This window comes from Gudongella ferriphila, assembly GCF_046224405.1.
Classification (GTDB): Bacteria; Bacillota; Clostridia; order Tissierellales; family Tissierellaceae; genus Gudongella.
The window spans coordinates 1-57,671 of the sequence record NZ_JBJXRK010000003.1 but is presented as its reverse complement, the minus strand read 5'-3'; the positions used below and the strand labels follow the sequence as shown (position 1 = coordinate 57,671).

At 38.4% G+C, this 57,671-nt stretch carries 60 protein-coding genes, 6 tRNA genes, 1 pseudogene and 2 other annotated features (1 of these 69 running past the window's edge); of the genes and pseudogenes, 6 read left to right on the top strand and 61 right to left on the bottom strand.

The features are described from left to right. The 11 genes from rlmN to ACKVDP_RS03520 all read right to left on the bottom strand — a co-directional run. A protein-coding gene (gene rlmN, locus ACKVDP_RS03570) for a 23S rRNA (adenine(2503)-C(2))-methyltransferase RlmN (RefSeq protein ID WP_409227430.1) crosses the window boundary here: on the bottom strand, positions 1–360 show its beginning. It extends 669 nt beyond the left edge of the window; the window shows 360 of its 1,029 coding nt (coding positions 1–360); its start codon is at positions 358–360; its stop codon lies off the left edge, out of view. 64 nt (positions 361–424) lie between these two features. Next, positions 425–1,759 (bottom strand): 16S rRNA (cytosine(967)-C(5))-methyltransferase RsmB, encoded by a 1,335-nt coding sequence (gene rsmB, locus ACKVDP_RS03565; protein ID WP_409227429.1) that lies wholly within the window; start codon positions 1,757–1,759, stop codon positions 425–427. Positions 1,760–1,793: 34 nt separating this feature from the next. Continuing rightward, positions 1,794–2,477, bottom strand: a complete 684-nt coding sequence (locus ACKVDP_RS03560) for a zinc metallopeptidase (protein ID WP_409227428.1) — start codon at positions 2,475–2,477, stop codon at positions 1,794–1,796. 15 nt (positions 2,478–2,492) lie between these two features. Beyond that, positions 2,493–3,419, bottom strand: a complete 927-nt coding sequence (gene fmt, locus ACKVDP_RS03555) for a methionyl-tRNA formyltransferase (protein WP_409227427.1) — start codon at positions 3,417–3,419, stop codon at positions 2,493–2,495. After that, positions 3,419–3,892, bottom strand: a complete 474-nt coding sequence (def, locus tag ACKVDP_RS03550) for a peptide deformylase (protein ID WP_409227426.1) — start codon at positions 3,890–3,892, stop codon at positions 3,419–3,421. The genes fmt and def overlap by 1 nt, the downstream gene beginning before the upstream one ends. A 23-nt stretch (positions 3,893–3,915) precedes the next feature. Further along, a complete protein-coding gene (gene priA / locus ACKVDP_RS03545; protein WP_409227425.1) occupies positions 3,916–6,360 on the bottom strand; it encodes a primosomal protein N' in 2,445 nt (814 codons plus the stop codon). Between the two features lie 37 nt (positions 6,361–6,397). After that, positions 6,398–7,603, bottom strand: coding sequence for a bifunctional phosphopantothenoylcysteine decarboxylase/phosphopantothenate--cysteine ligase CoaBC (gene coaBC / locus ACKVDP_RS03540; RefSeq protein ID WP_409227424.1), 1,206 nt, complete (start codon positions 7,601–7,603; stop codon positions 6,398–6,400). 8 nt (positions 7,604–7,611) lie between these two features. Then, positions 7,612–7,818, bottom strand: coding sequence for a DNA-directed RNA polymerase subunit omega (gene rpoZ, locus ACKVDP_RS03535; protein WP_409227423.1), 207 nt, complete (start codon positions 7,816–7,818; stop codon positions 7,612–7,614). Further along, positions 7,808–8,434, bottom strand: coding sequence for a guanylate kinase (gene gmk, locus ACKVDP_RS03530; RefSeq protein WP_409227422.1), 627 nt, complete (start codon positions 8,432–8,434; stop codon positions 7,808–7,810). The genes rpoZ and gmk overlap by 11 nt, the downstream gene beginning before the upstream one ends. Before the next feature lie 22 nt (positions 8,435–8,456). Continuing rightward, the gene (gene remA / locus ACKVDP_RS03525; protein WP_409227421.1) at positions 8,457–8,714 is read right to left on the bottom strand and encodes an extracellular matrix/biofilm regulator RemA; all 258 of its coding nucleotides are present in this window, start codon (positions 8,712–8,714) and stop codon (positions 8,457–8,459) included. Positions 8,715–8,725: 11 nt separating this feature from the next. Next, positions 8,726–9,607 carry a YicC/YloC family endoribonuclease gene (locus ACKVDP_RS03520; protein ID WP_409227420.1) on the bottom strand — a complete coding sequence of 294 codons (882 nt, stop codon included), beginning with the start codon at positions 9,605–9,607 and terminating at the stop codon, positions 8,726–8,728. 232 nt (positions 9,608–9,839) lie between these two features. On the opposite strand from ACKVDP_RS03520, the gene ACKVDP_RS03515 reads away from it, so the two are divergent. After that, positions 9,840–11,621: an Rqc2 family fibronectin-binding protein gene (locus ACKVDP_RS03515; protein ID WP_409227419.1), complete on the top strand. Its 1,782-nt coding sequence runs from the start codon at positions 9,840–9,842 to the stop codon at positions 11,619–11,621. 49 nt (positions 11,622–11,670) lie between these two features. Here the strand turns inward: ACKVDP_RS03515 and pyrR are convergent, their stop codons facing one another. Genes pyrR through ACKVDP_RS03465 form a run of 10 tightly spaced genes read right to left on the bottom strand, consistent with a single transcriptional unit; the run spans position 11,671 to position 18,006 of the window. Then, positions 11,671–12,204, bottom strand: coding sequence for a bifunctional pyr operon transcriptional regulator/uracil phosphoribosyltransferase PyrR (pyrR, locus tag ACKVDP_RS03510; protein WP_409227418.1), 534 nt, complete (start codon positions 12,202–12,204; stop codon positions 11,671–11,673). Further along, complete coding sequence (locus tag ACKVDP_RS03505) at positions 12,201–13,121, bottom strand: RluA family pseudouridine synthase (RefSeq protein ID WP_409227417.1); 921 nt, start codon at positions 13,119–13,121, stop codon at positions 12,201–12,203. Before ACKVDP_RS03505 ends, pyrR begins: the two co-directional genes overlap by 4 nt. Further along, on the bottom strand, positions 13,118–13,588 hold the full coding sequence (gene lspA / locus ACKVDP_RS03500) for a signal peptidase II (RefSeq protein ID WP_409227416.1): 471 nt from the start codon (positions 13,586–13,588) through the stop codon (positions 13,118–13,120). The genes ACKVDP_RS03505 and lspA overlap by 4 nt, the downstream gene beginning before the upstream one ends. Positions 13,589–13,648: 60 nt before the next feature. After that, entirely contained in the window at positions 13,649–14,149 is a 501-nt protein-coding gene (locus ACKVDP_RS03495) for a DivIVA domain-containing protein (RefSeq protein ID WP_409227415.1), read from the bottom strand. 12 nt (positions 14,150–14,161) lie between these two features. After that, positions 14,162–14,944: a YlmH family RNA-binding protein gene (locus tag ACKVDP_RS03490; protein WP_409227414.1), complete on the bottom strand. Its 783-nt coding sequence runs from the start codon at positions 14,942–14,944 to the stop codon at positions 14,162–14,164. A 3-nt stretch (positions 14,945–14,947) separates the two neighbouring features. Continuing rightward, positions 14,948–15,214: a YggT family protein gene (locus ACKVDP_RS03485; protein WP_409227413.1), complete on the bottom strand. Its 267-nt coding sequence runs from the start codon at positions 15,212–15,214 to the stop codon at positions 14,948–14,950. Positions 15,215–15,224: 10 nt separating this feature from the next. Continuing rightward, a complete protein-coding gene (locus ACKVDP_RS03480; RefSeq protein ID WP_409227412.1) occupies positions 15,225–15,656 on the bottom strand; it encodes a cell division protein SepF in 432 nt (143 codons plus the stop codon). A gap of 11 nt (positions 15,657–15,667) precedes the next feature. Beyond that, positions 15,668–16,348 carry a YggS family pyridoxal phosphate-dependent enzyme gene (locus ACKVDP_RS03475; protein WP_409227558.1) on the bottom strand — a complete coding sequence of 227 codons (681 nt, stop codon included), beginning with the start codon at positions 16,346–16,348 and terminating at the stop codon, positions 15,668–15,670. Between the two features lie 21 nt (positions 16,349–16,369). After that, positions 16,370–17,620 carry an HlyD family efflux transporter periplasmic adaptor subunit gene (locus ACKVDP_RS03470; RefSeq protein ID WP_409227411.1) on the bottom strand — a complete coding sequence of 417 codons (1,251 nt, stop codon included), beginning with the start codon at positions 17,618–17,620 and terminating at the stop codon, positions 16,370–16,372. 11 nt (positions 17,621–17,631) lie between these two features. Beyond that, positions 17,632–18,006: a hypothetical protein gene (locus ACKVDP_RS03465; RefSeq protein ID WP_409227410.1), complete on the bottom strand. Its 375-nt coding sequence runs from the start codon at positions 18,004–18,006 to the stop codon at positions 17,632–17,634. A gap of 102 nt (positions 18,007–18,108) precedes the next feature. On the opposite strand from ACKVDP_RS03465, the gene ACKVDP_RS03460 reads away from it, so the two are divergent. Beyond that, positions 18,109–18,185 (top strand) — tRNA-Pro (locus ACKVDP_RS03460). Positions 18,186–18,212: 27 nt separating this feature from the next. On the opposite strand, the gene ACKVDP_RS03455 is transcribed toward ACKVDP_RS03460, so the two are convergent. The 33 genes and pseudogenes from ACKVDP_RS03455 to ACKVDP_RS03295 form a co-directional block, all read right to left on the bottom strand. After that, positions 18,213–19,241, bottom strand: a complete 1,029-nt coding sequence (locus tag ACKVDP_RS03455; protein WP_409227409.1) for an NAD(P)H-dependent glycerol-3-phosphate dehydrogenase — start codon at positions 19,239–19,241, stop codon at positions 18,213–18,215. Positions 19,242–19,246: 5 nt separating this feature from the next. Continuing rightward, a complete protein-coding gene (gene plsY, locus ACKVDP_RS03450; RefSeq protein ID WP_409227408.1) occupies positions 19,247–19,834 on the bottom strand; it encodes a glycerol-3-phosphate 1-O-acyltransferase PlsY in 588 nt (195 codons plus the stop codon). 2 nt (positions 19,835–19,836) lie between these two features. After that, positions 19,837–21,153, bottom strand: a complete 1,317-nt coding sequence (gene der / locus ACKVDP_RS03445) for a ribosome biogenesis GTPase Der (RefSeq protein WP_409227407.1) — start codon at positions 21,151–21,153, stop codon at positions 19,837–19,839. Continuing rightward, the gene (locus tag ACKVDP_RS03440; protein ID WP_409227406.1) at positions 21,150–22,487 is read right to left on the bottom strand and encodes a DUF512 domain-containing protein; all 1,338 of its coding nucleotides are present in this window, start codon (positions 22,485–22,487) and stop codon (positions 21,150–21,152) included. Before ACKVDP_RS03440 ends, der begins: the two co-directional genes overlap by 4 nt. A 65-nt stretch (positions 22,488–22,552) precedes the next feature. Further along, entirely contained in the window at positions 22,553–23,782 is a 1,230-nt protein-coding gene (locus ACKVDP_RS03435) for a serine hydroxymethyltransferase (RefSeq protein WP_409227405.1), read from the bottom strand. Between the two features lie 66 nt (positions 23,783–23,848). After that, entirely contained in the window at positions 23,849–24,109 is a 261-nt protein-coding gene (locus ACKVDP_RS03430; RefSeq protein WP_409227404.1) for a metal-sensitive transcriptional regulator, read from the bottom strand. Positions 24,110–24,115: 6 nt separating this feature from the next. Further along, positions 24,116–24,445: pseudogene (locus ACKVDP_RS03425) on the bottom strand (SoxR reducing system RseC family protein); the annotation flags it as partial. Positions 24,446–24,500: 55 nt separating this feature from the next. Further along, a complete protein-coding gene (locus ACKVDP_RS03420; protein WP_409227403.1) occupies positions 24,501–25,253 on the bottom strand; it encodes a tRNA threonylcarbamoyladenosine dehydratase in 753 nt (250 codons plus the stop codon). Next, positions 25,243–27,030 carry an aspartate--tRNA ligase gene (gene aspS / locus ACKVDP_RS03415; RefSeq protein ID WP_409227402.1) on the bottom strand — a complete coding sequence of 596 codons (1,788 nt, stop codon included), beginning with the start codon at positions 27,028–27,030 and terminating at the stop codon, positions 25,243–25,245. The genes ACKVDP_RS03420 and aspS overlap by 11 nt, the downstream gene beginning before the upstream one ends. Positions 27,031–27,074: 44 nt before the next feature. Continuing rightward, positions 27,075–27,264: a binding site (T-box leader), on the bottom strand. Positions 27,265–27,296: 32 nt separating this feature from the next. Continuing rightward, positions 27,297–28,796 (bottom strand): coproporphyrinogen dehydrogenase HemZ, encoded by a 1,500-nt coding sequence (hemZ, locus tag ACKVDP_RS03410; RefSeq protein ID WP_409227401.1) that lies wholly within the window; start codon positions 28,794–28,796, stop codon positions 27,297–27,299. A gap of 41 nt (positions 28,797–28,837) precedes the next feature. Continuing rightward, the gene (locus ACKVDP_RS03405; protein ID WP_409227400.1) at positions 28,838–29,467 is read right to left on the bottom strand and encodes an MBL fold metallo-hydrolase; all 630 of its coding nucleotides are present in this window, start codon (positions 29,465–29,467) and stop codon (positions 28,838–28,840) included. 15 nt (positions 29,468–29,482) lie between these two features. Next, on the bottom strand, positions 29,483–29,932 hold the full coding sequence (gene dtd / locus ACKVDP_RS03400) for a D-aminoacyl-tRNA deacylase (protein WP_409227399.1): 450 nt from the start codon (positions 29,930–29,932) through the stop codon (positions 29,483–29,485). A 13-nt stretch (positions 29,933–29,945) separates the two neighbouring features. Further along, positions 29,946–32,108 (bottom strand): RelA/SpoT family protein, encoded by a 2,163-nt coding sequence (locus ACKVDP_RS03395; protein ID WP_409227398.1) that lies wholly within the window; start codon positions 32,106–32,108, stop codon positions 29,946–29,948. 4 nt (positions 32,109–32,112) lie between these two features. Beyond that, on the bottom strand, positions 32,113–33,867 hold the full coding sequence (recJ, locus tag ACKVDP_RS03390) for a single-stranded-DNA-specific exonuclease RecJ (RefSeq protein WP_409227397.1): 1,755 nt from the start codon (positions 33,865–33,867) through the stop codon (positions 32,113–32,115). Between the two features lie 65 nt (positions 33,868–33,932). After that, on the bottom strand, positions 33,933–34,295 hold the full coding sequence (locus tag ACKVDP_RS03385) for a LapA family protein (protein ID WP_409227396.1): 363 nt from the start codon (positions 34,293–34,295) through the stop codon (positions 33,933–33,935). Positions 34,296–34,321: 26 nt separating this feature from the next. Further along, the gene (secF, locus tag ACKVDP_RS03380; protein WP_409227395.1) at positions 34,322–35,179 is read right to left on the bottom strand and encodes a protein translocase subunit SecF; all 858 of its coding nucleotides are present in this window, start codon (positions 35,177–35,179) and stop codon (positions 34,322–34,324) included. A 10-nt stretch (positions 35,180–35,189) separates the two neighbouring features. Then, the gene (secD, locus tag ACKVDP_RS03375) at positions 35,190–36,455 is read right to left on the bottom strand and encodes a protein translocase subunit SecD (protein WP_409227394.1); all 1,266 of its coding nucleotides are present in this window, start codon (positions 36,453–36,455) and stop codon (positions 35,190–35,192) included. A 10-nt stretch (positions 36,456–36,465) separates the two neighbouring features. Further along, on the bottom strand, positions 36,466–37,812 hold the full coding sequence (gene scfB / locus ACKVDP_RS03370; RefSeq protein WP_409227557.1) for a thioether cross-link-forming SCIFF peptide maturase: 1,347 nt from the start codon (positions 37,810–37,812) through the stop codon (positions 36,466–36,468). A gap of 74 nt (positions 37,813–37,886) precedes the next feature. After that, entirely contained in the window at positions 37,887–38,027 is a 141-nt protein-coding gene (gene scfA, locus ACKVDP_RS03365) for a six-cysteine ranthipeptide SCIFF (protein WP_409227393.1), read from the bottom strand. Between the two features lie 150 nt (positions 38,028–38,177). Further along, positions 38,178–38,471, bottom strand: a complete 294-nt coding sequence (yajC, locus tag ACKVDP_RS03360) for a preprotein translocase subunit YajC (protein ID WP_409227392.1) — start codon at positions 38,469–38,471, stop codon at positions 38,178–38,180. A gap of 60 nt (positions 38,472–38,531) precedes the next feature. Further along, positions 38,532–39,653, bottom strand: a complete 1,122-nt coding sequence (tgt, locus tag ACKVDP_RS03355; protein ID WP_409227391.1) for a tRNA guanosine(34) transglycosylase Tgt — start codon at positions 39,651–39,653, stop codon at positions 38,532–38,534. 13 nt (positions 39,654–39,666) lie between these two features. After that, positions 39,667–40,692, bottom strand: coding sequence for a tRNA preQ1(34) S-adenosylmethionine ribosyltransferase-isomerase QueA (gene queA, locus ACKVDP_RS03350; RefSeq protein ID WP_409227390.1), 1,026 nt, complete (start codon positions 40,690–40,692; stop codon positions 39,667–39,669). Between the two features lie 16 nt (positions 40,693–40,708). Beyond that, positions 40,709–42,088, bottom strand: coding sequence for a SpoIID/LytB domain-containing protein (locus ACKVDP_RS03345; RefSeq protein ID WP_409227389.1), 1,380 nt, complete (start codon positions 42,086–42,088; stop codon positions 40,709–40,711). Between the two features lie 22 nt (positions 42,089–42,110). Continuing rightward, positions 42,111–43,124 carry a Holliday junction branch migration DNA helicase RuvB gene (ruvB, locus tag ACKVDP_RS03340; RefSeq protein WP_409227388.1) on the bottom strand — a complete coding sequence of 338 codons (1,014 nt, stop codon included), beginning with the start codon at positions 43,122–43,124 and terminating at the stop codon, positions 42,111–42,113. 53 nt (positions 43,125–43,177) lie between these two features. After that, the gene (gene ruvA / locus ACKVDP_RS03335; protein WP_409227387.1) at positions 43,178–43,762 is read right to left on the bottom strand and encodes a Holliday junction branch migration protein RuvA; all 585 of its coding nucleotides are present in this window, start codon (positions 43,760–43,762) and stop codon (positions 43,178–43,180) included. A 12-nt stretch (positions 43,763–43,774) separates the two neighbouring features. Continuing rightward, a complete protein-coding gene (gene ruvC, locus ACKVDP_RS03330; protein ID WP_409227386.1) occupies positions 43,775–44,269 on the bottom strand; it encodes a crossover junction endodeoxyribonuclease RuvC in 495 nt (164 codons plus the stop codon). Positions 44,270–44,396: 127 nt separating this feature from the next. Next, a complete protein-coding gene (locus ACKVDP_RS03325; protein WP_409227385.1) occupies positions 44,397–45,131 on the bottom strand; it encodes a hypothetical protein in 735 nt (244 codons plus the stop codon). Between the two features lie 195 nt (positions 45,132–45,326). Further along, positions 45,327–46,316: an aspartate--ammonia ligase gene (gene asnA, locus ACKVDP_RS03320; protein ID WP_409227384.1), complete on the bottom strand. Its 990-nt coding sequence runs from the start codon at positions 46,314–46,316 to the stop codon at positions 45,327–45,329. 51 nt (positions 46,317–46,367) lie between these two features. After that, positions 46,368–46,610 (bottom strand) — a binding site (T-box leader). A gap of 59 nt (positions 46,611–46,669) precedes the next feature. Next, complete coding sequence (locus ACKVDP_RS03315) at positions 46,670–47,314, bottom strand: zinc dependent phospholipase C family protein (RefSeq protein WP_409227383.1); 645 nt, start codon at positions 47,312–47,314, stop codon at positions 46,670–46,672. Positions 47,315–47,429: 115 nt separating this feature from the next. After that, positions 47,430–47,954, bottom strand: a complete 525-nt coding sequence (locus ACKVDP_RS03310) for a macro domain-containing protein (RefSeq protein WP_409227382.1) — start codon at positions 47,952–47,954, stop codon at positions 47,430–47,432. A gap of 13 nt (positions 47,955–47,967) precedes the next feature. Then, entirely contained in the window at positions 47,968–49,620 is a 1,653-nt protein-coding gene (locus tag ACKVDP_RS03305) for a glycosyl hydrolase family 18 protein (protein ID WP_409227381.1), read from the bottom strand. 131 nt (positions 49,621–49,751) lie between these two features. After that, positions 49,752–50,342, bottom strand: a complete 591-nt coding sequence (locus tag ACKVDP_RS03300) for a DsbA family oxidoreductase (RefSeq protein WP_409227380.1) — start codon at positions 50,340–50,342, stop codon at positions 49,752–49,754. Between the two features lie 114 nt (positions 50,343–50,456). Next, positions 50,457–50,533: transfer RNA gene (locus tag ACKVDP_RS03295), tRNA-Arg, on the bottom strand. A 209-nt stretch (positions 50,534–50,742) separates the two neighbouring features. Between ACKVDP_RS03295 and ACKVDP_RS03290 the strand changes: the two genes are divergently transcribed. From ACKVDP_RS03290 to ACKVDP_RS03275, 4 genes are all read left to right on the top strand, one after another. Continuing rightward, a complete protein-coding gene (locus tag ACKVDP_RS03290; protein WP_409227379.1) occupies positions 50,743–51,438 on the top strand; it encodes a DUF5058 family protein in 696 nt (231 codons plus the stop codon). A gap of 19 nt (positions 51,439–51,457) precedes the next feature. Beyond that, entirely contained in the window at positions 51,458–52,129 is a 672-nt protein-coding gene (locus ACKVDP_RS03285) for a hypothetical protein (protein WP_409227378.1), read from the top strand. Positions 52,130–52,144: 15 nt separating this feature from the next. Beyond that, positions 52,145–53,311 carry an amidohydrolase gene (locus ACKVDP_RS03280; protein WP_409227377.1) on the top strand — a complete coding sequence of 389 codons (1,167 nt, stop codon included), beginning with the start codon at positions 52,145–52,147 and terminating at the stop codon, positions 53,309–53,311. Between the two features lie 199 nt (positions 53,312–53,510). Continuing rightward, positions 53,511–55,142 carry a PucR family transcriptional regulator gene (locus tag ACKVDP_RS03275; RefSeq protein ID WP_409227376.1) on the top strand — a complete coding sequence of 544 codons (1,632 nt, stop codon included), beginning with the start codon at positions 53,511–53,513 and terminating at the stop codon, positions 55,140–55,142. Positions 55,143–55,233: 91 nt separating this feature from the next. Here the strand turns inward: ACKVDP_RS03275 and ltrA are convergent, their stop codons facing one another. The 7 genes from ltrA to ACKVDP_RS03240 all read right to left on the bottom strand — a co-directional run bounded on the left by ltrA (position 55,234) and on the right by ACKVDP_RS03240 (position 57,609). Next, entirely contained in the window at positions 55,234–56,298 is a 1,065-nt protein-coding gene (gene ltrA / locus ACKVDP_RS03270) for a group II intron reverse transcriptase/maturase (protein WP_409227556.1), read from the bottom strand. Beyond that, positions 56,299–56,646, bottom strand: a complete 348-nt coding sequence (locus ACKVDP_RS03265; protein WP_409227375.1) for a hypothetical protein — start codon at positions 56,644–56,646, stop codon at positions 56,299–56,301. It lies immediately after the preceding gene. A gap of 246 nt (positions 56,647–56,892) precedes the next feature. Further along, complete coding sequence (locus ACKVDP_RS03260) at positions 56,893–57,015, bottom strand: hypothetical protein (protein WP_409227374.1); 123 nt, start codon at positions 57,013–57,015, stop codon at positions 56,893–56,895. Between the two features lie 82 nt (positions 57,016–57,097). After that, a tRNA-Gly gene (locus ACKVDP_RS03255) sits at positions 57,098–57,171 on the bottom strand. Positions 57,172–57,326: 155 nt separating this feature from the next. Beyond that, positions 57,327–57,401: transfer RNA gene (locus ACKVDP_RS03250), tRNA-Gly, on the bottom strand. Positions 57,402–57,422: 21 nt separating this feature from the next. After that, positions 57,423–57,508 (bottom strand) — tRNA-Tyr (locus tag ACKVDP_RS03245). 25 nt (positions 57,509–57,533) lie between these two features. Then, positions 57,534–57,609 (bottom strand) — tRNA-Thr (locus tag ACKVDP_RS03240). Positions 57,610–57,671: the final 62 nt, after the last annotated feature.

Below are 57,671 nucleotides of genomic sequence, written 5' to 3'. Positions count from 1 at the left end.
TGTGGAGGCACAAAAACTACATCCCATTTTACATCCCACCTGTGTTGATATACATTGAGAATATCCATGAGCATAGCCCATCACAACGCTTTCTATGATATTATCATCTGGAAGTAAAAATAAATACTTTATAGTGCCATCAGACTCGGATTTAAACTTGTGAAGTATTTTTATGTTGTTTACAGTGTAGCTAGAGCTTAACTCCTCCCTCAAACTTAGAGGTACTTGTCCCATCTCCATTATACCCTGTCCATCCTGCTGATGAAAGTACCTAAATATCTGTTCAGCCCTAAATCCTTTTTCGCCTCTTTGCGTGATTATTTCCTTTAATTTGTTGTGGGTCATACTGTTTAATTCCATATATTTCAACTCTCCGTTCATATTATACCATGATTCCATAAACTATTTTTTTTCGATCAGACATCTATGCTTTTATCATACTCGCAATAAAAAATCCATCCGTCCCATGTCTGTGTGGATACAATTCAATATAACCTTGTTTTTGTGTATCACTCAACATATTCCCACCGGGGAATTCAATTGGCTCCAACTTAAAGCTACTATTCCTATCCAAAAATCTTTTTATCTGGTTTAGATTTTCCTCCATATTTAGCGTGCAGGTGCTATATATAAGCTTCCCTCCAGATTTAACATACCCGGCAGATTTATCCAGTATATCAGACTGTAGTTTTATCAGCACATCCACATCTTCCGGCTTTCTATTGAATTTAATATCAGGTTTTCTTCTGAGCAATCCAAAGCCAGAGCAGGGAGCATCAACAATGCAGATATCAATTAAGTCTCTCAAAGATTCATCGAACATGGAAGCATCATAAACCTCGCCGTCTATGATATCTACACCAAGTCTTGTTGCATTTTCCATTACAAGGTCGATCTTTTGAGTGTACAGATCTCTCGCAATAATCCTACCCGTATTGTTCATTCTTTGAGCAATATGTGTAGCTTTGCCACCAGGGGCGCTACACACATCCAAAACCAAATCATTCTCCTTTGGACATGCAGTTTCAGCAACCATCATACTGCTCTCATCCTGAATTGTAAACAAACCGTCTTTAAATTCTTTAGTTTCCGTAATATTTTCTGGGTTTGCAACCTTTATACAATCTTCAGACAGCTCTCCCCTCATGAGTTCAAGATTATATTTACTCAATCTATCTATTAGTTCTTTCCTCTCTACCTTTAATGTATTAACTCTTATGCTAAGCAGTGGTCTAGAGTTGTTAGCCTTTAAAAGATCCTTAGTAAATTCCAATCCGTATTGATCATTCCACAGCTTTACCAGATACACCGGATGGGAGTATCTTATTGCCAGTTCTTCCACTGTCACTGGCTCATCATTGGTAAAGTATTTTTCACTTTCTCTCTCAACCCTCCTTAAAACTCCATTTACGTAACCTATCGTTCCCTTGTGTCCATACTTTTTTGCCAATTTAACTGATTCATTTATCGACGCATGTGCTGGTATCCTATCCATAAATCCAATCTGGTAGACTCCTATTCTCAATATCTGAAGTATCATTGGATGGATTTTCTTCATTTTTACATTGGAAGCAGATTTTATTATTCTGTCGATGTACATCCTATTCTCAACAACACCATATACAAGCTCTCTTAGAAGTCTCAAATCTTCCTTGGATAGGTCTGATTCTGAGTATTCTTGGAGTATCTTGTTGGAAAATTTACCTTCATTCTCAATTTCTGACAGAACTCTTATTGCTGCGTCTCTTACACTTAACATCTCAACCCTCCAAAAAAGGGGGATAATTCCCCCCTTATCTCCTTCTTCCGCTTATAGCCAGCAATCTCAAAAGCTCTGCTAAAGCAACTATGGTAGCCGCAACATATGTCAATGCAGCTGCATTCAAGACCTTCTTCGCAGGCTTTATACTCTGAGCAGGAATCAACCCTTCCTCTAAACTCCTCATCGCCCTCTTACTTGCATTGAACTCCACAGGAAGTGTAACAATCTGAAACAATACTGCGGCAAGAAACAATGCTATTCCAACATCGATGAAGAATGGGCTTATGATAAAGCCCAATATTATGAATACCCAAACCAATCTTGATCCAAAGCTTGCTATCGGTGCTATATTGTTTCTGAGAATCAATGGAAAGTAGCCCTCAGCATGCTGTATTGCATGACCTACCTCATGGGCGGCCACACTTACAGATGCTATGCTGCTGCCTGAATAAACATTCTGTGACAACCTTATTACTCTCTTTCCTGGATCATAGTGATCTGTAAGGTTTCCCCTAACTGCCTCAATTGGAATATCTCCCAGGTCATTCCTATCCAGGATATGTCTGGCAATCTGAGCGCCAGTCATCCCCGATTCACTGGGAACTTTAAGATACTGTGAAAAAGTGGTTTTAACCTTCATTTGTGCATAACCAGCAAATAAGATCGCTGGCAAAACAAAAATCATCCATGAACTTCCATAAATACCTGTATACATTAGTATCCCTCTTCTCTAAAATATATAACCCTCTTCAATATCATTCCCCAACAACAGTTCCTTAACGGACATGGATCTTTTACCTGGGAATTGGAGCTCTTTTATTATTACAAAACCATCTGATACTGCCACCCTTATTCCATTTGGATCAACCTCTGTTATTGTCCCTGGTGAATGTTCATGCTTCTTTATTTCAACTTCAACTTTGTGGATTTTTATCTTTTGACCTTTGTATTCCGTAAAAGCAGAAGGCCAAGGCTTTAGACCCATAATTTTCTTGTAGATCTCATTCGCGGTCTTGGTCCAATCAATATTTCCGACACCTTTATACATAATCGGTGCGTAACTTGATTTTTCATGCTTCTGAGGAATGAATTCAGCTTTTCCAGACACTATAAGCTCTATTGCATCGATTATCAGCTTGGCACCCAAAAGAGATAGCTTATCGTGAATAATCTCTGAGTCATCTTCCCAATTAATGGGAATTTCAGCTTGTAGGACCATTGCACCAGTATCTAGTCCTTCTTCCATATTCATAATAGTTATGCCAGTTGTATCTTCCCCGTTTGCTATTGCCCAGTTTATTGGAGCCGCACCTCTGTACTTTGGAAGTAGTGAAGCGTGTATATTTAGACAATTATATTTTGGTATTTCAAGGATTCTCTTCTTTAGAATCTGACCGTACGCTGCTACAACAATAAAATCCGGTTCAAGTGCAGATATTCGGTCATATGACTCGTCTGAATTGATGTCATCTGGCTGGTATACTTCAAGTCCAAGTTCAATCGCCTTTTCCTTAACAGGTGTGGGCTGTAATTTTTTCCCTCTTCCTCTTTTCTTGTCAATCTGCGTTATGACAAGAAGAACTTCATGACCTTCTGAATGTATACTTTCCAATGCCTTAACTGCAAACTCTGGAGTCCCCATATAGATTATCTTCATTATATTTCATCATCCTCAGCAATATTTTCATGAACCTCTTTTGCTTTGTCAGTATACAAAATACCGTCCAAATGATCTATTTCATGGCAGAAAACTCTGGCCAGATAGCCAGACGGCTTCATTTTTATCTGCTCTCCCTTTTCATTCATAAATGTAACAGTTATACTTTCAGGTCTAGCCACTGTCCCTGCCAAGTCTGGGACAGACAAACAACCTTCCAGACCCTCTACTGAACCTTCTTCTTCTTCTATCACTGGATTTATTGCCTTAATTGGCTCCTCTCCAACATCTATTGTTATTACTCTCTTTAAAATACCTACCTGGGGAGCTGCGAGACCGATACCATTCTCATGTCTCATGGTTTCAACCATATCATCCAGAAGCTGTAATATCCTATCATCTACTTCAGATACATCCCTGGATCTTTTTCTTAATATTGGATCCCCGTCCAACCTAACTTTCCGCAATGCCATTTCAGTCCTCCTTCTAATTCACTTTATAATATGCTGTTCGGGTTGATGTCTATGCTTGTTTTTACTTCATCTTCAATTAAATTACCCTTATCTATAGTATATACCCTACGTATTATATCCCTTATATCTTTACTATGATTGTAACCAAATTTTAATAAAATCTGCCATCTGTAATTGTTATTGATCTTCTCTAAAGGTGCAGGATTTGGACCAAGAACTTCAATATCCATCAAACCTGATTCCCTCACCAAATCAATTAGTGCAGATGATGATTTTTCAATGGAGTCCATAACTTTCTGATTATTCCTGCCAAACAGGGTAACTGTAGCTATCTCTTTATACGGAGGATAACCAAACTCCCGTCTGAGGTCCAGTTCACTTCGAAAGAACTCCTTGTAATTATTATCCATAGCCGCTGTTATGCTGTAATGCTCAGGGTTGTAAGTTTGCAGAATCACATTCCCTTCAACCTCTCCTCTCCCAGCCCTTCCCGCTACCTGGGTAATAAGTTGAAAAGTTCTCTCAGGAGCTCTGAAATCAGGTAAGTTAAGAGTGGTATCAGCAGCAATTATTCCAACCAAGGTTACAGAAGGAAAATCAAGCCCCTTTGAAATCATTTGAGTTCCAATCAAAATATCTATTTCTTTTTTCTTCATTGATTCCAATGCTATCTCATAATCATCTCTGGTCTTAATATTATCACTGTCCATTCTAGAGACCCTTGCATTTGGAAAAAGCTTCCTAGTTTCCTCTTCAACTCTTTCAGTTCCGATTCCAAAGCTTTTGAAATAACTGCTTCCACATGATGGGCATGAAGTTGGAACCGCGTGTGTTTCACCACAATAATGACACCTAAGCCTATTGGTGGATCTGTGGTAGGTAAGACTGATGTCGCAATTATTGCATTTGGCAACATAGCCGCAACTTCTACAGGTTATGAATCCTGTGTACCCTCTTCTATTTAAAAACAGTATCAATTGATTTCTATCTTTAAGGGTTTTTTCCATCTCATTATAAAGATCTCTGCTGAATATTGATCGATTACCCTCTTGAAGTTCATTTCTCATATCGACGATCCTAATTGAAGGCAAGGAGTTTCTTGTGGCTCTATTCCTTAGCTCATATAATTGAAATTCACCATATTTTGCCTTGTAATATGTCTCAACAGAAGGTGTAGCTGTACCCAGAACAAGCCTGGCACCTTCCAGCTCAACGATTTTTTTGGCAACCTCTACAGTGCTGTATTTTGGGTTGTTGGAGGATTTGTAAGTGTTCTCATGTTCTTCATCTATGACTATAAGTCCAAGATTGTTGAAAGGTGCGAACAAAGCAGATCTCGCACCAATAACGATATTATATTCACCTGATTTGATCCTTCTCCATTGATCAAACCTTTCATGCTGTGTAAGCTTACTGTGCAGTATAGCCACCTGGTTGCCAAATCTCCCAACAAATCTGTCTGTAGTTTGTGGAGTAAGGGATATTTCAGGTACTAGTATTATTGAATTCTTACCTCTTTGGAGCATCTCCTCCACCAACTGAAGATAAATTTCTGTCTTGCCACTACCGGTTATTCCATGAATAAGCGATAGATTATTTTGTGAATTTACTATACCATCAAAAACAACCCTCTGTTCTGAATTGAGTTCAATTCTTTTATAGCTTGGAATTTCGTTTGGTATAGGTCTTTCGTAAACTACTCTATCTTCTAGCCTGACCAGATTTTTCTTTTCCATGGCTTTTAGTACTGAGAGGCTCGTGTTAAATTCCAATAGTAGTTTTTTCACTTGAGTTTCCTTGGTTTTGTTAATAAACTCCCAAATCTTAAGCTGTTTTTTTGCACCTTTTCCAACAATCTCCATACCCTTCAGATACGATATATCGGAATTTGGAACAATATGTTTTTCAACTCTGGTTGTGGTCTTCATCCTGACTTGCAGATTCAGCCTTACAGCTCCACTTTTTTCAAGAAGAGATATTTCCTTGTTAAATCCGCTGTCATTGTATAGATTTCTAAGTTGGGAATACTCCATTTTCCCTACCTCTAAAAGGTGGTACAGAATTCTCTTTCCATTTTCAGACAAAATGTCAAATCCTATAAAATCCTCCCTAGCTTCTACGATTGTATAAATGTCCCTGAAATCTCCTGGTGGCAATATGGGCTGCATTGATTCAAACCCAGTACAAAGGTATTCCTCTTTAATCCATTTTGCCAACTCAAGTTTTTTTTCCGATATCAATGGTTTATCATCAAGTATTCTTAGTATATCCTTGGTCTTGAATTGTGCCTTGAGGTTTTCAGTCTTTTCAACAATTATTCCCATGGTTGGTTTGTTGTATCTACCAAATGGTACAACCACCCTCACTCCAACCTTAGCATCATCAAGGAGTTGATCTGGTATATGATAGGTAAACCGTCTATCCACACTGGTGGATTTATGATCGATAATAATTTCTGCAAAACTCATATAATAACTCCCTTCTGACACAACACCTCAATTTGCATTAAACATATAAAAACATTGATTTCACCTTGTCCAGTATCAAAGAGGACAAATCATTCTTGGTCATCATTGGCAAATCCTCCCGAATACCGGATTTGTCAATTATACTTACAATGTTAGTATCTCCTTTAAATCCAGCCCCTTCTTGTGTTACATCATTTGCTACTATGAAATCAAAATTCTTTTCCTTCATTTTAAACAAAGCATACTCTTCTATATCGTTGGTTTCCGCTGCAAATCCTACCATTATCCTGTTTTCCTTGATCTTACCGAAATATCCAGCTATATCAGGATTTCTTGTTAGCTCCACCGACATGGTATCAGAATCATTATCTCTCTTTTTTATTTTCTTGTCACTGAAATTCAATGGTCTAAAATCAGAGGGTGCAGCAGCTTTAATCAACGCATCACAGCTGTCAAAGTACTCCTTCACAGCATCCATCATGTCATTAGTCGATTCTATATGAACTACCTTAACACCTGCCGGTGGGTCTAGATTAACCGGTCCAGATATTAGTACTACTTCAGCGCCTCTCATTGAAGCATTTCTTGCTATGGCATAACCCATTTTACCACTGGAGTGGTTTGTTATATACCTAACAGGATCGATAGCCTCAATAGTGGGGCCTGCAGTAACAACTATCTTTTTGCCTACCAGGTCTTTTTCTGTAAAATAACCCTCCAGGTACTCAACAATTTCAACGGGTTCAGCCATCTTCCCCGCCCCCACATCTCCACAAGCAAGCCTTCCTTCGCCTGTATTCATGAAAAGATGCCCAAGATCTTTCAATTTCCTGATATTCTCTTGGGTAATTGGGTTTAGATACATGTTAGTATTCATGGCCGGAGCAAAAATAATTCTGGCAGTTGAAGCCATTGTTACAGTGGTGAGCATGTTGTCAGCTATACCATTTGCAATTTTGCCAATTGTGTTTGCAGTGGCAGGAGCGATGAGGATTACATCCGGTCTCTGTGCAAGGGCAATATGTTCAACCTCCATGTTGCTTTCCAGGCCAAACATGTCAAAATGAACCCTGCTTTGCGACATCGTCTGAAAGGTCAATGGACTGACAAATTCGGTAGCAGCCTTAGTCATAACAACATCCACCTTTGCGCCAGCCTTAATTAGTCTGCTCACAAGATCAGCAGATTTATATGCAGCAATTCCGCCAGTTACACCCAATAGTATGTGCTTATCCTTTAACATGTTCTCACCTACTTGAAACTTCCAGCTGAAGGATTTTCGAATTCCACCTTTCCTTCCGCTATCTCATCCAGAGCAATCGTTACAGGTTTGTTTGCCTTGGTATCTACTCTTGGTGTGGAGCCTTCCACTAATTGTCTTGCTCTTCTTGCAGCAACCATCACAAGAGTATATCTGCTTTCACTTGGTAGACAGTTTTCCTTTATTTTATCGTTCATTACCATTACCTCCCTTTCTTGTTACCTGCTCTTTGATTCCACTATGTCTCTTAACCCTTAGTTTTTCAGAATGAATAATTGCCTCAATATCTGCAACAGCAGCATCAACCTTATCATTTACAACAAAAAAGTCATACTCCCCTACAAAATCCAGCTCCTTGAAGGCATTTGAGAATCTGGTATCAATATCCTCATCAGATTCCGTTCCTCTTTTTACTATTCTATTTCTCAACTCATCCATGGTTGGTGGAAGTAGAAAAATAAATACTGCTTCCTTATAGTTCTTTTTGATTTGCAGCGCTCCCTGCACATCAATTTCCAGCAATACTATCTCACCTTTATCTATCTGATCGAAAACAAACTTTTTTGGTGTGCCATAATAATTTGTATGAACAAAAGCATGCTCCAAAAATTCCCCGTTTTGGACCATATCCATAAATACATCCTTATCGTAGAAGAAATAGTTCTCCCCATCCACTTCAGTTGCCCTAGGCTTTCTTGTGGTAGCAGAAACTGAGTATACAATATCATCCCTCTTTTTCATAAGAGCTTGACTTACAGTACCTTTTCCACTACCTGAAGGTCCTGATAGAACTAATAAAAAACCTTTTGCCATAATATCCCACCATCTTTCTTAATTATTCATGCCCATCCTCTTTGGTATGGAGTCTATGTGCAATAGTCTCCGGTTGCAAAGGGGACAATACAATATGTCCACTGTCCATTACAATCACCGCTCTGGTCCTTCTTCCATATGTTGCATCAATCAAGGTTCCCTGCTCCTTAGACTCCTGTACCAGTCTCTTTATAGGCGCAGATTCCGGACTGACCACAGATACAACTTTATTGGAAGCAACAACATTACCAAAGCCAACATTAATGAAATATACCAACATTTTAATGCCTCCTACTCGATATTCTGTACCTGCTCTCTTATTTTCTCAATCTCCGATTTTAACTCAACTACTGCCTTAACTATTTCTGTATCACTGGATTTGCTTCCAATGGTATTTACTTCCCTGTTAAATTCCTGTATCAAGAAATCAAGCTTTCTTCCAATTGCATCATCTTCAGACAATATTGCCTTCAGCTGCAGTACATGGCTTTTTAGCCTTGTCAATTCTTCATCAATACTTGATTTATCGGCATAAATAGCTACTTCCATTGCTAGCCTGTCTGGATCCACAATTGTTTTGTCCTCAAGAATTGATTGAATTCTCTCATTAAGTTTCCCCTTATACTCCTCTATCACAAGAGGGGCTCTTTTTTCAATCCTTTCACTAATTGCCACGATATTATCCAACTTTTTTAAGATGTCAAGTTTAAGCTGCCCTCCCTCATACTCCCTCATTTGGAGAATTCTGTTCAAAGCAGATTCTGTCGATTCCTTTATGGTTTCCCATACAAGATCCTCGTCAAGCTCCTTTTTTTCAGTCTTAATAACATCGGAAATGGACAAGATATTGTTTAACCTTATGCTGTCTTCAATTTCCAACTCAACCTTAAGCTCCTCCAGTGCCTGTTTAAAGCTTCTTGCCAAAGGAATATCCACCTTTACCTCCACAGAAGAAGCATCAGCGAAGTCAAAACTGACAAAAACATCAACCTTACCTCTGTTGATTTTCTCCTTGATGAGTTTTTTGATACCTTCTTCCAAATAAATCAAGTATCTTGGAAGTTTAACATTTATATCCAAATATCTGTGATTCACCGACTTAATTTCAATTTTCAGCTTATATAGCTGATTCTCAGCTTCTCCCTTGCCATAGCCAGTCATACTTCTTATCAAAGCAACCCCTCCCTTAATGATTATAGACTTGATATTCCAAGCAACTTATTTTTAAATAAAACAATTAATTATTAATGAGTTATAGACTATTATACATCTATGAATATAAATATCCATACTTTGTTACAAATTGTTAATATTATTAATTCCTAGATCTCTATTTATTTGTGGATTCTTCAACTGATTGATTTATGATATACTAATTTCATAACAAAATTTATGGAGGTATATGATGTCATTTGACGGTATTGTCACCAGATCGGTTGTATCAGAATTAAATAGCAAGTTAGTCGGAGGAAGAGTTGATAAAATATACCAGCAGGAAAAGGATGAATTGCTTTTGCAGGTATACAGCAAAGGTAAGAACTATAGACTATTGATGTCTGCAAGTAGTAATAATCCCAGACTCTATCTAACAGAATCATCAAAATCAAACCCACTGTCGCCTCCTATGTTCTGTATGCTTCTGAGGAAACATTTATCAGGAAGCATAATACTGGATATTAGCCAGCATCATTTGGATAGGGTTGTTATATTTACAATAACAGGGAAGGATGAGTTGGGCAATCCCACTGAGCGAGAGTTAATAGTCGAGATTATGGGAAAACACAGCAATATAATTCTTATTAATAAGGAATCCAGAAGAATTATCGATTCCATCAAGAGAGTTCCAGCAGAAATTTCTAGAGTAAGACAAATCCTTCCGGGATACTCATATTCATATATCGAATCTGAAAACAAGAAGGATCCACTGAATTTCAATCGTGATATTTTTTATGATCAGCTTGAAAAAAGTAACGGTAGTCAGAAGATTTACAAGTTTCTTTATCAGAATTTTACTGGATTGAGCCCTTTAGCTGGCAGAGAAATTTGTAGCATTTCTGAACTTGAACCAGATAGAGTGGTTTTAAGCCTGCTTAATGATGAAAAGGAAAGACTTTTCAAGGGAATGCATGATTTTATGACGAATGTTAAAAATCAGGAATTTAAGCCAGTTTATATATTAGGCGATGATAGTCATGAAGTGGTAGCATTTTATGCTCTTCCGTTAACTCAATACACCGGCCTGGAGCAAGTTTATACTGACAGCGTATCCCAAATGCTGGATTTTGTATATAAATCAAAGGACACAAATGACAGGGTCCGACAAAAATCTGCGTCCTTGAGAAAGATTCTTGGTAATAAGCTGGAAAGAGCACAAAACAAGCTTTCCAAGCAAAAAGAAGAATTATTGAATAGCAGGGACAGAGAAAAGTTCAAGATATATGCTGATCTTCTTCAATCCAATCTGCACAGGATCCAAAGAGGTAGTGACCATGTTGTTCTGGAAAATTTTTATGATGAGAATTTGAATGAGTTAAAGGTTCCTCTTGACCCTAAGATCAGTCCTGCCGAAAATGCCCAACGTTACTATAAGAAGTATGGAAAGTTAAAAACTGCTAATCAACTACTTATGGAACAAATTCCAGAAACTGAAGCAGAGATATCTTACATTGAGCATGTTCTTGTGAGTCTAGATAATGCAACAGATGTTACTGAGTTGGGTGAAATCAAAGATGAGCTGATAATTGAAGGCTATATTCAAAGAAGAAGTATGAAAAATAAAAATAAGAGGGGAAAGCTTACGGGACCATTGAGGTTCTTTTCTTCAGATGGATTTGAAATACTTGTGGGAAGAAACAACAGACAAAATGAAATTTTAACCATGAAAACAGCCAAGAAAGAAGACATATGGCTGCATACAAAGGGTATTCCTGGTAGCCATGTAATCATCAAAACCGAAGGTAAGCATGTCCCTGATAGAACCCTGCATGAAGCCGGCACTCTGGCCGCATTTTACAGCAAGGGAAGAAATTCTGGTAGTGTTGAGGTCGACTATACAATGAAAAAATATGTACGTAAGCCTAAGGATGGTAAAACTGGACTTGTAGTTTATGAAAACCAAAAAACAATTGTAGCCAGTCCATCTCCTGCTATTGTAGATCTGCTGAAAATGGATACTGAAGGAAATTGAATTAACTTCGCAAGCTAAAAAAGATAGGTAAATTGCTCCCGCAAATTATCTATCTTTTCATTATTACTACTTCATCCTTGTCATCAGTTTCCATTAGCTTAACGCCAACTACTTCACTTCTTGAGGTTGGAACATTTTTACCTACATAATCAGGTCTAATTGGAAATTCCCTATGTCCTCTGTCCACAAGGACTGCCAACTGAACCTTATTGGGTCTACCAAAGTCTATCAATGCATCAAGAGCAGCCCTCACGGTCCTTCCAGTATAGATGACATCGTCTATAAGCACTACTTTCTTGCCGTTTATCTCACCCTGGAAAGTCTCATTTACAACAGGTTGATCACCGATTTCTGCAAGGTCATCCCTGTATAGGCTAATATCCAGTGTGTATACCGGGACCTTTTCACCTTCTATTTCAAAAATCTTTTTCGAAATTCTGCTTGCAAAAGGAACACCCCGAGTCTTTACCCCAACCAGCACAAGATCCTTTACACCTTTGTTTCTTTCAATTATCTCATTTGAAATTCTGGTAATTGCTCTGGTTATCGCCCTTTCATCCATAATAACGGCCTTTACAATCATAATTGTGCCTCCTTATCCAGCCTTGCCAATATCACTTTGAAATCTTCCGGCAACTCACAGGAGAATTCTACTTCTTTTTTTGAAGACGGATGTAGAAAACCCAGTTTTTTTGCATGTAAAAGCTGCCTCATTACATTAAACTCATTTTTCCCACTTGAATAAACTGGATCACCAACAACTGGATTTCCAAGATAAGAGAGATGAACTCTTATTTGATGTGTCCTACCTGTTTCAAGTCTCAGTGTTACCAATGTATACTTGCCATATCTCTTTGTCACTGAAAAATGCGTTATAGCTTCCTTACTGTTTTTATGTGTTACGGACATCTTCTTTCTATCCTTCTGATTCCGTCCAATCGGAGCATCTATTGTACCATTGTCACGTTTGATGTTCCCATGTACCAGTGCTACATACTCCCTATATACCCCATGGTGTTTAAGCTGTTCAGATAGGCCCCTATGGGTTTTGTCGTTCTTGGCTATCACAAGCAAGCCTGAAGTATCTTTGTCCAGTCTGTGGACGATTCCTGGCCTTATAATGCCATTGATCGATGAAAGGTTGTCCATGTGGAACATAAGAGCATTGACCAAGGTTCCCGAATAATTTCCAGGTGCAGGATGGACAACCATACCATGCTGCTTATTTATGACTGCCAGATCCTTATCTTCATATACAATTTCAAGAGGGATATCCTCAGGTACGATTTCAAGAGTTTTAGGCTCAGGAAACACCACAGTTATGGAATCCCCTTCCTTTACAAGATAACTTGATTTCTTAATATTTCCGTTCACCTTAACTAGCTTGTCCTTGATGAGTTTTTGGATCCTGGTACGTGACACTTCATCCAGTTCAAGAGAAAGATAGTAGTCAAGCCTTTCATTATCCTCTTCACCTACATATATCTCTATTTCCTTCACTGCACATCACCCATGCTTTTTTCATATTTATCAAACAATATGACATAAATTAACAGACCCGTCCCAAGAACTATGAATATGTCTGCGATGTTGAAAACTGGAAAATCGTAAATCCTAAGATCTACCTTTATAAAATCCACAACATATCCCAATCTTATCCTATCAATCAAATTCCCAAGGGCTCCCCCCAATAAAAATCCCATCGCAAGATTAGCTACCTGGGTCAATTTATTTCTATTTCTAATCATGTACACAGACATCCCTACAAGAACAATACTTGTAATTGCGATAAAGAAAAACCTTTGATTCTGAAGAATTCCAAATGCGGCACCATAATTCTTCACGAAATGTAGCTCCAAAAGGTTTTCAATCAACACTATTGGTTTCTTGTTCATAAGGTACTGAAATGATAAATACTTAGTTGCCTGATCAGCGACTATAATCAGTATTCCCAATAAAAATCCCAATGTTTTTCCTCCTACCTTATTTCAATATACAGAACAAAAAGGAGCTGTCGCTCCTCCATTCTAATCCTTTACTTCTGTCTTTCCCTGTGTTCCATTTTCTTGTTCTATCTTGTTTTCACTAGCATAGTACTCCTCCAGCGACAACAGCTGTGACTTTAGAAACGATTCATATCTAGTTTTAAAAACAAATAATTCCTTTTGAAGATAGTCATACTCTTCCTTTATTGCCCTGACATCTTCTCTTGATTGATCTATGATCCTCCTGCCGGTGTCCTCTGCATTCTCGATTATGATCTCTGCCTTATTCCTGGCATTAACCGTGACCTCATCAGCAGCCTGCTGAGCCACCAGTAGTGTGCTCTTTAAAGCTTCCTCCATAGTTTGGAATTGTCTTATCTGATCTCTGAGCATATTTATTTTATCTTTGTTTTCAATGTTTTCCTTGTACATTCTCTCATAATCGTCAATCATTTCATTGAGGAATGAGTTAACCTCCTTAGGACTGAATCCCCTGAAACTTTTCTTGAAGTTCTTGTTCTGTATATCTAAAGGTGTTATCATTTGATCACTCCATTATACTAGTTTTCTGATTTTCAGATTGAGTCTCCCCTTCTTTGATATTGCCCCTATTTCATGAAGGACAGTTCTTCCCTTGCCTCTTACTGATATCACATCTCCAGCTTCAAGTGTATAGTCAGCCTTCGATGTTTTGCCCCAGTTTACCTTAACATTCTCGGATTTTATAAGTGCTCTACTTTCACTTCTCGAAATATTATAAGCGGCACTTAGGTAGACATCTAACCTTAGTGATGATACAAACTTGCTAACTTCAATGAAACTCAGTTCTGGATATTGTAATTCATCACCTTTTATTTCTGATATTCTGATATTCTGATTTCCAGCCTTTTCAAAATTCATCATGATGTAGTCTTTTATTTCCTTCTTTACAATTATGAGAGTGAAATCGTCATATAAAAGTATATCTCCAATTTTATCCCTAGTTATACCAAGTCCCAATACAGCACCAAGGTAATCCTTGTGAGAAAGGTTATCCAATATGCCTTCAACTCTAAGATAAGCTACCACAGATGGAATTTCCTGTTCACTAATATACTCAGGATAGATTACTATGCACTTTCTTTCTGACTCTTCCAAACCTCCATCAAATTTGTATGAAATATCTTGAAATCTGTTCAGGATGGATTCAGCGATTCTTCTTTCATAAGGGTCAAAGAAATCGGTTTCAATGATTGAATGGTTCTTAAGTGATGATTGTATATGGTCCAGCAATCTTCGCATCTTGAAAACAACTTCATTGTCTATGATATGCTTTAGATAGGTATCCTTATCAAACATTAGCTATCCTACCAGATTCAGAATCACTGTATAGACAATTCTTAAAATAATTATTGCTACCCAAGGTGAAAAATCTATGAAACCCCTTCCTACACCTAACTTATCCAGCAGTGCTCTTGCAGGAGCCATAATTGGCTCGGTAAGCTCATACAATATTTTGCCGAACATGTTATTCACAGGTACTCTAAAGATGTTGACAAATATTCTAACTATAATTAGTATTTCCAATAAATCAAATAATATTCTTACAGATCTTAACAACGTATACATTCATTTCTCCTTACCAAGGGAAAATCCCCCTGTTCTTCAATTCGTCCTTTAAACCGTCAATCTCTATATTGTTAGGGGCGAGTATAAATATATCCTTTGTAACCTTTTGTATCTTGCCTTCAACTGCATACAAGCCGCCGTTTATGAAATCAAATATCTGTCTTTTTACAGTGGTATCAAGCTGCTCAAAGTTGACTACTATTGCTTTTCTCAATTTAAGATCATCAATAATTGCAGGTGCTTCTTCATAGCTAAGTGGTTCATGAACCGCTATTTTCATATTACTGTTGGTATGAATGTTTACTACTTTGTTGTTGAATTTCTTCGTGGAAGGAGCAGCTCCAGCATCAAGCTCATCAACTGGTTCCTCAGTAAAATACTCCTCTTCCTCGTAATCGTCAATACCTATAAAATACTTGAATTTGTCAAATATATTGCCCATTACAATCCCTCCTAGTAATTTCTTTTCCCAAAGATTCCTGTTCCTACCCTGATCATGTTGGATCCCTCTTCAATTGCAATTTCAAAATCATTTGTCATGCCCATGGATAGAATGTCCATGCTCAGCTCCTTGTATTTTTGTGCCTTGACTCTCTCACTAAGATCATACAAGCCACTGAAAGTATTTCTCAAAACAGACTCATCTTCCGTGAAGGGAGCTATTGTCATAAGACCCTTTATGTTAATATTTTCCATTTTGAGTACCTTTTCTATGAAAGGGATAACTTCATCCTCCATCATTCCAAACTTAGAATCCTCCTGGGATATGTTTACCTGAATTAAAGTGTCCAGGATCCTGTTGCTTGCCTTACCTCTTTTGTCAATTTCATTTGCAAGAGAAATCCTGTCAAGTGAGTGGATTAGGTGAACATTATCTACTATGTACTTCACCTTGTTTGATTGAAGGTGACCAATCATGTGATATCTTGGTCTATCACCTAAAATTGCCATTTTGTCTGTCAGTTCCTGTACTTTGTTTTCTCCAATATCCGTAATCCCCAAATCAAGAGCTTCAACTATTCTCTCAACAGGAAGGGTTTTAGTTACCGCAACCAAACTTACATCATCTTTTCTTCCTGCCTTTTCAAGGGCAAGGGTGATTCTGTTATTTATATCCTTTAGATTATTCTTGATGCTAATTTCAAAGACCTCCCATCAATTTAAAATTTCTCCCACATTAACTGAATCGGGCTTAACTATCACTTCGCTGAACAATGAGATTGTTCTGAAGGTCTCTTCCCCAATATCAATATAACCATTATTGTCACCTTTTGATACAAAAGCATATCTATCATCGACTGCCACAATTTCAACTGGTCTAAAAGTGACAACTCCATAAAATTCCTTTACCTTTACACCTGTTGTTCCATCAACTTCAACAATTGCATCGACAGGTATTTTAAAGGTGTCCTCTTTAAGATCAATTATTTCCACATTTACATATCTTTTATCAAAAATCTTTTCCAGAAAATTAGTCCCTCTAAGGTTATAGAACTTCTCATCGTTGCTTTCAATAATCTCAACAACGGGCATTTTAATCTCAACTATGTTGTTGTTCTCAAATGATGAGATGATAACCTCAAGAATATCTCCAACCTGATAGTTCACCGGTGTTTCATCAGCGATTTTAACTAGTAGATTCCATTGATAATCATCAATAATTTTAAACAACGCTCCATTTTCATTGGTATTATCGGTTTCAACTTTGTTGAAAATACCTATATCAAGGTCACTTAACTTACCTTGAACCAATTCATCTTCCAAGCCGTCAACCTTATAGGATACTAACCCTGAATTAAGTGAGTATATACTTTTGTTATACTGTGAAATCCTTGATAATAGATGGTCTCTCCTATTACGCAATTCATCTGTTGTGATGTCAAACCCTTCAAATTCTCCTGAGAAGTTTTCCAAAGTATCATAGTACAAAGCTATGGATTCCTTAGTATCATTTACTCCTTTGTAGTCCCCATCTGATAACTGTTGATACAACTTTGAAACAAGTAAATCAACACCTTCTCCGTTTAAGGAGTTCTCCCCCTTGAGGTCTTCATGAAGCTCGTCATAGAATTGAATAATGTTTTCAATTTGATTTAACTCTTCTTTAAGATCTGTGGTATCCTCAAGTAAAAGAATGTCTACGACTTTTTGACCAACCCGCACTCTCTCCCCTTCCTTAACTACCTTAAAAACATCACCATCTGTGCTGGAAAAATATATTTTTTCATCTCTGACAAGTATTCCGCGAGCTGGAATTCTCACCTCATACTCTGAATCCTCTGGGACCACAAAAATGTTGCTTTCACCAAATAATCTTGGAATTATATTTAATGCAAGGAGTATCAGAAATACAAACCCTAATACCAAAATAGCCTTTCTTTTAATGTCACCTTGATATCCCTTCATTAAAGTCACACCTAACTAAAAAATTTGCCATATTTGCTCATTATTCTAAATTGATTTATACTCTCAATCTTAAGCTTTATAACTTCATTGGCATAGGTTACCATTTTGATTGACTGATCACTATGAATTGCACCGATTAGAATTCCTTTAAACTTTTCTTTCGATTTCGTCATGATACTAATCTCGTCCCCAGCCTTTAACTTGGTTCCATCCAGAAAGAATTCCTGCATATCGGTGTCCTCTATTTCATCCTGGGAGATGTATCTGTTATCTATAAATATTATGTTATTTTTCAAATAGTATTTTTCTTTAAAGACAACCAAAGTATACCCCAGCATTCCAGCAAAAAGTGCAATCCCTGAAACTGCCATTAGAAACTCAAACATGCACAATCCTCCAATCTATAATTAAAATCAGTATACCATAATTCCAAATCATTTTAAACCACTTTACAAAATGAAATTTATCGGATATAATACAGCTTGTGGCGGGGTGTGGCGCAGTTTGGTAGCGCACTAGTCTGGGGGACTAGGGGCCGTAGGTTCAAATCCTATCACTCCGACCAAAATAATGAGCTGGTATACCATTTAGGTTACCAGCTCGTTTTTTTATTTTTTGCCACTATTTCCATTTCGTGCTTCATGGATCTTCCCATAAGCTTACCAACTGACTCTCTTACATCTGCACCATTGTAAAGCACATTATAGAGCTCCTTTGTAATTGGCATTTCCACCCCTATATCTCCCGCCAGTTCATACGTTGACTTAGTGGTTTTTATGCCCTCAACAACCATGCCGATTTCTTCCACTGCCTTTTCCATCGAGAGGCCCTTTCCAATTAGGATTCCTGCTCGTCTGTTTCTACTATGCATGCTTGTGCAGGTTACAATAAGGTCTCCAATCCCTGAAAGCCCTGAAAAGGTATCGGGATCAGCTCCCAAAGCAACCCCCAATTTTGACATTTCGTAAATACCCCTGGTCATCAAGGCTGCCTTTGTATTGTCACCATATCCAAGACCATCTGATATTCCCGCTCCCAATGCAATTATATTCTTTAGAGCTCCACCAAGCTCTACACCTATTACATCCGGGTTTGTATATACTCTAAATGTGGAGCATGAAAATACATCCTGGATATATTCAGCCACTTTTTTGTTCGTGGAGGCCGACACAACAGTAGTAGGTATATCAAGAGCAACTTCCTCAGCGTGGGAAGGGCCAGATAGAGCAACAAAATCATTATCAGGAAAATATTCCCTTGCAATCTCTGAAATTCTCTTTTTTGACTTGTTTTCAATACCCTTTGCAACATTTACAATCACTTGTGATTTTTGAATCTTCCCTTCCAATTGTACAAGCAACTCTCTTACGCTGTTTGTAGGAACTGCAAGCACGACTATACTCCGTTCCTTCAAGATTTCATCAATATCTGTGCTTATTTCAAGTTGTTTTGGCAATTTAATATCCGGTAAATACTTAGGATTTTCTCTATTGTTGGACATGATTTCAAATTGTTCCTTAGATCTAATCCATATACCTGTATCCACATCATTTTTTGATAGCAATACTGAAAGAGCAGTTCCCCAACTGCCTCCACCTAAGACTGCTACTTTGGTTTTCAATGAAATCACCTGCCTATTTTATTTTCATTTCCTTTTATCAACCTCTTGATATTCCCTTTATGTCTGTAATACCCTAGTATCATCAAAATAAATGTAATAATCGAAGTAATGGCACCTCCGTCAGACATCCCGGTAAATGTAAGTGCAAACAAAACTGTTAGAAACACCAGTGAGCCAAGTGAAACATATCTGCTTATTGCTGCAGTCACAACACCTGCGATGACGCTGATTAGAGTGATCGGAAACTGCAGCATGGCCAAGGCAGCAATTGTGGTAGCTATTCCTTTTCCACCTTTGAACTTAAAGAATATTGGCCAGTTATGTCCCAGCACAGCAAATAAAGCTGCACTCATTCCCCCACTGTAGCCTCCAAGTCCAAGTCCGATCAGCACTGCAATGATCCCCTTGGCAAAATCCATTAAAAATGTTAGTACTCCTAGCTTTTTGCCCATGATTCGAAGTGCATTTGTTGCACCGGCATTTCCACTTCCATGGTTTCTGATATCGATTTTTTTAAAGAGCCTTCCAACAACATATGCCGAAGAAAAGCTTCCAATCAGGTATGAAAGAACCGGTATCAAAAAAATCTCCATATCTATTCTCCCTTTTCTCTCAACTCAAATTTAATCGGTGTACCCATAAATCCAAAGTGATTTCTAATTTGGTTTTCAATGTATCTTACATATGAAAAGTGCATTAATTCTTTTGAATTTACAAATATAACAAATCTTGGGGGTCTAACTGATACCTGTGTGCCATAATAGATTCTAGCCCTTTTGCCTTTGTCTGAAGGTGGCTGATTCATGAGAACGGCTTGATTTAGTATATCATTAAGCACTCCAGTGCTAATTCTCATATTGTAGTTGTTATTCACAATATTGATAGTTTCAAGTAGCTTGTCAACTCTTTGTCCTGTTTTTGCCGATATGAAAAGTATGGGTGCATAATTCAGGAAGCCGAAAGTCTCCCTCAAATCCTTTTCAAAAGAAAGATATGTCTTATCATTCTTATCTACAATGTCCCACTTGTTAACAGCCAATATTATTGCCTTTCCATTATCATGAGCATATCCAGCAATCTTTGTATCCTGCTCGGTTGGCCCCATAGTACCATCAATGACCATAACGCAAATGTCAGCTCGGTCTATTGCAGTAAGGGTTCTTACTACAGAATATCTCTCCACTTTTTCTGAGATATACCGCTTTCTTCTTAGACCAGCAGTATCCACAAAGATGTAGTCATTCTCTCCAACTGTGAAATGACTGTCTATGGAATCACGCGTTGTTCCTGGAATGTCGGTTACAATAACCCTTTCTTCTCCCAGAATGTGGTTGATCAGAGAGGATTTTCCTGCATTGGGTCTTCCGATGAATGCAACCCTTATGGTATCTTCATTGGCCTCTGTATCCTTATCATCAGGGAAGTACTTGGCAAGCTCATCTAAAAGATCCCCCAGACCCAATGACTGTTCAGCTGAAACCACCATGGGTTCCCCCAATCCCAGTTCGTAAAATTCGTATATCTCATCTGGTGTTTTCCTTGTATCAATCTTATTTGCTGCCAACACTACATTCTTCCCTGACCTTCTCAATAATTCTCCAATTTCCCTGTCAGTTGTAGTTATTCCTTCAACACCATCGACTACAAATAGTATTACATCTGCTGTATCAATTGCTATGTCTGCCTGCTTTTTAATGTTACTCATAACAATATCTTCGTTATCAGGTTCCAATCCACCTGTGTCAATCACCGTGAAATGCTGTCCCAACCATTCTGCCTCGGCATAAATCCTGTCTCTGGTCACTCCAGGTTTATCTTCAGTGATTGCGATCCTTCTACCTGCAATTTTATTAAACAATGTTGATTTTCCTACATTTGGTCTACCTACTATACATACAATCGGCCTACTCACGACCTCACCCCTGTCTCAATTAAATTAATCAGTTCAATACCATCCACATTGGATGGTACTATTTCAATACCAAGCTTATCAATTGCCTGGTGCAAAGTTACATTGTCAAGAAATATCTCCTCATCTCTTTTCAACATTGACCTTGGAATTATTACTTTGTCAAAGTCTTTATACTCTATGACCTGCTCAACTAGATCCATTCCAGTAACAAGTCCAGAGACTGTTATGGTTTCCCCAAAAAAATTATTTTTGATTGGTACTACCTCAATTTTAAGGTTGATATATTTTTTCATTATCATCGATGCTATTTCTTTCATGAATTCATAGGCTAGAGTTCCGGTTGCAAATACCAGGTTTTGCTTCAACTCTGTCAAAACCGATCCTTCAAGTGCTTCTTCTACCTCTGTTTTAAATGATCTTAAAAGTCCAACTCCATTTTCGTACTGGGGAAATCCTTCGTACTCATCATATTCAGGTAGTTTATTACCGGAAACAACATAAAATTCATCCGAGGCAAAGATATATCTGGTGCCAATTCTCTCAAGGAAATTGTTTTGCATTTCTTCAACACCCCTGATAACTTCTTCAGATGTGTTCCTGTCATATATTTCAAGTTTATCCAGACCTTGTCTGTATTTTGTTATTCCAACAGGTACAACCGCAACGGAATGAATTGATGGATAAAGGGTAGCAAGATCGTTGATAGTTCTCCTAAGCTCGTCTCCATCATTGACACCTGGTACAAGTACAATCTGACAATTCATTTCAATATTGACTTCATGAAATCTCTTAAGAATATCAAATATTTTACCTGCATTCTTATTCCTGAGCATCTTTACCCTTAGCTCAGGATTTGTTGTATGAACTGACACGTTAATTGGGCTCAATCTATAATCAATTATCCTTTGAATTTCATCCTCTCCCATATTTGTCAGTGTTATGAAATTACCCTGTAAAAATGAAAGTCTAGAGTCATCATCCTTAAAATATAATGTATCCCGCATATTTGGAGGCAGTTGATCAATAAAACAGAACATACATTTATTGTTACAGGTCTTTGCCCGGTCAATCAACGGATTTGTGAAAATTATTCCCAAATCCTCACCAGGATCCTTTTCAATTTCAAACTCCCAAACTTCTCCACCAGGTTTTTCGATTTCCACTACCAGATATTCGTCTGCCATCATGTATTTATAATCGATTACATCCTTTACTTTCTTGCTGTTAATACTTAGTAAGATATCTCCAGGATTAACATCCAGCTCATCAGCAATACTTCCCAACTCGACGTCTTCAATTATATTCCGTGCTTCCTTGATATTCGTTATTTCCATAATAAACCACCTGTCTTTAAACATTAGTTAAGCCTACAGCTAGCTGTAGGCTTATAATCACTGAACTAATATAGTGGGAATCTGTCGCAAAGCTCATAAACTCTTTGCTTTACAGCATCCTTGTCACTATCAGATTTCAGAGCTTCTGACATCAACTCCGCTATTTCCTTCATTTCAGCTTCCTTCATACCCCTTGTGGTCATTGCAGCAGTACCTATTCTGACACCACTTGTTACAAATGGGCTTTCAGGGTCGTTTGGTATTGTGTTTTTGTTTGTAGCAATACCCACATCGTTTAGCATAGCCTCTGCTACTTTCCCTGTCAAGTCTTTATTTCTAACATCTATCAGTATCAGATGATTGTCTGTACCTCCAGATACCAGCCTAAAGCCTTCCTCCAGCAATCCATCTGCTAAAGCTTTTGTGTTTAAAACAACCTGCTTCTGATAAACTTTGAAATCATCCTGCAGTGCCTCACCAAATGCTACTGCCTTTGCGGCTATGACATGCATCAATGGTCCACCCTGAATACCTGGGAAAATTGCCTTGTCTATTGCCTTTGCATATTCAGCCTTGCAAAGTATGGCTCCACCTCTTGGACCTCTTAGGGTTTTATGAGTAGTGGTTGTAACAAAGTCAGCATACGGTACCGGATTCTGATGCAGACCTGCAGCAATCAATCCAGCTATGTGTGCCATATCAACCATGAGATATGCTCCTACTTCATCAGCTATTTCCCTGAACTTACTGAAATCTATCTCTCTCGGATACGCACTTGCACCAGCAACAATCATTTTTGGTTTTTCTTTATGGGCTATTTCCCTGACTTCATCATAATCTATAGTTTCAGTTTCGGAATTGACTCCATAATCAACGAAATTATAGTAAACACCTGAAATATTAACCGGGCTACCATGAGTAAGATGTCCACCTTGTGACAGCTTCATACCAAGCACCTTATCTCCAGGCTTTAAGAATGCAAAATAAACTGCTAGATTAGCATTTGATCCTGAATGTGGCTGCACATTTGCATGATCAGCACCAAATAGTTCCTTTAGCCTATCAATTGCCAGAACTTCGGCCTTATCAACTATTTCACATCCCCCATAATATCTTTTGCCAGGGTAACCTTCTGCGTATTTGTTTGTAAGCTGACTGCCCATTGCCTCCATTACAGCCTCAGAAACAAAGTTTTCAGACGCTATCAACTCGATGTGCTTATTCTGACGATCGATTTCCTCCTGTACAACTTCCATGATTGCTCGGTCTGTTTCCTTTAGATTACTAAAATTCATATCCCGACTCCTTTCAATTGAATTCTGTTACACCCTATAAGGGTGCACTTAGGATGAAGCAGCAGTCTACTTTGTATATTTCAGCATTATCTCAATCAATTTATCAAGATCTTCCTCAGAACCATCGGGTGCCTCCAAAAGACAATTCTTCATGTAATTCTCAAGGATTAGTCCCCCGACATTATTCAAAGCGCTTCTGGCTGCTGAAATCTGAACCAGTATATCCCCACAGAACTTATCTTCATCCACCATTTTTTGTATACCCTTTATTTGCCCTTCTACTCTTCTCAATCTTACAATTATTGAATCCTTGTCCGCCAAAACCACCCCTCCTTATAGCTTTCTTGTCATGACTATAATACTCTCGTCCTTCTTTGCAAATACCTTGTCTATTATTCTTACAACCACTAATGATATTGCCAGGAAAAGTATACCCATTCCAAAAATCATCAGTTCGTTATTGGCTGTGTCAACTCCTTTGAAAAGGCTGTTACCTAATACAATCCCCAGAATAAGGAATGCAAATGGAATCATATAGATTATGGTAACATATTTCATTACATTCTTCTGTACTGCCTGAAGCTCCACAAAATCACCAGGCTTTGCATCAATATTGTTTTTTACCGTTACATAATGAGGCTTTACTTCGCAAGAACTTGCGCAAGAATTACAGCTGCCTCATCCTGAAGCTCTCTTAACTTCAAGCTGTACCTTTTGTTCATCTACCTTCTTTATTACAAATCCTATTTGATCCACTTCTTCTCTCCTCCTGTCCTACTATATCCTTTATTACTTCTGATGCTATTATCAAACCTACCACAGGCGGAACAAACCCTACGCTTCCAGGGACTGCCTTCCGACGATCTTTTTCTCCAAGATTTACCTTTAGGGGCTCCTCCTCAGAGTATACAACCTTAAGGTTTTCTATGCCTCTTTTTCTTAACTCCTGACGAATAACCCGAGCCAAGGGGCAAATTTTGGTGTCATATATGTCTGCAACCTTGAAATCAGTGGGGTTAAGCTTATTCCCTGCTCCCATAGAGCTAACTATTGGTATTCCCATGGATTTTGCTGATACTATCAGGTCAATTTTGGATGATATCATGTCAATCGCATCTATAATGTAATCATAGTCATCCACCAGTAGTTTCTGTCGTGTCTCAACCGAATATTTTTCTTTGAGCACAACAACCTGTAAGTCTGGATTGATTTCCAGGAGTCTTTTCTTCATGGCATCCACTTTCGGTAACCCTACAGTACTATCTGTTGCATGAACCTGACGATTGATATTGGTTACATCTATTATATCATAATCTACAAGAACTAGCTTGCCAATTCCTGTTCTTGCTAGAGCTTCTGCAGCATATGACCCAACTCCTCCAACTCCGAAAACCGCAACAGTGGCATTTTTCAATTTCTCCATTGCTCCCTCTCCAAGAAGGTATGCTGATCGTTCAAATCTACTTTTCATCTTTCAACTCAACCCTGATGTGTACTTCCTCAAGCTGCTTCTGTGAAGCTTCTGTGGGAGCATCAGTCATAAGACAAGTTGCAGATTGAGTCTTGGGAAAGGCTATTACGTCTCTTATATTTGCGCTTCCGGAGAATAGCATGACCAATCTATCTAGTCCAAAGGCTATTCCTCCATGCGGTGGTGTACCATATCTAAATGCATTTAGAAGAAAACCAAACTTTGATTCTGCCTCTTCCTTAGTGAAACCCAATGCACTAAACATTCTGGATTGCAGCTCTGAATTGTTGATTCTAATACTTCCGCCACCCATTTCATCACCATTTATTACCAAGTCATAAGCTTTAGCCCTTACTCTATGGGGTTCACTTTCCAGTAGATGGACATCTTCTTCAACCGGGTGTGTAAACGGATGATGCTTTGCAACATACCTGTTTTCTTCCTCATCGTATTCGAACAGTGGAAAGTCAGTAATCCATAATATCTTATAATCCTCTTCACTGATCAGGTCAAGTCTTTTTGCAAGCTCATTTCTCAGGTTGCCTAAACTATCATTTGCGACATTGATGCCGTCAGCCACAAAAAGCAATAGGTCACCAGCTTCTCCTTGGAAGAACTCAATTATTTCCTTCATTTCTTCATCACTAAAGAATTTGGCAATTGGTGAACTTATTCCATCCTCCGTCATTTTTACCCAAGCCAATCCCTTAGCACCATAGGTCTTTGCGTAATCCTCAAGCTTGCTTATATCCTTACGTGTAAACTTCTCGGCTCCAGCCTTTACATTTATCCCCTTAACTACTCCACCATTTTGGATGGTTTCATTGAATACCTTAAATCCACATCCTTTCAAAAGCTCTGAAGCATTTTTAAGCTCCAGTCCAAATCTTAAATCAGGTTTGTCAACACCATATCTCTCCATGGCTTCATCATAAGTCATTCTTTTCAGTGGCAGCTCTATTTCAATTCCCTTAATTTCCTTGAACAACCTTTGAACGAGCTTTTCATTTATCCCCAATACATCTTCAACATCAACAAAGCTCATTTCCACATCCACCTGAGTGAACTCAGGCTGCCTGTTTGCCCTTAAATCCTCGTCTCTGAAGCATTTCACTATCTGATAGTATCGATCCATTCCGGATACCATGAGAAGCTGTTTCATAAGCTGTGGTGATTGTGGCAATGCATAGAACTGTCCAGGATTTACTCTGCTTGGCACAAGATAATCCCTTGCTCCTTCCGGGGTTGGCTTAGTTAGCATTGGAGTTTCAATTTCCACGAAACTGTTTTCATGGAAGAAATCCCTCACAACCTTTGCAATGTTTGCCCTAAGCTTCAAATTTTCTTGCATTGAAGGCTTACGCAAATCAAGATATCTGTACTTAAGCCTCATTGTCTCACTTACATTATCTTCATCCTTAATGTAAATCGGTGGTGTTTCAGCTTCATCCAGTATTCGAATCTCCTCCGCTAGAACTTCAATATCTCCAGTTGGCATGTTAGGATTCTTAGATTGCCTTTCTCGAACTTTTCCTCTAATTGCAATTACATATTCAGCTCTAACTGTTTCAGCCTTTGACATCATTTCCTTTGGTGCCTCGTCATCGAATACTATCTGAACCATTCCAGTGGTATCTCTAAGATCTATAAAGAGTAGCCCCCCAAGATTTCTTTCTCTTTGTACCCATCCCATCAGGATAACATCTTTGCCTACATCCTCCATCCTCAGACTTCCACACATATTTGTTCGTCTTAAATTCCCCATTCTTTCTCCCATATCCATTACCTCCTTAAAATAAATAAAGCCCCTCATCTCTGATTTTCAGGGACGAGAGGCTATCTCGCGGTGCCACCCTAATTAGGTTTTCCTCACTCAATTTATAACGTATTTCACGAGCAGTTAAACTGCTGACTCAAAGGTGTCTTCACAGAATATTGGCACTGAATTCCCACCATCATCAGCTCTCTTAACCCAAGTGATTCCATTACTTTTCCTTATCAAAGTCATTTTATTTAATTTAGATAATTATAAAATAATACTTACTATGTGTCAAGGTATAACTTGCTCCACGAAGCTTCAATTTCATTGATTTTCTGCCTTTTTCGACTTTTCAGCTCAGACAGTCTTTCCATATATTCCCTAATGCTTCTGAAGTTTGCCAAAGTGTCAATAGTCTTATCCAGCTTATTATAAAATTTAGAGGTTGATCCCATGCCGATTCCAATTATGGTTTCCTTCTCTTCCATTATTGAAACATTGTACAGACTTGGATTGTCTTTTTTACTGTAGCCAATGTTTTCAAAATTTCCCATTATTTGTTTTTGCCTATATAGGTAATATGGAATCATACTATTCTCTTTGGCAAACTCGGATGCCATGCGGAGCATTTCCTGAATTTCAACCGTAGGTGTAATTTCATACTTTTCCCTATCAAGAATGAACTCAGAACCCTTTTTAACAGCAAGTGTATGAACTGTGAGATTGTCCGGCTCAAGCTTTCCAATGATCTTAAGAGTTTCCCCAACACTTCTTCTGTTCTCTCCAGGAAGCCCTACAATCAAGTCCATATTTACGGTTTCAATTCCAATTTCCTTGCTTAGCCTGTATGCTTCAACAATGTCCTTGGCAGAATGTTTTCTTCCAATGATCCTCAATGTATTATCGTCCATTGTCTGTGGATTGATGCTAATTCTATCAACTCTATTACTTTTCAGCAGTTCCAGGTATTCACGATCTATTGTATCAGGTCTGCCAGCCTCAACTGTAAGCTCTTTTATTCCTCCAAATCTCATATTGATATGGAATAGGAGTTTACTCATAAGTTCCTTCGGTAAGGATGTGGGTGTTCCTCCACCAATATAGACAGTATTTGGATGCCAGTTGCACATCATGGAATATGTGTCTTCCAGCTCCTCAATCAATGAATCTACATATTCTTTCATAATATCGTTATTCCTGTCAGCTATAAGGGTTGGAAAAGAGCAATAAAAACATCTTGTTGGACAAAACGGGATACCGATGTATATACTGTAGCTATTTTTGTCCAATGAATCCAAAATAGGTTTCTGAGTTATTGAAACATCCGCTATAAGTCTTGCCTTGTCAGGACTTAACAAATACGAATCTGTTAGCACCTCAATGATGTTTTCCTGTGAAAGTCCCTTATCCATAAGAATTTTAGCCACTTTTACAGGTCTTATCCCTGTCAGTATTCCCCAAGGTGGTTTTGTATCCAGATTCCTTGATAAGAGCCTATAGATAAGATATTTAACTGTATTATTTCTTGATGCGCCATCTCCTCTAAAGAAATCCTTGCCCGGATATGACATTTTTTCAAAATCAACAAGAATATTATTTCTAAGAAGTGATACCTTGTACACTTCATCTTGTAATGAAATGTGAATCGTTTCAGACAACTTGTCTAGTGTTTCCTTTGAGTCTGGTCCAATTATGTTTATCTTACTGTTACCATAAAAAGCCCTTACCAGTTCGTAAGGGTCATGTGTCTTTATTCTATTGTCATCTACCAATATATAAATCATCTTCATCACTCTAATCATTAAATTATATCAAAATCAATGAACTACTCTCTCCATCTGCTAATGAATGGATTGTTCCTTTTCTCAACACCTATTGTCGATTGCCCTCCATGTCCAGGATAAACAACTGTTTCTTCTGGTAGGATCATAAGCCTTTCCATGATGCTGTTCATCAATGTATCAAAATCTCCTCCGTACAGATCTGTTCTTCCGATTGATCCCTGAAAGAGAGTGTCCCCTGTAATTAGTATTCCATCCACCAACAGGCATATTCCGCCTTTGGTATGACCTGGTGTGTGTATGACTTTAATTTCCTTGTTACCAACTTTAATCACAGAACCATCTTCCAATAGTATATCCGGCTTAAAATAAACGTCTCCCATTGGCATTGCCGTAGAAAGGTTAAGGGCGCTGTCTCCCACCATGTCCTCATCATCCGAGTGTATCATAACGGGTACACTAAGCTTTTCTCTTAACTCCATCACTCCACCTATATGATCTCCGTGTCCATGAGTAAGAACAATTGCAGCTACCTTTACATCGTTCCCATCTAAATATTTAATAATATCGTCAATGTCTCCAGCCGGATCTACCACCACCCCATCTCCATCCTCATTATGGATAATATAGCAGTTTGCTGCGTATACACCTGCTTGAAGTCTCTTAACTATCATATGTGTAATTCCTCCTTAGAACAACTTATTGCTATCCAGTAAAATAGTGACCGGACCGTCATTTACATAATCAACCATCATATGAGCCCCGAAAACTCCAGACTCTGTTCTTATTCCCATTTCAGTGGTTCGTTCTATAAACCTTTCATAAAGCCTGTCCCCCACATCAGGGGAAGCTGCATCTGTAAAGCTTGGCCTTTTACCTTTCCTGGCATCGCCATATAATGTAAATTGAGAAATTGCTAGTATTTCTCCCCCGATATCCTGAACCGATAGGTTCATCTTTTCATTCTCATCCTCAAATATTCTAAGGCCTGTCACCTTGTTTACCATATATTCCAGATCGGTCTCGGTATCATTCTCTCCAACACCTAGATAGACTAGAAGACCTTTCTCTATCTCACCTACAATTTCATCATTAACAATAACCTTTCCTGATGAAACTCTCTGCACCACCGCTCTCATCTATTGACCCCCTTTATGCTGTCACTCTGTAAACATCAAATACATTTCCTATCTTTCTCACTTTTTTCATTAAATCGTTTAGTTGCTCCTTATCATGTATCTCCAATATCATTGTAATCAATACTGACTTATCTTTATTTGTCCTCGCATTAAGGGAGACCAGACCAATATCAGCATCATTAATCTTAAGCGCTATTTCAGCCAACAATCCTGGACGGTCAGCAGCTCTTACTTGAATTTCTGCATTATAGGAGGCTTTCTTCTCAAAGTCCCAGGTAACTTCAATCAATCTTTCCTCATCGGCAAGGTCTGATTTGATGTTTGGGCAATCTGTCCTGTGTATTGAGACCCCTCTTCCTCTTGTAATAAAACCTACAATATCATCCCCTGGTACTGGGTTGCAACACTTTGAAAACCTTACCTTTATGTTGTCAATTCCCTTTACCTTAATACCCTGGGTATGCTTTGGTTTTGATTTCCTTGCAGCTTTCTGGATATTGCTTTCAATGATATCCTTTTCTTCTGGCTTAAAGTGTTCACTGTAAATTTCCTTAAGTTTATTTATTACCTGGTTTAGGGTTATGCTACCATAACCAATTGATGCATAAAGATCTTCTATTGAGTTTATGCTAACCTTTGTAGCTATGTTCTTGAGCCATTCATCCTTGAGAATGTCAGATGGCTTGTATCCAAGACGTTTTATTTCCTTTTCAAGGTATTCTTTTCCCTTTGCAACGTTTTTATCCCTTTCCTTCAATTTAAAGTACTGTTTGATTTTTGTCTTGGCCTGGTTGCTCTTAACAATCTTTAGCCAGTCTCTACTTGGTCCGCTACTGTTTGCACTGGTGATTACTTCAACAATGTTACCGTTTCTAAGTTTATGATTCAATGGTACAATTCGGTTATCAACTTTAGCTCCGACACACTTGTTTCCAACATCAGTATGAACCCTATATGCAAAATCTATTGGTGTTGAGCCTTCTGGAAGATTTATTACATCTCCCCTTGGTGTAAAGACAAATACCTCATCAGTAAAGAAATCAATTTTAAGAGCCTCCATAAACTCCTTTGGATCATTCATATCGCTTTGCCATTCCATAAGTTGTCTCAGCCAGGTCAACTTTTCATCAAAATTATCTGTTTTAGGATTACCCTCCTTGTACTTCCAATGGGCAGCGATACCATATTCAGCTGTCCTATGCATATCATAGGTTCTAATCTGCACCTCAAATATTTCACCTTTATTTCCCATAACGGTCGTGTGGAGCGACTGATACATGTTTGGCTTGGGCATCGCCACATAATCCTTGAATCTACCTGGTAGAGGCTTCCACAATGTGTGTACGATTCCCAATGCACCATAGCAATCCTTAATGTTATCAACAAGAATTCTTACTGCCGTAAGATCATAAATCTGTTCAAATGCCTTTCCCTGGTACATCATTTTCTTGTAAATGCTGTAAAAGTTCTTTGGTCTGCCATTAATATCAGCCTTGATACCCATTTCTCCAAGCTTTTCATGTAAAATATCTATAATCTGATCAATGTATGCTTCCCTCTCCAGTCTGCGCTTTGAAACCTTATCAACCAAATCATAGTAATTCTCAGGATCAAGATACCTAAGAGATAAATCCTCAAGCTCCCATTTTATCTTTGAAATTCCTAATCTGTGTGCTATTGGAGCATAAATCTCTAAAGTTTCAATAGCTTTTTCTTTTTTCTTTTCATCAGTCATATACTCCAGAGTTCTCATGTTGTGCAATCTATCTGCTAGCTTTACGATAATTACACGTATGTCCTTAGCCATAGCAACAACCATTTTCCTAAGATTCTCAGCCTGATTTTCCTGCTTTGTCTTGTAGTGGAGCTTTTTCAACTTGGTTACTCCATCTACCATGTCAGCAACCTCTTCTCCGAATTCTTCCTTGATCTTTTCATAGCTGACATTTGTATCCTCTATTACATCATGTAGCAAGCCAGCTATTATAGTTGAAGTATCCATGCTTAAGTCAGCAAGCAGCATTGCAACATGAACCGGGTGAACGAAATACTTTTCACCTGAATTTCTTACCTGACCTTCATGTGCAGACTCGGCAAAGTTGTAGGCTTTTATAATTAACTCCATATCAGCCTGCGGATTATATTGTTCAATTCTCATTAACAAGTTTTCTAGCATAGTCTCACCCTCTTGGTCTGGTTCTATCGAATCGATAGTTGTTTATGACAATCTGTATGGATGTTCTTCCCATATATTCATTAATTGATGGATGAAATACAATATCCAAGGCTACTTCATTGTCAACTCCTGAGATAAGCTTTTCACGCTCCGTTATGCCATAATAAAGATCAACTTCCTCTAGCCATTTGTCTGCGTTACAAAACATGATTGCTTCCATTTGCCCCTGCAATGGATTGTTTATACCAAATTTGACAACATTTCGCTTGTTTCCAAGCACAGTCGCCTTTGCAAGGTTCAAACCCTTAAATCCAAAAAGAGGCTTTGGATTGGCCTTGCCAAACGGCTCCAACTTGTACATATCGTCAATAAATTCATAGTTTATCTTATCAAGCGGCATGGCCATATCTATATATACCCTACGAACGAGGTCTTCATCCTCTAAATTCGTGTTGTTATTAAGACATTTACGTAATCTCTCAATGTTATCTTCTTCAAGAGACATACCTGCGGCCATTGGATGTCCTCCAAACCTTCCAAGCAGGTCCTTGCACCTTGTAAGCTCTTCAAACAAGTGATAGGACTCTATTGACCTACCAGAACCCTTGACGCCTTCTCTGCCTCTTGTCAGGACTATAGTAGGTCTATTATACTTTTCTTTAATTCGGCCTGCAATAATTCCTGCAACACTTTCATGAATGTCAGGATTAAATACAACTAGTATCTTGTCATCAAGGTATTTTTCTTGAATCATACTATCAATTTCTTGAGTACCCTTTTCGGTGAGTTCTTTTCTATGTTCATTTAATTTCCTAAGTTTGATGGCTATTTCACTGGCTTCAGCCTCTTGGTCCGCTAGTATCAGTTTAAGTCCAAGCAGAGCACTGTCCAATCTTCCGGAGGCGTTTAGACTTGGTCCAATTACAAAGCCAACATGATAGACTGTTATTGTCTTACCATATAGTCCAGATTCTTTCATGAGGGCTCTTAATCCAATATTGGAGGTATTGTTGAGCAAGTTCAAACCTTCCCTTACAAAAATCCGATTCTCTCCAACAAGGTCAACAACGTCACAAATTGTTGCGATTGCAACCATTTCCAATAAGGGCTTCAAATCAATTTTTCTCTTGGATAACTTTGCCAAATGGCTAGCTAGCTTAAATGCAACCCCTGCTCCACACAAGTTCTTATCAGGATACTTACAGCCAGGCTTCTTTGGGTTAAGTATGCAGTCAGCCTTAGGCAAACCACTTAATGGAATATCGTGATGGTCGGTGACTATCATGGTCATATCCATATTCTTTCCTGTTTCAATCGGTTCAAAGGCTGCTATGCCATTATCACATGTAATTATTGTGTCCACTGCTGATGCCTTTGCATTCAAAACTATATGGGTGTTAATTCCGTAACCGTCCTGGATTCTGTCAGGTATTGTGAAGTCTACATCAGCACCAAGGTCTCTCAAGGTGGTGTATAGGATAGATGTAGACATTATGCCATCCACATCAAAGTCTCCTACTATGAGTATCTTCTTGCCATTATTTATTTTATCTAGAATAAGTCTTCCTGCTGCATCCATGTCATCCATCAGCATTGGGTTGTAAAGATTTTCAATATCCGGATTTAAAAATGACTCAATCTCGTTCTTCTCGATTAGTCCTCTATTAATTAAGATTTTAGCCAAAGGCTTTGATATTTTATTCTCCATTGAAATTTTGTTAATATCACCTGGATTGTTTCTAATAAACCACTTTTCCAAAAAATCACTCCAATAAAAAAAATAGAATTTAGATAATATTATCTAAATTCTACCACTTTGTTGGCCTAATTTCCAGAAAAATCATTCTCCTCGTCCACTTGCTCTGGAGATTCCTCGTTTCTTCCATAAAGCAGCTTTAATTGCTCTTCCTTTTCATTAACTCTCATAATTAATGATTGATTCTCTGACTTTAGTGATTCCATTCCGTTCCTCTGTTCCTTGATCTGTTTCTTAAGCTTCATTTCCCTTAACACACCAAATAATGTAGCAACTGCAGCCCCTAGTAAAACCGAAATGAATATCACTATGGCCTGGGAAAGCATCACTCGTGCAAATACAAAGTCAATCTCCACCACATCACTGTTGCTCAAAGCAAAAATCCCAATAATAATTGCCAATATCAGTATGAGTATAAAGCTCTTTTGCATCTCCATCACCCCCTTGTATTTTCTATCTATATTGTTTTACCCTTTTTCAGGCTAAACCATACAGGTGTTGCAATAAACAGAGAGGAATACGTTCCTGATAGCATACCTAAAAGTAGTGGCAAAGCAAGAACTTTTACATCCTCAACACCCAATACATATAGAGAACCTACAGCAATTACTGTAGTGATTGTTGTATTTATGGTTCTTCTCAATGACAGTTTTACACTATCTTCAATAGTTTCTTCAAGTCCTTTTTTTTGGTTTAGTCTCAATTCCTCCCTTATCCTGTCAAAAATAACAATTGTGTCATTGATAGAATAACCAACAATGGTTAGCATTGCAGCTATAAACGAGCTGTTTACCGGTAGTCTGAGTAATGAGTAGATTGACAACGCTATAAGTATATCATGAATTAAAGCAACTATTGCTGCTACTCCAAACTTAAATTGAAATCTAAAGCTTATATATGCAAGCATAAGCAAAGCAGCAATTCCAATGGAAAGAATCGCCCTATTCCGAATCTCCTTCCCCATAAATGCTCCAAATTTTTGAGCTTGATAGTTATCGGGGCCCATCTGGAACCTGCCAACAAATTCATCTACGATATTTGATATTTCAGTGTTCCCCAAATCTAGTGAGCTCCTTACTATTAGCTCCTCCTTCCCTGAACCGGCATGAATGATGCTAGCGCTTTCGTCATATTTATCCATTATCTCTCTTGCGTCCTCAACCTCCACGAAAGTGCCGATATTGAGTTGGATCATTGTTCCGCCTGTGAAATCTATACCATAATTCAGCCCGTTGGTGAAAAACATAATCAGACCAGCTAGAATTATGACCAGGGAAATCATGTATGAGTATCTTCTATTCTTAATTATATTCATTGTCTTCCTCCTAAGCTCCATAAAGCTTTGTGTTTTTTCCGCCAGTTATGTGAGCCATCAGCCTCAAAACATATTTTGTGAAAAAAACTGCAGTGATCATTGACGCACCAATACCAATTATCAATGTAACTCCAAAACCCTTTATTGGTCCTGTACCAAAATTATACAAAACAAGGCCTGCAATAAGAGTTGTGATGTTGGCATCTAAAATTGATGTCAATGCCCTTTTAAAACCTGCATCAATTGAAACTCGAACGCTTTTTCCCACCTGTATCTCTTCCCGTATTCTTTCATAAATCAGAACATTCGCATCAACGGCCATGCCTATTGAAAGAACAAGTCCGGCTATTCCTGGTAGTGTAAGCTTTACCCCAACTCCCATCATAGACCCTACCACCAACAATACATACACTATCAATGCAAAAGATGCAACTATACCAGGAACCCTGTATACAATAATCATAAATGCAAATATCAATGTCAATGCAACTCCAGCTGCCATTATGCTTCTCTCATAGGCCTCCAATCCAAGTGTTGGTCCTATTACAGAGGTCTGAAGCTCAATCATTTCCACCGGTAAAGCGCCTGCGTTTATTAATGTGGCAAGATTCCCTGCGCTTTCAATTGTAAAGCCTCCAGTGATGATTGCTCTACCATCGTTTATTGTCTCATCTACAATAGGACTGGATATTACGACGCCATCTAGTATGATGTAGAGTATCTTATCCATGTCATTCTCTTCAGCTGCTAGAGCCGCAGTTGCTGTTCTGAAGTGTTCTGTTCCCTCTTCATTGAACTCAAGGCTAACGACTGGTTCCTCTCCGCCAAATTGAGATGGGTTCATAATAACTCCTGAATTTTTTACGTGCTTTCCTGTAATTACAGTTTCACCTTGTGGGGTCTTGAATTCAAGCAAAGCAGTTTTCCCTATCAAATCAATTGCCTCTTGTGGATCCTCCAGTCCCGCTAGCTCAATTCTGATTCTATCTTCATTCTCAATTGCAATATTCGGTTCAGACACTCCTAAACCGTCGACTCGATGTCCTATTATCGCCTTAGTCTCCTCCATCATCCTTCGCAGTTCATCTCCAGTTGCATCAGTGTTAGCTTCAAGTACCACATAAACACCACCGGCAAGGTCAAGTCCCAAGTCTATTGATTCCTTGGCGTTTTTGTAAGTGACATCTCCAAATGTGATGCCATTAATGGCAAAGAACGCCAAACCTATTACAATTGCAAGTATTACAGCCATTATGGCTATGCTTCTTGATCTCATTCTCTACCTCCTATGCCTCTTGGTTTGCCAGAACAGAAAGCGCACACTCTATCCTCTTTTTCTCCATCTCACATCCGATTTCGTAAGGTTTCATAATGTCATTGTGCGCATAATGGGCATTTGCGTGACAACCACCGCTGCAATAGAACCTAGCCCAACAATTTCTGCATTCTTCCTTGTTATATACATTTGCAACTTTGAACTTATCCCTGAGCTCAATATTTAAAATACCAGTATCCAATGTTCCAAGTAGAAATTCCTTTTCTCCAACAAACTGGTGGCAGGGATACAGTTCGCCCTCTGGCGTTACTGCAAGGTACTCGCTTCCAGCTCCACATCCAACTGCCCGTTTAACAACACATGGGCCTTGATTCAGGTCGATCATAAAGTGGAAGAACATAAACTCGTCATCCTGCTGGGTTAGTCTGATGTACTCTTTGGAAAAATCTTCATATTCCTGTAAAATTCTATCAAGATGTTCTTCCCTAATTGCATAGTCCATTTCTTCAGGTGCAACGACTGGCTCAATTGAAATCTTTTTGAATCCCTCCCTGTGGAAACTAACTGCATCCTTTCCAAAATCTAGATTATTACTAGTAAAGGTACCCCTAACATAATAATCCTTATCGCCTCTGGCTTGTATCATTTTTTTAATGTTTGGAAGGATCACATCATAGCTACCCTCACCACTAACAGTTAGCCTCATTGCATCATTTACTGTCTTTCTACCATCAAGGCTAAGTACAACGTTATCCATATTTTCGTTGATGTACTTAATTTTATTGTCATCCAAAAGGACACCATTTGTAGTTATGGTAAATCTGAAATGCTTGTTGTATTTCATTTCTATGCTTCTTCCATAATCCACCAGGTCTTTGACTGTTTGAAAATTCATTAAAGGCTCTCCACCAAAGAAATCAACCTCAAGATTCCTTCTGTTGCCTGAGTTTTGGGCAAGGTATAGCAGGGCTTTCTTTCCCGTTTCAAGATTCATCATGGACCTCTCACCTTTGAAGTTACCCTGGGATGCAAAGCAATACTCACACTTGAGATTACAGTCATGGGCAACATGTAGGCACATTGCTTTAACTATATTGTCCTCATTGTACTTAAGATTCGATATATCCTCAGCATCAGAAAAAAGCATTCCATTTTCTTCAAGGAATCCAATTTCTTTGTAGGCCTCTCTTATATCCTTTTCGTCGTAAGTGCTCACCATATTTCGGATTATGCCGTCCAGATCATTGCTTACATAATGGTCTAGCAGGTCAAATACAAGTTTGTCAACTACATGAACTGAACCGCTATTAACATCCAGTACCATGTGCCTCTCATTCAAATAGAACTTATGTATCAAGTCTTGTTTCAACTTATTTCCTCCTTATTTTTCTCAAATAAAAAGCAGTGGAAAACCCACCACTCTTCATTATGCTACTTATTTTCGCATTTCTGATTTCCAACTGTACAGGATGTCTTGCATGCTGATTGGCAAGATGTCTGACACTCGCCACAACCGGCATAGGAAAGAGTATCCTTAAGTCTGCTCTTTGTCAATGTCTTTATGTACTTCATATTCTTCCTCCTATCCCTGGTCAACAGGTTTTAATGGGTTAATTATACCATAAGCATTATGTATTATAAAGTAGTTTTTGGTTTATGAAATATTACCTATAAAAGAAGAAAAACTTCCAATTAAGGAAGTTTTATTCTTTAACATTCAGCTTACTCAGCTGCTTCGTCGCTTCTGTTACCGCTGTCTTTAAGTACAGAACCAACTGCCCATCTTGTGACCTCTAGTCTTGTTTTAGCTGAACCTGACTCCAAGGTAAGAACATCCTCTTTGGCTTTCACTATTTTACCATAAATACCACCGATTGTAACTACCTCATCTCCTACTCTAAGCCCGCTTCTCATTTCCTTGATCTCTTTTTCTTTTTTCTTCTGTGGTCTAATGGCAAAAAAGTAGAAAATTACCAAAAGTCCAATTGGAAGAATAAATGCTTGCAGTTGCTCCATTTAACTAATCACTCCTTTTCTTATATATTATTATACATGAAATAGCGAAAAAATCACCACTTAATCTACTGAATATCCATAATTTTTATAAAATTCCTCTCTATACTCAAGTAGTTTATCATTTCTAATTGCTTCTCTGATCTTCTCCATGGTTCTAATCAGGAACCTTAAATTGTGAATTGTAGTAAGTCTCAAAGCAAGTATTTCATTCACGTTGAAAAGATGTCTTATATATGCTCTCGAGTAATTCTTACAAGTGTAGCAATCGCAGTCAGCATCCAATGGTGTGAAATCCTTGGTGTATTCAGCATTTCTTATAACCACCTTGCCTTTTGTAGTCATTGCAGTGCCGTTTCTGGCTATCCTTGTTGGCAAAACACAATCAGCCATATCCACTCCTCTTATAACAGCTTCAAACAGATAATCCGGGGTCCCTACGCCCATTAGATATCTTGGTTTATCTTCAGGCAGCAGTGGTGTTGTATAGTCCAGCACCTCACACATTGTCTCCATTGGCTCCCCAACACTCAAGCCTCCGATTGCATAGCCACTGAAATCCATTTCCAGTAGATCCTTTACGCTTTGTTCCCTAAGGTCTTTGAACATTCCTCCCTGCACTATTCCAAAAAGACCCTGCTTATCCCAATTTTGATGATGGTCTCTACACCTTTTAGCCCACCTTGTTGTCCTTTCCATGGATTGTTTTGTATACTCATAATCAGCTGGATATGATACACATTCATCAAAACACATCATTATATCGGAGCCAAGTGCGTTTTGTATATCAATAGCTGTCTCAGGGCTGATAAAGTGCTTTGAGCCATCTATATGAGAACGGAACTCCACTCCTTCTTCCTTAATTTTTCTAAGGTCGCCAAGGCTGAAAACCTGGAATCCACCACTGTCTGTCAGAATTGGTCCATCCCAGTTCATAAATTTATGGAGCCCACCAGCTTCCTTGATAAGTTCATGACCTGGCTTAAGATAAAGATGGTAGGTATTTGACAGTATTATTTGCGCACCCAAATCCTTAACCTCTTCAGGTGTCATGGTCTTAACTGTAGCTCTAGTTCCAACAGGCATAAATATTGGTGTCTCAATTTCACCATGTGGAGTTGTTATCTTCCCAAGTCTTGCCTTGGTCTCTGTCGATTTCTTCAATAATTCATATTTTATTGCCATTTTAACCTCCTGATTACTTTATGAACATAGAATCTCCAAAGCTAAAGAACCTATATCTATTTTTTATTGCCTCATCATAGGCACTCATTATGAGCTCCTTACCCGCAAATGCACTTACAAGCATCATTAGGGTAGACTCGGGGAGATGAAAGTTTGTGATAAGACCATCCACCAGTTTGAACCTGTATCCTGGATAAATGAAGATATCTGTCCATCCCGAACCGGCTCTTACCATACCTTCTTCATCAGCTATTGTTTCAAGGGTCCTTGTTGATGTTGTGCCAACAGATATAATCCTTCCCCCTGTCGCTTTGACACTGTTGATAGCCTCTGCAGCATCATTGCTTATCTGATAGTACTCTGAATGCATTATGTGATCATTAACATCCTCAACTTTCACAGGTCTGAAGGTTCCAAGGCCTACGTGAAGCGTTAGGTATATGATCTTAACTCCTTTATCGCTAATCTTTTTCATTAGTTCCTTGTCAAAGTGTAAACCTGCAGTTGGAGCTGCTGCAGAACCTGGATTCTTTGAATAAACTGTCTGGTATCTTTCTCCATCCTCAAGTTTTTCAGTTATATATGGCGGCAATGGCATTTCTCCAAGTTGGTCCAATATCTCTTCAAATATCCCTTCGAAGAAAAATTCTATGAATCTGGTACCATCCTCTCCAATCCGAAGTACAGTACCCTTGATAATCCCTCCACCAAATTCAATCCTGCCTCCAGCCTTCATTTTTTTGCCTGGTCTCACAAGACATTCCCAGATGTTTTTTTCAGTTCTCTTCAAAAGTAGGACTTCAAGCTTTTCTTCCTTTCCCGGTCTATTGCCAAACAATCTTGCGGGCAATACTCTTGAATCGTTTAATACGATTCCATCACCTGGATTAAGCTGATCAATTATATCTACAAATTTTTTGTGTTCAATTCTCTCTTTTTCCTTGTCCAAAACCAGAAGTCTTGAGCTGGTTCTATCCTCCAACGGATGTTGAGCTATCAACTCCTGTGGAAGGTCATAATAAAATTCACTTGTTTTCATTTTCAACTTCCTTAATCTAATATTTGGTTATTTCTATCCCTGTATAATAATGCTCAAGTATTTCTTCAAAATCAAAGCCCTGCTTTGCCATTTCAATGGCTCCATATTGACTCATCCCAATTCCGTGTCCGAAACCCCTTCCAGATATTACAACACTTCCCCTTGATATGTCAATAGTATCCGGAGTTTTATAGGTAAATACCCCACTATCTCCAATTACTGTTATTGATTCATCACTATAGGATCTTATCCTCCCATAATCAGAAATTATGCTTAACGAACCCCTATCACCTTCAAGCATCCCAATTCTTCTTTCAGAGGCTGCATAGATTATTGAACTATTACTACCTCCGGAAACTGAATTGCCTTCCACAGAAAAAAGTGTACTCTTGATGGTAGTAGTTCCTATCAAACTTCTGAATCTCTCGCCGGATATCTCAGCATTTCCATTTGAACCATTTAGTACCAGCTCCATGACCCTCCCGGATTCAGTTTTCTCTGCAATGTCAATGCTTCTGATATCCCCTATATCAATGCCTCCAGCCAAAAGCTTCTTACTTAAGCTGTCAGAATCAATTGTGACTTCCCAGTTGCTATTAATGGTGTTCAAGGAATATGGGTCTTCCACAGCTACCAGATAGGGCACCCTCCCTCCCCAAACGTTTTCACTGCTTTCAGTGTGTCCGCCAGAAGAAGAATGAAATACCGTACTTGCAACACTACCATTGTATTGAGCCACTAAGGCCATTGTATTATCCACTGCTCTGTTGGTAGTTGGTTGCTCGGCATCATATCCGCCATATACCTGGCAATGTGTTGTATCACAGATATTGTAGCCCTCGTTAATGTGTTTGTTCATGGTCGAGTAGGCATAGCTCCTGGCTGCTATAGCCTGAGCCTTGAGAGCCTCCTCACTGCTTAAGGAAGGTATTTCCTTGGGAACAACCCCATAGAGATAGCTCTCAATATCAACATGGTTTATAACATACAGGCCGTTTCTGTTACCTATAAACGTGATGTATCCCCTGTATTTTTTACCATCTACGCTCATCATACCTTCGCTCCCACTCTCAGTCCCAAACAGAACCGTTCCATTGGCTGGCAATGTTGCAACATAGGTGTTCGAATCATCATATACATCTATCTCGTCATATCTGCCTAGGCTCAAGCTTATGTACATTGCCTTTCCAGGCAGCTCCATCAATGAATCACCCTTTTCATTTTTCTGATAGATTGCCATCACACCTTCTGTTGAAACCCTCACCCTTTCAAGAGCAGCATAGGTTCTGCCAATCTTTACATCAAAATAGTTCAAATCCTCCTCAACCCTTCCAAGGGAAATAGTTGGTATTATTATCATTATTAAAGCAATTACAATAATTAACCTTCTTTTCATATCACACACCAGCCTTATGTTATTATTTTTCTGCAGGAAGAGGTATATTGAAATGCCTGTAGGCCTTTTCAGTAACCATTCTCCCTCTTGGTGTCCTGCTCAGGAATCCCATTTGTAGCAGATATGGCTCATACACATCCTCAATTGTGCCTCTTTCTTCACCGGTGGCAGCTGCAAGTGTATCCACTCCAACCGGCCCTCCCTTAAAGTTCTCAATTAATGTTAAAATAAGCTTTCTGTCAACTGCATCAAGTCCAAGCCTATCCACTTCGAGAACCATGAGACCCTTTTTGGCTATTTCCTCCGTTATTACACCGTTTTCAACCACCTGTGCATAGTCCCTTACTCTTTTAAGAAGCCTGTTGGCGATTCTAGGTGTACCTCTAGATCTTTTGGCTATTTCATAGGCACCCATTGGTTCAATGTCAATATTAAGTATCTTTGCAGATCTGGTGACAATTTCAGTCAGGTTATCAGGATTGTATAAATCAAGATTAAGCATCACACCAAACCTATCCCTTAATGGCGATGTAAGCAGACCAGCTCTAGTTGTTGCACCAATCAAGGTGAATTTGGATAGGTCTAGCCTGACTGATCTTGCTGATGGACCTTTTCCTATTATAATGTCCAGCGCAAAGTCCTCCATGGCAGGATAAAGCACCTCCTCAACGGTCCTGTTTATCCGATGAATTTCATCTATAAACAATACATCATCATCAGAGAGGTTGGTCAGAATGCTCGCAAGATCTCCAGGTCTCTCGATAGCTGGACCGGATGTCACTCTGATATTCACTCCCATCTCATTTGCAATAATATTTGCCAATGTCGTTTTTCCAAGTCCTGGAGGTCCATAAAGTAGAACATGATCCAGGGATTCACTTCTACCCCTAGCTGCTTGGATAAATATCTTCAGCTTTTCCTTGGCTTTGTCCTGTCCTATGTATTCCCTAAGCCACTTGGGTCTAAGTGTCGCTTCAGTCTCTGTATCATCCATGTTCATATTCCTGGCAACTATTCTATCTCTTCCTTCATCCATAAATATTTCTCCCATTATATATTTGATTTGTTATAGCTAACAGCACTTGATATTTATCGTGATAACTTCCTTAGTCCCAGCTTTATAATATCCTCAACAGTCATCCCAGTTAGGTCAGTACCCTGGAATGCCTTCTGAGCCTCGTATCTACTATATCCCAGGGCAACCAGAGCCTCGATTGCTTCATTGTCCATTGGCTCAATCAGTTCATTGAAGGATTCATCCTCTGTGAATCCACCCTTGACTTTATCCTTCAACTCAAGCACTATCCTTTCAGCGGTCTTTTTACCTACACCAGGACCTTTACACAGGGTTGTGACATCCTTTAGCATTATGGCTTTTTGGATCTGAACAGGTCTAAGTGTTGATAGTATTCCACACGCTACCTTTGGACCAATTTTAGAGACTGTCAGCAGAAGTTTGAACATCCTCATTTCATCTTCACTAACAAATCCATAAAGGCTCATGGAATCTTCCCTTACGATAAGATCCGTAAATACATGCTGCTTTTCCTCACCTTTTATTAGCTGCATGAGGGTGTTGCTGGAAGTGTTTATTCGAAATCCCATCCCCTGATTTTCCAGAAGAAAATAGTCCTCACCTATATAGCTTATCTTACCAATTATGTAATCAATCATAGATCCACCTACTTATCTCATTTTAAATGATTCCTTGAATTTCAAGGAGCTACCATGACATATTGCCACTGCTAAAGCATCTGCAACATCATCTGGTTTTGGAATCTTATCCAGATTCAGTAGAATCTTTACCATTTCCTGAACCTGCCTTTTCTCAGCTCTCCCATATCCAACCACGGCCTGTTTTACCTGAAGAGGTGTATACTCATATACCTCGAGATCGTGATTAACTGCTGCAAGGATCTCAACGCCACGTGCATGACCAACCTTAATGGCTGTTTTAACATTCTTGTTGAAAAATAGCTCCTCAATTGCCAGCTCATCTGGTCTATATCTTATAATAATATCATTAAGCTGGTTATATACAGATTTCAATCTATCTGGAAATAGCTGATCAGAAGGAGTAAGAATGGCTCCATAATCAATGACCCTATATTTGTTTCCAACTAATTCCACCACACCGTAACCAACTGTGGCTATCCCCGGGTCTACCCCTAAAATTATCATATGTCACCTCTTTCCACATTAATCCTTCATCTATTGTACCATATAATCAATGTAAAGCTAAACTGGAAATTAAAACCCTCTGACAATAAAAAGTCAGAGGGTGATATTATTATTATTAATGATTGCTCTAGCGGTATCTTTTTAGAACCCTGTCATTTAAACCATTCCAGTAGGCATCCTTGTATAATCTCATTCCATTTCTAGACATTATTTTAATGACTTCATTGTAGACATTGGTAAGGTCATCCATAGTCAGCAGAGTCTCATCTTCAGTTATATTTGCAGAGGATGATTCATAGTCTATGGTGAGCTGTTTATCAAGATATCTATTTAGGCTGAATATCTTGTTTCTAATCACCTTCTCACAGTATCTGCCTATGAGATTGTGAAGATGATTACTGGATTCCTCATCCTTCTCAAGATTGGCAAATATCTCATCACGAAGCTCCTGAATCGGTTCAGTGAAAGTATCGAAATGAAAAAGATATTTCTGGTAATACAACTCGTTTATTGAATAGGTTTTAACAGTTAGGTCTTCAAGTCTATTTGCTTCCTTTATATTAACAAACCCACCCTTGTAGCCTTCCAGATATAGGAGTAGCTCAAGTCTGTTGATATCCTCATGAATCAGCTCCCCAAGGTTCATTGCTATAAGTTGGTTTCCACGTCTGTTTTTAAGAATTCTTGATATGTGATTTCTTAGGTATTTTATGGATACGTATTTCGGAAAAATATTTCTGATATTGTCTTCAATATCGTACAAGTTCAAAAGGATATGTATGCTATTGAGGTCATTCTTAAATAGAAAATTGTGCTTTAATCCTTCGTATAGATCATAAAATGTGTCATTAGATAAAGCCATCTATAGCATCCCTCCTTAAGAATTTTCCACCTTGAAATATGGATGGCGGTATTTTCTATTATACTATAAAAAGGCCTACATTTGTTTAATAAAATTGGATTGATTTGTTACAAAATCTTAACAAAAGAGGCGTTAAAAACGCCTCTTTTGTTAAGAACACATATCCAAACCATTTAAACATTAAGTTGTGGAGTTCTAAAGAAGGAAAATCCCTTCATCCTCACATCTTATTATTTCATCTTCAGTCCATACGGATGCCTGTACTTGACCTATATGCTTAGCCTGAAGAAAGTACATACAAATTCTGGATTGTCCGATACCTCCACCAACTGTATAAGGGAGTTCTCCACCCAATAGCTTTTGATGGTATTCCATGGACATTCTGTTTTCTGCATCAGCCAGCTTAAGCTGTTTAATCAGGGATTTTTCATCCACTCTTATACCCATGCTCGAAAGCTCAATAGCTTGACCCAATGCAGGGTTCCAGAAAAGTATATCTCCATTCAGCTCCCAGTCATCATAATCAGGTGCTCTAAGGTCATGAGGTTTGCCTGACTTGAGTGCTGCTCCAATCTTGTAAAGGAAAACAGCTCCCAACTCCTTCGTTATCATATGCTCCCTTTCCTTAGGAGTGACATCAGGCCATTTGTCCTCAAGCTCTTGTGTACTTACAAAGGTAATTTCATCAGGCAATTTTTTATACAATCTAACAGGATACTGAGCGTTGATGAAATCTTCAGTTTCCTTGAAAGCCTCATATATGGATATGACAACTTCCTTAAGATACTCCAGGTTTCTGTCCTCTTCACGAATTACCTTTTCCCAATCCCATTGATCAACATATATTGAGTGTATATTGTCAACAAATTCATCAGGTCTAATGGCATTCATATCTGTATAAAGTCCTTCTCCATTTCCAAATCCATACCACTTAAGGGCCATTCTTTTCCATTTGGCAAGAGATTGTACTATTTCAAGATTTTGCTGGTATTTTCTCATCTGGAAGGAAACAGCCTTTTCTGTTCCGGAGAGATTGTCATTTAGACCAGTTTCTGGCTTTACAAACAACGGTGCAGACACTCTGGTAAGATTAAGATTATCCGCCAGTCTCCTCTCGAAAAAATCTTTGATCTGCTTGATTCCAACTTGCGCTTCTCTAGCTGTAAAACCATTTACCATCATCATTCTTATCACTCCCTTATTATTTTTTGTATTAAAAAAACCTTCCGTCCTCATATAAAGGACGAAAGGTTACTTTCGCGGTACCACCTAAATTAGCAATAATGCTCACTCATTCCGTACAGAAATTAATCGATACGTCATAGCTTGTAACGGGCTATACCGTCTGAGTCTACTTGACAATGTCTTTCGATCAGATACTCCGGGCTGTTCTTCATGCAAGCTTTCGTATCAGGCTCCCACCGTCCCTGAATCGCTAAAACTTATTTCCTGCACTACTCTTCCCTTCACTGTAGTGTATTAACTTATTTGTTAGTATATAATTTAAACTTATGCTTGTCAATAGTTATTTATTATTTCTATATTTCCATTGCAAATACTTCATGGATTTCTTCAGAGTAATCTTTTATAACATCAAGGATGAAATAGGTTATCTTGAGATTTAATGATAATGCAAAATCAAGATCATTCTTAAAGCCCTTGTTCTGGAAGTAATCCTCAACAACGTCCTCAATATATTTCTTAATTGTGGAATGAAGGCTAATTGGATTCTCATTATATATATCAAGATCATTCACAGTTATGACATTTTTCTTAAACGTATGATTGGGTGCATAATCATTCAGTTTTGATTCATATCTTATATGCTTAACCATTGATCCGTTGAATGTCCACCTTTTAGCATGCGGTAAACACACATAATCAGAAAGATAGTGAGATACCACCCCAATTTTTCTGCTGAGAATCTTGATGGCTATTGGATCTGTTATCTTATTGAAATCAATATATCTGCTTACAAAAATTATTTTCATTATCTCCAATGCAACATAGTTGATGCTCTCATCTCTATAGTGTCTAATAAGCTTGTATTTAGGTAAAATGTCTGGTGCGATTGATCCCCAGAGCAGCTTGTCCTTATCCAGCTCAATATCATAATGTTCAAGAACATTGTCGTATACCTTGGAGGCAATTATCTTATGAGTATCTGCGAAAATTTTAAACACTCCCTTTTCTCCAGTTTTTCCAACTTCTTTGATAATATAACATAGAAAAACTTATGTCAACCAAACAAATGTTGCATTATCTTAATATTTGATTGATTGGAACTATATATCCAAATTATAAGGACGAGTTGAAATAATTTTCATAGACCTTAAGATCGTCTTCGTTAAACAAGACCAAACTGACTTCCTCAAGTGATGAATTTCGGTTTGAAAAGTCTTTCAATGCCTTTTTGACAATCTTCACTGCCTCCTTGATTGGGTATCCGTAAGCACCTGTTGAAATGGACGGAAAAGAAAGTGATTTCAGACCATACTCATCTGCTAGTTTTAATGAGTTATAATATGCATTATATAAAAGCTTCTCTTCCATTCCATCCTTTCTTCCGTATATTGGTCCAACAGCATGAATCACATATTTACAAGGTAGATTCCCTGCTGTTGTGATTCTGGCCTCTCCAGTCGGGCAGCCAGAATGTTTCTTGCACTGTTCTAGTATCGATTGCCCACCTTTCCTGTGAATTGCACCATCTACTCCACCTCCTCCAAGAAGTGTGTTGTTTGCTGCATTTACAATTCCATCCACTTTTTCCTCAGTTATATCACCTTTTTTGATGATGATATCAATTCCCCCAAACTTCATATGAAATCCCCCTTTAATTCAAGTACCCATCTAGTGATTCCCATATAGATGGTATTTCAAATCCTTTTCTCCAAGTAGCAATTCCAGCTAGATTATATTTGTGGACAAGAGAAACCTTATAATACAATGAATTTTTATCTTCAAGCCATATCTTCCTGGTGGTCTCCCCTACAACCATCTCTCCATAGTATTGTTGGCTAATTTCATCCCAGACGGTTTCAATTTCGTTCTTATCAATAAATTCCAAAGCAGTTTTCATTGTTACAGCTTGAGAGGAAACGCCATCATTATTCACATCCCAAACCCTTGAGTAAAAGGGCATGCCCAAGACCAGCTTCCCAGGAGGCACCTGTTCCAACAGCCTTGATACAGATTCCTCCACCCACCAGTACTCTGCTACGGATCCGGCCACTGGACTTGATGCCCAGTGTTGATCATAGGCCATTAAAACAACATAATCCAGAGATTGTTGAAGTCTTTCCCTGTCATAAACCATCGACCAGTTCGGGCTTGTGGATATTGCCGTTACATCCATTGACACAGTCATGCCATGATATTTAAAAACCGGATAAAGTTCCCTTACAAACTGTGTAAGGTAGTCCCTGTCTTCATAGTATATGTTTTCGAAATCGATATTGATTCCATCGGCTTGATAATATTTGTAAAGCTCCAACAAATCATTGATTATCTTTTCTCTTGACTTGCTGGATCTTAGAAATATACTGGTCATTTCTGGATCAAATGAGTTAGTTACTGCAGGCCAAATTTCATATCCAGCGTTTCTATAAAGAATCGAATTATCCAAGTTACCTTTATTGAATATGTTTCCTTCTTCATCTGAAATGTCAAACCATGTTGGTGCAATAACATTAACCCCTTGCATATCCGGTACTGTTTCTATATTCCTCATGGGTCCATAGGTATAATCCCATGTTAGATTAATAATCTCTTTTTCCATTGAAGAGGATTCATCTTCAACATCAATACTTCTTTTGAATCTGTTTTTACCATATTCTATAAGAATTGAATCTCCACTGGCATATCCAACCAGCCCCTCATTTGTTCTTACTTTAAACCATGAACCTTCTTCTGAGAAAATAACTACCCTTTCACCCTTTGGAAGACTTTTCCCAATTGATGCTGACCTATTATGTGGACTTGCATATATTGATGTCTCTTCGATAATTTCACCTTCGATATAATCATATCCCATGAAGTCAATCACAAGTGAATTGGTATTCCAATTAAATTCCAGATTTTCCCGATATATCTCCTTCAGTAAATTGTAGGGTATGTATATTACTTTCTCCACAGCCTTAAGTGGTGATACCAATAATATTTCCTTGCCATTCATAGTACCACTCATATTGTCCGGATAAAATCTTCCAACGTTATTTCCATCAGTTATAATTACAACAGACTCTGCCTCGTCAATAAACATATCCCGATCTACATACTCCTGCATAAAGGAGGCTGAAAAATATATTTGATCCTCAATATACATGTAATCTTGTATCTCCCTAAGTTTCATGTCTTCCAGTAGAACAAAAAAATCTTCCTTTTCAATAACATTATTGACCTTAACTACAGTTAGATCATTATAAATCGTATATCCAATAAACAAAGCCATGCAAAGACCTATTACAAATGATAAAATTTTCCTCATTTTTACACCACCTGACTTTATTATAACATGATAAGCTTGATGGTTAGCCTCCAATTTAAAAATAGTCCCTCAAAACATCTTTGATGCCCATTTAAATCCATACATAGGCTAAATGGGCATCACATAACTAACTAGTCTATAAGATCCTTCTTGAACTTATTGTAACCGTTCAATAATGTAACTTTCTTTCCATCCTCCCTAATAAAGGTGGGAACACTTTCGATTTCATAGGCTACAGCCATTTCCCTTGCTTGAACCATCATATCTTCAAAATCCCCTGCTTCAATTGTCTCAATCATTTCATGTATGTTTAATCCCACTTCAATTCCAATCTGATTTATAACTTCCTTGGATGCCACATTCTTTCCTTCTGTAAAAATTGCCTTAAAGGCCTCACTGGCAAATGGATAGAAGCTCCCTACCTCTTGAGCATAGAGGGCTGCTCTGTGTAATAGCCCTGTATTGAATTTAATTGTCTTGTTTGAGTATACGAGTCCATATTCTGACCCCAATCTTTCAATTCTCTTATAGGCCATATCAATCTGATCCATTGGGATTGAACCCAAAATCGATGACCCTTCATAGGATGCATCTCTATCCAGTTCGTAGGGATACCAATAAAATTCAATATCTAAATTTTCTTTAACCATTCTGTCGGCTATGGAAAAACCAATATAACAAAATGGACAAGCAAAGTCCGAAAACACTTTAATCTTTTTCAAAATATCACTCCTTAGCTGTTTTGCTGGTATATACCCTTTGAAGAATCTAGCTAACAAATATAATCTCAAACACAAAAAAATACAAGGGTACAAGACCCTTGTATTCATTGTGTTTGGTGTACCCAGAGGGATTCGAACCCCCGACCTACTGGTTCGTAGCCAGTCACTCTATCCAACTGAGCTATGGGTACATATCTTTGTCTTTCACAAGATACTTTAACATTATATTATATTCCATCATTCATTGTCAATTGAACATTTTATTAATGAACAAATGGTTCCAATAAGAGATTCTGTGAAAAGGTTTGCAATAATTTGTCAGAATAATGAATTTATATTCATTGTATAATCACTTCAAAATGATAAGATTTAATTAATAAAACGGAGGAGGAAATTACTTATGAATTACTTGGAGATAGCCAACAGTACACCCATGTGGATAGCAGCTGCTCTTGCAGTGCTTCTTGTAGCAGCACAGGCTACATTATTTCTTGTAAAGTCTTTCAACACAGGGAAACAAATGGGAATAACAGAAATTCAAATGAAGGATGCAATGAAAACAAGCTTTATCACATCAATCGGGCCTTCAATCGTTATATTGTCAGGCCTACTGTCTTTGCTGGTAACTGTAGGGGGTCCCATGGCATGGATGAGACTTTCCTTTATCGGATCAATAATGTTTGAACTAATGGCTGCAGGTTTTGGAACAAGTGCAATGGGAGTTTCAATGGGTATAGACCCAGTAACAAATCTAGCTTTTGCCAACGCTGTCTGGACAATGATACTGGGCTCCTTGGGATGGATAATATTCGCAACACTTACTGCTGATAAGATGGGTAAGGTTCAAGAAAAGGTATCCAAGGGAGACAAGGGCACACTGACAATCATTTCAACAGCAGCAATGCTTGGTGCATTTGGTGCTTTAGTGTCACCGCACCTTCTGGGAATGAGCAATAATGCAATAGCTGCTGTCTCAGGAGGGGTAATAATGGCAATCATAGCCCCATTGGCTAAAAAGAAGGATATTAAATGGCTTAAGGAATGGGGATTGGCAATTGCACTTTTCGGTGGAATGATAATAGCTGCAGTGGTTTAGATATTAAGGAGGATTGAAAATGGATAAAAAACAGATTTATGAAGGAGTATTTCTTCCGGACATCATTAAGTGGGGTAGGATAACAAATATTTTGGGTCTTGTGTTTGCATTCGGACCGGCAATCGTTCTTGCGGTAATTTTTAAGCTGGTACCACCGGCTAGCGCAATACTTACAGGATTTATTTCAATAGCAAGTGCAGTTGGAGTTCTTTGGTTTGTTGAACCAATGTCATACTTCCCAATCGTTGGAGTTGCGGGAACATATATGGCTTTTCTCTCTGGAAATATTTCCAATCTTAGAATACCAAGTGCGGCAGCAGCACAGAATGTCGCTGGAGTACAGCCTGGATCCGAGGAGGGAAGTATCATTGCGACAATAGGAATGTCAGTCTCTGTACTGGTAAATATAGTAATCCTTGCCTTGGGAGTTTTTGCAGGGACAACCATTCTTGCCAATTTACCTGAGAATGTTGTACAATCCTTGAATTACCTGCTACCATCATTGTTTGGCGCACTGTTTGTTCAATTTGCACTATCCAAACCAAAGCTAGCACCTATAGCATTGACTCTTGGTCTGGTATTTAGCTTACTGGTAGCAAGAGGGGTGGTACCATTCTATACCACAACACTTGTGGCAGTATTCGGAACCATGTTTATTGGTATAGCATTGTACAAGAAGAAACTTATTTAATAGGAGGAGACGTTTATGATTTTTATCGACAAGGTTAAGGATGTTGAAGAAAAGATAATTGAGATGCGAAGACATCTTCATGAAAATCCAGAGCTAAGCAGTCAAGAATTTGAAACTCAGAAATATATTATGAAGAAGTTAGATGAACTTGGAATTCCATATGAGAAAGTTGGCACCACCTCTCTTGTTGGACATATAAAAGGAGCTAAGCCAGGCAAGACAGTTGCCCTACGCGCTGATATCGATGCCCTACCGATTATTGAGCAGTCAGGAGCTTCATATTCATCAAAGAAAGAAGGTGTTATGCATGCCTGCGGTCACGATGGCCATACAGCCATGCTATTGGGAGCTGCTAGAATGCTTACAGATGTAAAGGATGAGATGCCAGGAGAAGTCAGGCTTCTCTTCCAGGAGGCTGAGGAAACATTTTCAGGAGCTAAGAAAATTGTAGCAGATGGAGGCATGGATGGGGTTGATGCTGTATTCGGGATGCATGGCATGCCAATTGAAACAGGATATTATGACATGACTCCTGGTTATCGTATGGCAGGGTGCGATACTATCTATGTTAAGTTTGCAGGGGTATCTGGCCACGGATCCAGTCCTCATCTAGCAAAGGATACTGTCCTACCTGCAGCAGAGTTTGTAACCCAGCTTAACTCCATGATAACTAAGTTCGTCAATTCTCAATCTCCTGTTGTTCTAACTGTTGGAAAATTTGTCGGAGGAACCAAAGCTAATATTGTATCCAAATATTCCAAGTTAGACATCTCAATGCGGTATTTAGAAGAAGAGACCCGTATGACAATCCATCAGAAACTTAAGGATTTGGCAGAGGGACTTGCAAAAATATATGATATTGAGGTGGATGTTGATATTGAGGAAAGCACCATTAGTCTAAATAATGATGAAGAGATAGCCGCTATAGCAGATAAAGCAGCGATAAAAGTTTTTGGATCTGATAAAAACGTTAATGGTCCAATTCTCATGGGCTCAGAAGACATGCCCTACTATTTCCAAGAAGCTCCTGGAGCCTACGCGATGGTAGGTTATCTCAACAAAGAAAAAAATACCATATACTTTCCACATCATGAAAAATTCAACATTGATGAAGATTATCTAAAATTGGGTGCTGCCTATCACGCTCAATTCGCATGGGATTATCTCAATAAGAACGACTAATTTCACATCACATTTTATAAATTCAGTTCATTCCTAAGGTATTTCGACGTCATAGCTCATTGATAACGAATTACCCTAGAGCTAACTTGAAAATACTAAAAAACAATTATATAAATCTGACGGTTTAAATTAAAGGTAAGGATATCAATCCTTGCCTTTTTATTTTTATTAATATATTATCATCTTAGGTGGTGATAATATGGGTCTTACTGTTAAGGAAATGTTGAAATCAAACTTATTTGAAGGCTATAGACTACTTGCGGGAGGTTCCGGACTGGATAAGCAGATTCAAGGAATTGCAGTTCTTGATGCTCCTGATGGTTATAAATGGACTAAGGGCAAGGAGCTTGTGGTCTCATCAGGATATATTTTTAAAGAGAATCCCGGTCTTTGGGAAGAATTTGTAAATTCAGAAAAGTTCAAGTTTGTTTCATGTATGGGAATTAAAGATCGGTTCATAAAGGAAATCCCTGAAAACATACTTTCAAAGTTTAATGAAAGCGGAATACCTTTATTACTTATACCTCCTCATATTGGTTGGATGGATATTATGAACAGCTTGAATGTAATTGTTATGAACAAGGATATACAACAGTTTAGAATAGGTAGCATCAGCACTAATTTTTCAGATTTGTCATATCATGTCAGAAAAATTGAACGCATCCTTTCACAGATTGAAGAAAGAATGGGCTTCCCAGCTATGCTTTATGATCTTTCAGATGATACAGCCTATTTCAGCTCTGAAAATTTCCCCAAAATTGCTGATAAATTCACTCCAAAGGATTTTTTTGAACACAATTTCCCTGTTACTGAAGAGATTATATGTGAAAATCTTCAGTTCATCAGGTATAGATATACGACGGAAAACGCAAGTGATGTACCTTACAGCTGGCTTTCAATACCTATCACAGTTATGGGTAAGGTCAAGGCTTATTTCGTGGTTGTTGAGGCAACCTCGTTAATAGATTATTTTGATGAGTTTGCAATGAGGATTAGTTTTCTATTGCTCCAATCAATTTACGAGCAGTTTCTTTTCTTTGACAGCGTTGGAGATTTTGGGTTTGAGAAATTCGTTAACGATATCTTATTCAACAAGCTTTACGACCATGAAAAAATAAGCATAAGAGCAGTGGATATTAACATTGACGTCACAAAAAAATACTACACAATCGTTATGGATCAATCCAATGCAGACATATCCCTTTCAGACCACAAGGATATCATAAACAGAACCATAAAAACAGCATTCCAATATGAAAATATCAGAATTGCATTTGTAACTGAAAACTCAGTAATGATTGTTTATCAGGTTAATGACTCTTCAAATAATCCAAACAATGTCTCCGTGTTAAAAAATTACGTTATGGACTTAAAAATTAAACTGGAAGATAAGTTGCAAAATCCTAATCTAAGATTTGGAATTTACGATACACAGGATCTTATATATAATTTACGAAGAAATTATAAAAGATGCATACAGGCTATAAATATGGGGCGCCTAGTATATTATAACCAGTCTATAGTCACCTACTCTGAGCTTGGACCGTTAGCCTGGATAAATATTGATGATGTAGAGCTTCAAGCAATGATGAATAGTATTAAAGATGTTCTTGATGACTCCGAGAGCGAAGAACTGCTTGACACTCTCAAGTATTACCTGGACTACAGAATGAATTATAGCCTCACTTCTAAGCATATGTATGTTCATATCAACACTGTACGTAAGAGAATTGAAAAGGTTCGAGAACTCCTGGGTATCGACCTTGAGGATCCGGTCAATCGTTTAAAGTTGGAATTGTTTCTCATGGTATCGAAAAAATTGAATGATTAAAGCTAGTTTGAAATCGAGTAGGAGGTAGATGATTATTTCATCTACCGACCTCTCACAGCACCGTACGTACCGTTCGGTATACGGCGCTTCTCTAGTTTTCACATGTTTTCAGATAGTAGTCAGTCATGGACAAATACCCACGGCTGGCTATTTCTTTGTTTGTTAGTACACTGTTAAGCATTATTGTAGACCGCCATATTCCTTTACGGCAGTTTGCTAATTCATGCACCTTCCAAATTGGCAAATCAAATTTCCGAATCATCTGGTATCTAGTCTTAATTTTCTTCCATTGTTTCCAATATATTGCCCTTATTCTACGACGTAACCATTCATCCGATTTCCTTAGTAGTTCTTTCATATCTGCAAGAGAAAAATAGTTTATCCACCCTTTTATGAATTGCTTCAATTTCAATGCTCTGTATCCATTTCCCCATCCATTACTTCTTGATGTGAGTTCTTTCAACTTAGCTTTCATTTTGGCAACTGATTTTGGATGAACCCTTAGTCTACATTTTCCTTTATATCTGTAGAAGCTGTAGCCAAGGTATTTTACTTTGCTTACATAAGCAACTTTTGTCTTCTCTCGGTTCACTTTAAGAAAAAGCTTTCTTTCAATATACTTCGTGATACTATTAAGGGTTCTTTCTGCACTCTTTTTGCTTTTGCAGAAAATCATACTATCATCCGCATAACGCACAAATCTGTGCCCTCTACGCTCTAGTTCCTTATCTAGCTCATTCAGCATGATATTGCTAAGCAGTGGACTTAATGGTCCGCCTTGGGGCATTCCAACTTCAGTCTTTTCAAACATCCCATTGCTTACTACTCCCGCATTAAGATATTTGTGGATTAGAGATATTACTCTACCGTCCTTGATGGTTCGTGACAGTACTTCTGTGAGTTTGCTTTGACATACTGTGTCAAAGAATTTATCTAAATCAATATCTGCCACGTATACATAACCATCATCTACGTTCTGTTGGCATAGTTTTAGTGCTAGATGTGCACTTCTTTTTGGTCGAAAACCATAACTGTTCTCCGAAAACTGCTCCTCATATATTGGGGAGAGTATTTGCGTGATTGCCTGTTGAAATACTCGGTCAACCACTGTTGGAACTCCCAGCTTCCGCATTTCGCCTTTTGTCTCTTTGGGTATTTACACCCTTCGGACTGGGTTGGGTTTGTACTTCCCATCCCTTAACTTCTGGACAAGTTGCTTTTGGTTGTCTTTGAGAAAGCTTAGAAGTTCATCTACGCTCATCCCATCGACACCGCCTGCTCCTTTGTTGGATTTTACTTTCTTGTATGCCTTGTTCAGATTATCTCTGTGTAAAATCTCATCCAACAGTTTGTCCGTCTGAAAATCTGTGATGATGCGGTTGTTTTCAGTAATCCTCAAATGAGCGGACACTTCTGCATACTCTTTCTGTTCCGCAGATCCCCTTTGCAGATAGCCTTCTTTATGAAGTTGTCTGTCCTTAATTTCATTCTTGGTCACATTCATTTACTCACATCTCCTAAAGTTCAGTCCTTCCCAACACGTTTGCAACCGCATTGGTACTATGACCTCGGCTGACTTCTCATGACAAATCTTATTTCAACCATAACCGCGAATGTTTTATCGCACTGATCATGTCCATGAGACCTCCCCGGGTAAGAATGCAATCTTTCCTTCCATATATCTGCCACATTTACATTGTAGATTTCCGGATAGTTTAGGGCTTTGGTTTGTTAAGCAACCTTACCCAATCTATATCTGCCTAATGTGATTTCTGTTCGTAAGACCGGAATTTTGCCTCCAGCTTCCTTCAGATTCCTCGTCGCCGAGGACACCCTTGCTCTTGGCTATGTGCTTGGCACTATCAACCCGCACTTGGGACTTTCACCCATTAGATTGCACCCATGCCGGGCGCACCTAGAAAAAACCTGGAAAAATATTTTCCAGGTTTCTTTTATGGAGCGGGTGAAGGGAATCGAACCCTCGCAACCAGCTTGGAAGGCTGGGGCTCTACCACTGAGCTACACCCGCATATATATTCTATATTTAAAAAACGAAGAAATTTCTTTCTTCATAAAAAAAAGCATCTGTTGATGTATTAAGGATGCATTAATGATATTCATGCATGGAAATTTAACAATGCTAGCATATTCAAAAATATATAAATTTCATACTCCTAATAAAAATGGAGCGGAAGACGAGATTCGAACTCGCGACCCTCGCCTTGGCAAGGCGATGCTCTACCACTGAGCCACTCCCGCATACTTATTGAATAATCAAAATGGTGGAGGAGACTGGATTTGAACCAGTGAAAGCGTAGCTAACGGATTTACAGTCCGTCCCCTTTGGCCAACTCGGGAACTCCTCCATATTTATTCCCCTAAAGGGATTTTTGGAGCTGGTGAGAGGACTTGAACCCCCAACCTACTGATTACAAGTCAGTTGCTCTACCAATTGAGCTACACCAGCATATATTTTGAAAAATTTAAATTCACAAATGTCTGCTCTCACATAACCCTTGTGAATTTAAA

Excerpts from the sequence above, each read along its gene's own strand:
- rsmB (WP_409227429.1), bottom strand. The coding sequence starts at position 1,759 with ATGTTAAGTGTAAGAGACGCAGCAATAAGAGTTCTGTCAGAAATTGAG.
- ACKVDP_RS03560 (WP_409227428.1), bottom strand. The coding sequence starts at position 2,477 with ATGTATACAGGTATTTATGGAAGTTCATGGATGATTTTTGTTTTGCCA.
- fmt (WP_409227427.1), bottom strand. The coding sequence starts at position 3,419 with ATGAAGATAATCTATATGGGGACTCCAGAGTTTGCAGTTAAGGCATTG.
- def (WP_409227426.1), bottom strand. The coding sequence starts at position 3,892 with ATGGCATTGCGGAAAGTTAGGTTGGACGGGGATCCAATATTAAGAAAA.
- priA (WP_409227425.1), bottom strand. The coding sequence starts at position 6,360 with ATGAGTTTTGCAGAAATTATTATCGATCATAAATCCACCAGTGTGGAT.
- coaBC (WP_409227424.1), bottom strand. The coding sequence starts at position 7,603 with ATGTTAAAGGATAAGCACATACTATTGGGTGTAACTGGCGGAATTGCT.
- rpoZ (WP_409227423.1), bottom strand. The coding sequence starts at position 7,818 with ATGAACGATAAAATAAAGGAAAACTGTCTACCAAGTGAAAGCAGATAT.
- gmk (WP_409227422.1), bottom strand. The coding sequence starts at position 8,434 with ATGGCAAAAGGTTTTTTATTAGTTCTATCAGGACCTTCAGGTAGTGGA.
- remA (WP_409227421.1), bottom strand. The coding sequence starts at position 8,714 with ATGTTGGTATATTTCATTAATGTTGGCTTTGGTAATGTTGTTGCTTCC.
- ACKVDP_RS03515 (WP_409227419.1), top strand. The coding sequence starts at position 9,840 with ATGTCATTTGACGGTATTGTCACCAGATCGGTTGTATCAGAATTAAAT.
- pyrR (WP_409227418.1), bottom strand. The coding sequence starts at position 12,204 with ATGATTGTAAAGGCCGTTATTATGGATGAAAGGGCGATAACCAGAGCA.
- ACKVDP_RS03495 (WP_409227415.1), bottom strand. The coding sequence starts at position 14,149 with ATGATAACACCTTTAGATATACAGAACAAGAACTTCAAGAAAAGTTTC.
- ACKVDP_RS03490 (WP_409227414.1), bottom strand. The coding sequence starts at position 14,944 with ATGTTTGATAAGGATACCTATCTAAAGCATATCATAGACAATGAAGTT.
- ACKVDP_RS03485 (WP_409227413.1), bottom strand. The coding sequence starts at position 15,214 with ATGTATACGTTGTTAAGATCTGTAAGAATATTATTTGATTTATTGGAA.
- ACKVDP_RS03480 (WP_409227412.1), bottom strand. The coding sequence starts at position 15,656 with ATGGGCAATATATTTGACAAATTCAAGTATTTTATAGGTATTGACGAT.
- ACKVDP_RS03470 (WP_409227411.1), bottom strand. The coding sequence starts at position 17,620 with ATGAAGGGATATCAAGGTGACATTAAAAGAAAGGCTATTTTGGTATTA.
- ACKVDP_RS03465 (WP_409227410.1), bottom strand. The coding sequence starts at position 18,006 with ATGTTTGAGTTTCTAATGGCAGTTTCAGGGATTGCACTTTTTGCTGGA.
- plsY (WP_409227408.1), bottom strand. The coding sequence starts at position 19,834 with ATGGAGATTTTTTTGATACCGGTTCTTTCATACCTGATTGGAAGCTTT.
- ACKVDP_RS03440 (WP_409227406.1), bottom strand. The coding sequence starts at position 22,487 with ATGGAAATAACGAATATCAAGGAAGCACGGAATATAATTGAAGACGTC.
- ACKVDP_RS03435 (WP_409227405.1), bottom strand. The coding sequence starts at position 23,782 with ATGAATTTTAGTAATCTAAAGGAAACAGACCGAGCAATCATGGAAGTT.
- ACKVDP_RS03420 (WP_409227403.1), bottom strand. The coding sequence starts at position 25,253 with ATGAAAAGTAGATTTGAACGATCAGCATACCTTCTTGGAGAGGGAGCA.
- aspS (WP_409227402.1), bottom strand. The coding sequence starts at position 27,030 with ATGGGAGAAAGAATGGGGAATTTAAGACGAACAAATATGTGTGGAAGT.
- hemZ (WP_409227401.1), bottom strand. The coding sequence starts at position 28,796 with ATGATTTATATATTGGTAGATGACAATAGAATAAAGACACATGACCCT.
- ACKVDP_RS03405 (WP_409227400.1), bottom strand. The coding sequence starts at position 29,467 with ATGATAGTTAAGAGACTTCAAGCAGGTGTATACGCAGCAAACTGCTAT.
- dtd (WP_409227399.1), bottom strand. The coding sequence starts at position 29,932 with ATGAGAGCGGTGGTGCAGAGAGTTTCATCAGGAAAGGTTATTGTTAAT.
- ACKVDP_RS03395 (WP_409227398.1), bottom strand. The coding sequence starts at position 32,108 with ATGCTAGAAAACTTGTTAATGAGAATTGAACAATATAATCCGCAGGCT.
- ACKVDP_RS03385 (WP_409227396.1), bottom strand. The coding sequence starts at position 34,295 with ATGCAAAAGAGCTTTATACTCATACTGATATTGGCAATTATTATTGGG.
- secF (WP_409227395.1), bottom strand. The coding sequence starts at position 35,179 with ATGAATATAATTAAGAATAGAAGATACTCATACATGATTTCCCTGGTC.
- secD (WP_409227394.1), bottom strand. The coding sequence starts at position 36,455 with ATGAGATCAAGAAGCATAGCCATAATGGCTGTAATACTTGCAATTGTA.
- scfA (WP_409227393.1), bottom strand. The coding sequence starts at position 38,027 with ATGAAGTACATAAAGACATTGACAAAGAGCAGACTTAAGGATACTCTT.
- yajC (WP_409227392.1), bottom strand. The coding sequence starts at position 38,471 with ATGGAGCAACTGCAAGCATTTATTCTTCCAATTGGACTTTTGGTAATT.
- tgt (WP_409227391.1), bottom strand. The coding sequence starts at position 39,653 with ATGGCAATAAAATATGAATTATTGAAGAAATCGACAGAGACCAAGGCA.
- queA (WP_409227390.1), bottom strand. The coding sequence starts at position 40,692 with ATGAAAACAAGTGAATTTTATTATGACCTTCCACAGGAGTTGATAGCT.
- ACKVDP_RS03345 (WP_409227389.1), bottom strand. The coding sequence starts at position 42,088 with ATGAAAAGAAGGTTAATTATTGTAATTGCTTTAATAATGATAATAATA.
- ruvB (WP_409227388.1), bottom strand. The coding sequence starts at position 43,124 with ATGGATGAAGGAAGAGATAGAATAGTTGCCAGGAATATGAACATGGAT.
- ruvA (WP_409227387.1), bottom strand. The coding sequence starts at position 43,762 with ATGATTGATTACATAATTGGTAAGATAAGCTATATAGGTGAGGACTAT.
- ruvC (WP_409227386.1), bottom strand. The coding sequence starts at position 44,269 with ATGATAATTTTAGGGGTAGACCCGGGGATAGCCACAGTTGGTTACGGT.
- ACKVDP_RS03325 (WP_409227385.1), bottom strand. The coding sequence starts at position 45,131 with ATGGCTTTATCTAATGACACATTTTATGATCTATACGAAGGATTAAAG.
- asnA (WP_409227384.1), bottom strand. The coding sequence starts at position 46,316 with ATGATGATGGTAAATGGTTTTACAGCTAGAGAAGCGCAAGTTGGAATC.
- ACKVDP_RS03310 (WP_409227382.1), bottom strand. The coding sequence starts at position 47,954 with ATGAAGTTTGGGGGAATTGATATCATCATCAAAAAAGGTGATATAACT.
- ACKVDP_RS03305 (WP_409227381.1), bottom strand. The coding sequence starts at position 49,620 with ATGAGGAAAATTTTATCATTTGTAATAGGTCTTTGCATGGCTTTGTTT.
- ACKVDP_RS03290 (WP_409227379.1), top strand. The coding sequence starts at position 50,743 with ATGAATTACTTGGAGATAGCCAACAGTACACCCATGTGGATAGCAGCT.
- ACKVDP_RS03285 (WP_409227378.1), top strand. The coding sequence starts at position 51,458 with ATGGATAAAAAACAGATTTATGAAGGAGTATTTCTTCCGGACATCATT.
- ACKVDP_RS03280 (WP_409227377.1), top strand. The coding sequence starts at position 52,145 with ATGATTTTTATCGACAAGGTTAAGGATGTTGAAGAAAAGATAATTGAG.
- ACKVDP_RS03275 (WP_409227376.1), top strand. The coding sequence starts at position 53,511 with ATGGGTCTTACTGTTAAGGAAATGTTGAAATCAAACTTATTTGAAGGC.
- ACKVDP_RS03265 (WP_409227375.1), bottom strand. The coding sequence starts at position 56,646 with ATGAATGTGACCAAGAATGAAATTAAGGACAGACAACTTCATAAAGAA.